This is a genomic window from Nocardia sp. NPDC055050, from assembly GCF_053608345.1.
In genome coordinates, this window is sequence record NZ_JBSGVG010000040.1 from 1 (window position 1) to 56,222 (window position 56,222).

The following is a 56,222-nucleotide window of genomic DNA, read 5'->3' on the forward strand; positions in this document are numbered from 1 at the left end:
CTGGCGGCCGTGGCCGCCCCCCCCGTCATGGCCCCCCCCGCGGGGGGGTTCCCCGCTTATCCCCCGCCCGCCCGGGTGGCCCCCGACGCGTTTTTGTGGGTGGGGGGGGGCCGGGGGCGCCCCCCCCCGACCGCATGCTCAGTCGAAGACCGGGTCCTCGGTGCGGGTGCGCTTGAGCTCGAAGAAGTGCGGGTACGAGGCCAGCGCGACCACGCCGTCCCACACCTTGCCCGCGTCCTCGCCGCGCGGGATGCGCGAGAGCACCGGCCCGAAGAAGGCAGTCCCGTTGATGTGGATGGTCGGCGTGCCGACATCGGGGCCGACCTTGTCCATGCCCGCGTGATGGCTGGCCCGCAACGCCTCGTCGTAGTCGGTACTGGTCGCGGCCTCGGCGAGTTCGGCGGGCAGGTTCAGTTCGGCGAGCGCGTCGGCGACGACCGCGTCGAAGGTCTCCTGCAGCGTCTCGCGCTCGTACTCGGCTTTGCGGTCGTGGATCCGGGTGCCCAGCGCCGTGTAGAGCGGGGACAGGATCTCGTCGCCGTACTTCTGACCAGCGGCGGTGACGACCCGCACCGGGCCCCACGCGGCAGCCATCATGTCGACATACCGCTCCGGCAGGCCCTCTTTGCCCTCGTTGAGCACCGCCAGGCTCATCACGTGGAAGCGCGCTTCGATATCGCGCACCTTCTCGACCTCCAGGATCCACCGCGAGGTGATCCAGCACCACGGGCACAGCGGGTCGAACCAGAAATCGGCGACATCCTTGGTGGCCTGCTCGCTCACGATGGGTTCCTCTCGGGTCAGCTGCGGTGGGCCGGGTCGCCCCACCGATTGGTGCAACCGCATCACCGCCGGAATCGTTCCCGTGGGTGAAAACGCGCACTAAGCTCGGGTTGCGAGGAGTCCGGGTCGTCCGCGAGAAGGGGTCCGTTCATGAGCTCGAATCAGCATTTCGTCGTCATCGGTGGAGGTCTGGGCGGAGCGAAGATCGCCGAAGCCCTGCGCGCCAACGATTTCGACGGCCGCGTCACTCTGCTGGCCGCCGAAGAGGAGCTGCCGTACGAGCGCCCGCCACTGTCGAAACAGCACCTGGCGGGCACCCAGCAACTGCCCGATTTCACCGTCGATCCGGCTGCTTGGTACCGCGATCACCACGTCGACCTGCGACTGGGCACCACCGCGACCGCGTTCGATCCGATCGCCAAGACGGTGACACTGCCCGACGGTTCCACGCTCGACTACGACAAATTGGCTCTCGCCACCGGTTCGCGAGCCCGCACGCTCGACATTCCCGGCGCCGATGCCCCCAACGTCTACACGCTGCGCACGATCGGCGATTCGAACGCGCTGCTCGAGATACTGCGCACCGACCGGCGCCTGGTGATCATCGGGGCCGGGTGGATCGGTCTCGAGGTCGCCGCGCAGGCCCGCGCCAAGGGTGTCGAGGTGACCGTGATCGAGACGGCCGATCTGCCGCTGGTCACGGTGCTCGGCCCGGAGATGGGCGCGTTCTACGCCGATCTGCATCGCGCGCACGGCGTCGACCTGCGCACGAACACCTCCGTCGACGCCATCCTCACCGACGAGGACGAGGCGACCGGCGTGCTGCTCGGCGACGGCACCGTGGTGCCCGCGCAGGCGGTGCTGGTCGCGGTGGGCGCGCAGCCCAATATCGAGGCGGCCACGGCGGCCGGGTTGGCGGTCGACGGCGGCGTGCTGGTGGACGCCGCCCTGCGCACCAGCAACCCCGATGTGGTGGCGGTGGGCGATATCGCCGAGCAGGACCATCCGCTGCTGCACCGGCCGATCCGCATCGAACACTGGGCGACCGCGCTGAATCAGCCCGCGGTCGCCGCGAAGACGATGCTGGGCAAAGCGGCTGTCTACGACCGGCTTCCGTATTTCTTCAGCGATCAGTACGACGTCGGGATGGAGTACTCCGGCTATGTCGGACGCGGCGACGACGTGCGGGTGGTGGTGCGTGGCGATCTCGATGAGCGCGAATTCGTCGCGTTCTGGCTGGACACGCAGAACAGGGTGCGCGCGGGGATGAACGTCAATGTGTGGGATGTGACCGACCGGATCAAGCAGCTGATCGGATCGGCGGAGCCCGTCGACCCCGACCGGCTGGCAGACCCGGGCATCCCGCTGTGATTCACTTCACAGCGATCGTTGTGTCGAAGACTGCTCATCGGCTCCGACCAACGGTCGAACGCGCCGCGAGGGCGCAGCGAGCAGGAGCCGAATCATGAAATTCATGCTGGTCAAGACCTATTCCGAGACCGCCTACTGCGACATCCCGCTGCCGGAGTGGGCACCCGAGGACATCGCCGCCCATATCGACTTCCAGCGGGCGCTGGGCGAACAACTCGCCGCCGCGGGCGAACTCGTCGACGCGCAGGGCCTGGCCGCACCCGATCAGGCGATGATCGTGTGCTCCGACGGTCGCTCGGCGCCGGTCGTCACGGACGGGCCTTTCCCGGAGACCAAGGAGTTCCTGGCCGGTTTCTGGGTGGTCGATGTCGATTCTGTCGAGCGTGCGGTCGAGATCGCCGCGCAGGCCTCCGCGGCGCCGGGCCCCGGTGGCAAGCCGATCGGGGAATACATCGAGGTGCGCCAGATCATGAGCGCGCCCGACGTGGCCTGAGGCGAGACGCTGACTGCGCGCATCGAGGACCTGCTGCGTGAACTCTCGCCGCAGGTCCTCGGCGTATTGGTCCGCCGCTTCGGTGATTTCGACCTCGCCGAGGATTCGGTGCAGGACGCGCTGCTCGCGGCGGCGACCCAGTGGGATCGCGACGGACTTCCGGACAATCCGCGTGGCTGGTTGATCCAGGTCGCGCAGCGGCGGATGGCCGACGCGGTGCGCGCCGAGGTGGCGCGGCGACGCAGGGAGACCACGGTTTTCGTGCGGGATGTGCCCGTCGAGGCGGTCGGTCGCGATGACACCCTCGACATGTACTTCCTGTGCTGCCATCCCGACTTGCCGCCCGCCGGAGCGGTGGCCCTGACGCTGCGGGCGGTCGGCGGCCTGAGTACCGCCGAGATCGCGGCGGCCTTCCTCGTCCCGGAATCGACCATGGGTCAACGTATCTCGCGGGCGAAGAAGCGTCTGGCCGAATCGGATCGGCCGTTCGCCGACGGCGCGCACGACAGCACCCGGGTGAGCGCGGTGCTGCAGGTGCTGTACGTGATCTTCACGGAGGGGCACACCAGCACCGCCGGAACGGGGTTGCGTCGCGGGGACCTGTCGGCGGAAGCGATCCGGCTCACGCGTGCGCTGCGCACGCTGCTCCCGGAAAACGCCGAGGTCACCGGTCTTCTCGCGCTGATGCTGCTTACCGATGCCCGACGCGCCGCCCGCTCCGGTGCGCACGGCGAGCTGATCCCGCTCACCGAGCAGGACCGCTCCCGCTGGGACCGCACCCAGATCACCGAGGGTCTTCGCCTGCTCACCGCGACCATGCCTGCCGGGCTGACGGGTCTCTATCAGATGCAGGCCGCCATCGCGGCTCTGCATGCGCAGGCCCGACGCCCCGAGGACACCGACTGGACGCGAATCCTGCAGCTCTACACCATGATCGAACGTCTGACCCCCAATCCGATGATCACCCTCAACCGCGCGGTCGCCACCGCGATGGTGCACGGTCCGGTAGCGGGGCTGGCGGTAGCCGACAGCGTCGCCGAGCCGCTGGCACGATCGCACCGCCTCGCCGCCGTGCGCGGGCATCTTCACGAAATGGCAGGCGAGCAGGCTGCGGCCGTGCGCGAATACCAGCGGGCGGCCAGACAGACCGCCAGCGTGCCGGAACGCGACTACCTGTTGCTGCGCGCCGCACGTCTGCGAGCGGGCGACGCGTGATATCAGGAGCTGTCGCCCGACCCCGAATTCGGTGGTGTACAGCTCGCTTTCGCGGTCACCCAGGCTGGCGACGTCGCGCGAGCAGGCGCCTGGCAGACTCGCTCCGATGACGGACGTTTTCAGTGCGGGCGTGCTGGTGTATCGCCGCGTCGAGGCCGGAATCGAGGTCCTGCTCGGGCACATGGGCGGGCCGCTGTGGGCGAAGAAGGACGCCTCGGCGTGGTCGATTCCCAAGGGCGAGTACCTGTCCGAGGAAGAGTCCGCGCGCGACGCCGCCGGGCGGGAGTTCACCGAGGAACTCGGGCTGCCGGTACCCGAGGGCGAGTGGATCGACCTCGGTGAGGTGAGTTATCGCAGCGGGGCCAGACGCAAGTACCTCACCGTGTGGGCGGTCGAGGGCGATCTCGACCCGGCCGATGTCGTGCCTGGCACATTCGAGATGCAGTGGCCGCCACGGTCGGGCAAGGTCGCGGAATTCCCCGAGATCGACCGGGCGGACTGGTTCGACCCCGCCACGGCGCGGGAAAAGCTCGGCAAAGGCCAGCGCCCCTTCCTCGACCGCCTCACCGATCAGCTGCACTGAGATCGGGGTAGATTTCAGCTATGCCCAGCGACCTGCAGCTGAAGATCATGAACAGAGTCCACCGCACCCTGCTCACGGTGACCGGCGGACGCCTCGGCAACTCGTTCTTCGGGATGCCGTCCCTGCAACTCACCACGATCGGCCGCAAATCCGGCGAGCCGCGCAAGGTCATGCTGACCGCGCCGATCATCGACGGCGACACGATCGTCATCGTCGCCTCCCGCGGCGGCGACCCCACCCATCCCTCCTGGTTCGTGAACCTGCGCGACAACCCGAACGTCGAGGTGTCACTGCGCAACGGCCCCGTGCGCCCGATGACAGCCCATGTCGCCACCCCCGACGAACGCGCGGCACTGTGGCCTCGGGTCACCGAGGCCTACAAGGGCTACGCCGACTATCAGACGAAAACCACGCGCGAGATCCCCTTGGTCCTGCTCACACCGAGGAACTGACCCACCTGCCAGCGGGTGGGCATCGAACACGATGCCCGCCCTACACCAGCGCGGCCCGGAACTCGGTGGGACTCGTTCCGCGGAGTCGTTTGAAGGCCGCGCTGAAGCCGAAGGCGTCGGAATAGCCGACCGTGGTGGCCACCTGGGCGACGCTGCGCGCGGGGTCGGCGAGCAGCTCTTCGGCTTCGGCCATGCGCCATTCGGTGAGGTAGGCCAGTGGCGGTTCGCCCATCACCTCGGTGAAGCGCCGAGCGAACAGGGCGCGCGAGACCGCCGCCTCGGTGGCCAGGCTCGCCACGGTCCAGCGGTGGAACGGCCGGTCGTGGATGGCGGTGAGCGCCGGGCCGACGATCGGGTCGGCCATCCCCCGGTACCAGGCGGGCGCGCAATGCTGCTGTTCGGCCAGCCAGGAGCGCAGCGTGCAGACCAGCGCCCAGTCCAGCAGCCGGTCCATCAGCGCCTGCGAGCCCGCGCTGAACCGGACCGCGTCGGCGGCGGATTGTTCCAGCCACAAACACATTTCCGGGTCTTCGTGGACCACCATCACCTGCGGTAGCGCTCGCAACAGCCGTTCGTGGCGTCGCCCCGATGCCCGATAGGCGCCGACGAGCAGCGAAGTCTCGCCGGGCGCACCGGTTGTCGCCGGCGTGACGATCAATTCCGATGTCGCACAACTGATGTCGGTGGGACCGAAGCCGTCCGGCACGAAACAGGACAGCTCGTAGCGCTCGTGTGGACGGCCGAGCGCGGCGGGCGTGTCTGCCAGATGGAAGGGCTCACCCGCTTGCACGAGCGCGGTGTCACCGGCGATCAGAGTCGTGCGTGATCCGTCAGCGAGCACCAGGGTGCCGCCGCCATGCAGCACCGTCACCATGATCAAGGGCGCACGGTCGGCGAAACGAATCGTCCACGGTGGTCGCAGTACCGCATGGGCCACGACCGATCCTTCGGCACGAATGCCGCTCAGCAACGAACTCAACGGGTCCACTCCACCAGCGTAGACGAATTCCTATCGACTGGAGATGATCGCCCATAGATCGTCCACGCGATCCACGGTTGACTGAAGCGACCGGGCCGACCAGCCCGCACCCGATCGAACAGGAGCTCACCGTGACCCAGTCCGCCGCCACCACGACTGCCACCGCCGACCTGACCACCACCGGATCGAGCACCACCGATCCCTCGGCACCGGGTCCCACCGCGCTCGTGGTCCTGGGCCATCACCGCTCCGACTCGCTGTCCGCCCATGTCGCCGACCGCGCCGTCGGCCGCCTCACCGCCGCCGGGTACACGGTCGATTTCCTCGATCTGCAGACCGAGAACTTCGACCCGCGGATGACCGTCGCCGACCAGCCCGAGTGGGGCAACCGCGACAAGATCTACTCCCCCACCGCCGAGGCGCACATGCGGCGCATGCTGGCCGCCGACATCGTGGTCGTGGTGTTCCCGGTCTACTGGCAGAGTGTGCCCGCCCTGCTCAAAGGCTGGATCGACGCCGTATGGAACTACGGTTTCGCCTACGGCCGCAGCAAGCCGCGGCTGGCAGGCAAGCGCATCCTGTGGCTCGGATTGGCCGGAGCGACAGCCGATGACGCGATCATCCCCGGCATGCAGCAGCTACTGGAAGCCCAGCTCAACGAGGGCCTGGCCTACTACAGCGGTTTCGCCGACTCGCGGGTCGGCCTGCTTCCCGATGCCGAGGAGCAGCCCCAAAGTCTCGACGCCGAAGGCAATCTCGTGATCGGTGAGGCGATCAGCGGGGACGCGCGGACCACCCACTACGCCGCCTTCGACGCGAAAGCCGAGGGCTTCGTCGACGCATTGCTCGGCGCGAGTCGCGTCGCCGCCTGACAACGACCGTTCGGCCGACCGCCCCACCGCGCCGGTCGGCCGAACACCAGGCCGCGCGCGCTGATCCCGTCGCCACCACCGGCTCTCGGTGGCGGCGCGAATCGGCTCAGAGCCCGGTGAGCGTACGGCGCAGCACACCGAAAAGGTCTGTGGACGTGCCTGATTCGACCGCCGCCTTGTCGATCAGTTCGATGGCGGCGGCGGTGAACTCGTCGCTCTGGATCTGCACGTAGTCGGCGGGGGTGTCGATGCCGACGGCCTGCGCGGTCAGCGAGGTCGATATCGCCTGCAGGAACGGGACCATCAGCGCGGCCAGGTGCGCCGCGGTGCCGCCGGTGGTGCGGACCATCGTGCCGCCCTGGCGGAACGCGGCGAACATGGCATACATCCCGCCGAGGATCGACAGGTCGTACATGGCGGCGGCACCGAGATCCGCGCCGACGAATTCGGCCCTGCCGAACAGTTCCAGCACCGACCGGTGACGATCGAATGCCGCGGTCGCCCCGCTGTAGATCACGAGCGAAGCCGCGCCGCCGATCATTTCGGGCGATGCCATGATGCCGCCGTCGATCAGTTCGACCTCGTTGGCCACGGCCCACCTGCCCAGCGCACGCGCCTGCTCGGGCGTCGTGGTGGTCAGGTTGACCACCGTGCGGCCCCGCACCAGCGCTGCGGCGGGCTCGATGTGCTCGCGCACGGCAGCGTCGTCGAGAACACACAGGATGACCAGATCGGCCGCCGCCATCGCCTCGGCCGCGGTCGCGGCCACCCGCGCGCCCTGGGCCACCAGCGCTTCGGCCCGCGCCGCGGTGCGGTTCCACACCACCACCTGATGACCGCCCGCCAACAGCGCCTCGGCCAGCGCGGTGCCCATGGCACCGAGGCCGATCACCGAAACACGCTGTGCTGCCGTTGAATTCGTCATAGCTGCCTTTGCGTCGAAGTTCTTGCTGCCGGTTCGGCAACGCACTTCTAGATTTGCCTGCTGCGCTACAATCGACAAGTACCGACTATGAAGTGCAATACCCACCAAAAGGTAAGTAAGGACATCATGCAGCAGCGAGTGCGTCCGTATTCCTGCGAACTCGACGCCGCGCTCGACGTCGTCGGCGGTAAGTGGAAAGCGCTGATCCTGTGGGCCCTGTCGACCGGTACCCAGCGCTTCGGCGACCTGAAACGCCTGATTCCCGGCGTGACCGAGAAAATGCTGATCCAGCAACTGCGCGAGCTCGAACACGACGGGATCATCCATCGCGAGGTCTACGCGCAGGTTCCCCCGAAGGTCGAGTACTCACTCACCGAGCGCGGGGTGTCGCTCAACGCGGCCCTTGCCGCACTCGGCGCCTGGGGCAGGGAGAACATGAACCACATCTGCGCGGTCAAAGGCGTCGACGCACCCGTGCACTGACGCGCCACAGGACCACGCCGGGCCCGCACCGTGTTCGATAGGCGAACGATGGTGGCGCCGGTGCGTCGACCGGCGCCGCTCGCATCACGCCTGGATTCCGGCCCACTTCTGGCCGGTGATGCGCTCGTAGGCCTCTTCGTACTTGCGGCGAGTGCCTTCGACGACATCGGCGGGGATCTCGGGGCCCGGGTATTCCTTGTTCCAGCCGGTGGAGGTCGACCAGTCGCGCACGAACTGCTTGTCGAAGGAGCGCTGGGCTCGACCCGGCTCCCACTCGTCGGCGGGCCAGAAGCGCGAGGAGTCCGAGGTCAGTACCTCGTCACCGAGGGTGAGAACGTCACCGTCCCACCCGAATTCGACCTTCGTATCGGCCACGATCACGCCGGCCTTCGCCGCGTGCTCGGCCCCGCGCGAGTAGATCTCGAGGGTCAGATCGCGCAGCTTCTCGGCCACCTCACGGCCCTCCTGGTTCACCACATCGGCGAAACTGATCGCCTCGTCGTGGCCCTCGGACGCCTTCGTCGACGGCGTGAAGATCGGCTCCGGCAGCTTGTCGCCGTCACGCAACCCCGCGGGCAGCGCGATCCCCGACACGGTCCCCGACCGCTGGTACTCCTTGAGGCCGGACCCGGTCAGATATCCCCGCGCGATGCACTCGACAGCCAGCATCTTCAACGGCTTCACCCGGATCCCACGTCCGGCGAACTCCGCGGGCACGTCGGTCGCCGAGACCACGTGATTCGGGATTCCGGTGAAGTACTCGAACCACCAGTTCGACAGCTGCGTCAGCAGCGCGCCCTTGTCGGGAATCGGCGTCGGCAGCACCACGTCGTAGACCGAGACCCGGTCCGACGCGACGAGCAGCAGGGTATCGCCGTCCTCGTAGAGGTCACGAACTTTCCCGGCGTGCACATGCTTCAACGTCGAGCCTCCGAATCATGGGTCGTCTACATACTGAGTATGTACGAACTGTACAGACGGCCCCGAGGGCCGAATCACGCCTGGTCACCGCGACGCGGAGTCGGTCGCTCTCCTCGTGATCCGCGCCACGGCCGGAGGGTGGCCGCACGACCGTCACGCCGGCGTGGGCGCGAAACTCGTGAGCGGGGGCCGACGGCAAGTGGCATTGTGGACGCCGAACTACCGTGCCGTGTTCGTCGACGACGAAGGAGATCAATGTCCGCCCCGAATCTCACCCGCGACCAGGCGGTCGAACGCGCGGCCGTAGTGGCCGTGCAGAACTACCGGATCGAACTCGACCTCACCGATCAGCCGCGCGGAGCGGGGTCCGAGGTGTCCGACACCTTCGGGTCGAAGACCACTGTCAGCTTCACCGCCACCCCCGGTGCCGACACCTACATCGATCTGGTCGCGCCGCGCGTGCGGTCGGCGGTGCTCAACGGCGTCGCGCTCGATGTGAGCTCCTACGACGAGTCGACCGGGATCGCGTTGCCGGGGCTGGCCGAGAACAACGAGCTGGTGGTCGAGGCCGACTGCGAGTACTCGCACACCGGTGAGGGTCTGCACCGCTTCGTGGATCCGACCGACGACAACGTGTACCTGTACTCGCAGTTCGAGACCGCCGATGCCAAGCGGATGTTCGCCTGCTTCGATCAGCCCGATCTCAAGGCCACCTTCGACATCGTCGCCACCGCGCCCGAGGACTGGGCCGTGATCTCCAACGGCGCCGATATCGAGCAGCACGAGCTCGGCGCGGTCGTGCGCCACATCTTCGCCACCACCCCGCGGATGAGCACCTACTTGGTCGCCATGATCGCGGGTCCGTACGCGAAGTGGTCCGACACCTTCACCGACGCGAGTGGCCAGATCCCGCTGGGCCTGTACTGCCGTGCGTCGCTGGCCGACCACATGGACGCCGAACGGCTGTTCACCGAGACCAAACAGGGTTTCGAGTTCTACCACAACAACTTCGGCGTGCCGTACGCCTTCGGCAAGTACGACCAGCTGTTCGTGCCGGAGTTCAACGCGGGCGCGATGGAGAACGCCGGCGCTGTCACCTTCCTCGAGGACTATGTGTTCCGGTCCAAGGTGACCCGCGCGTCCTATGAGCGTCGCGCCGAGACCGTGCTGCACGAGATGGCGCACATGTGGTTCGGCGACCTGGTCACCATGAAGTGGTGGGACGACCTGTGGCTGAACGAGTCGTTCGCGACCTTCGCCTCGGTACTGTGCCAGGCCGAGGCCACCGAATACACCAGCGCCTGGACCACTTTCGCGAATGTGGAGAAGTCCTGGGCCTACCGCCAGGACCAGCTGCCCTCGACCCACCCGATCGCCGCCGACATCCCCGACCTGCACGCGGTGGAGGTCAACTTCGACGGAATCACCTACGCCAAGGGCGCTTCGGTGCTCAAGCAGCTCGTCGCCTACGTAGGACTCCAGCCGTTCCTGGCGGGCCTGCGCGACTACTTCGCCGAACACGCCTACGGCAACGCCACTTTCGACGATCTGCTCGCGGCGCTGGAGAAGGCCTCGGGTCGTGACCTGTCGGACTGGGGTGCGCAGTGGCTCAAGACCACCGGCCTCAACATCCTTCGCCCCGATTTCGTCGTCGCGGCGGACGGCACGTTCTCGAGCTTCGCGGTTGTGCAGGAAGGTGCCGCGCCCGGTGCGGGCGAGTACCGCGTGCACCGCATCGCGATCGGTGTCTACGACGATGTCGACGGCAAGCTGGTGCGTACCGACCGGGTCGAACTCGACCTCGACGCCACCGGGCGCACCGAGGTGCCCGAGCTGGTCGGCGTGCCGCGCGGTGCGCTGGTTCTGGTCAACGACGACGACCTCACCTACTGCTCGCTGCGTCTGGACGCCGATTCGCTCGACGTGGTCGTGCAGCGCGTCGGTGACATCGCCGACTCGCTGCCGCGCACGCTGGCCTGGTCGGCCGCCTGGGAGATGACCCGCCAGGCCGAGATGAAGGCCCGCGATTTCGTGGCGCTCGTGCAGCGCGGGATCGGCTCCGAGTCCGAGATCGGGGTGGTGCAGCGACTGCTCATGCAGGCCAACACCGCCATCTCGAGCTACGCCGATCCGGCGTGGGCAGAGCAGGAAGGCTGGGCGGCATACGCCGACCGGCTGCTCGAGCTGGCCCGCGCCGCCGAGTCGGGTTCGGACCATCAGCTCGCCTTCGTCAACGCACTGACCGGGGCGAAGCTGGAATCGCGCCACGTCGAGGTGCTGGCGCGGCTCCTCGACGCCGACCCGGCGGCGGCCGGTCTGCCCGGTCTCACCGTCGACACCGACCTGCGCTGGCGCATCATCACCGCGCTGGCCGCCGCGGGCCGGATCGACGCCGACGGTCCGGCCTCGCCGACCATCGACGCCGAACTGCAAGGCGACCCGACCGCGGCAGGTAAACGCCAGGCCGCCACCGCGGCCACCGCACGCCCGATCCCCGAGGTCAAGGCGCAGGCGTGGGACACGGTGATGGGCGACGACTCGGTACCCAACATCACCGCCCGCGCCATCGTCGGCGGGTTCGCCCCGGCCGGTCAGGGTGCGGTGCTCGCACCGTATGTGGACAAGTACTTCGCCGAGATCCCCGCCGTCTGGGACCGCCGCTCGAGCGAGGTCGCCCAGACCGTCGTGATCGGGCTGTACCCGCACTGGGCGATCAGCGAGGAAGCCGTCACCAAGGCCGACGAGTTCCTGGCAGGCGACCACCCACCCGCCCTGTACCGCCTGGTCTCCGAGGGCCGAGCGGGCATCGAACGCTCCTTGCGCGCACGGGAATTCGACGCCAAGTAGTTCGACCGAAGGGCCCGGTGCCGCGATTTCGCCACACCGGGCCCTTTTCCCTGTCCGGAGCCCGCCCGAGGCCCGCGCCTGCGCTGGAGCTTCGGGCGTCCGACCTCGCTGCTGTGAGCGGATCTGCTGGGGGCAGCAATGGCGGCGCGCGGGGGTGTGCGCGAGGCACCGTGGACCCATGACACACGACGACAAGACCCCGATGTTCAGCTGGCGAGCCCGCGAACAACTGTTCGGCCGCCGAATCCTCGTCCTCGACGGCCCCCTCGACGACGACAACGGCACCCTGCTCATCACCCAACTACTCACCCTCGGCGCCCAGAGCCCCGAGGCCGGGATCTCGCTGTGGATCCACTCCCCCGGCGGCTCGGTGCCGTCGATGCTGGCGATTCGCGACGTGATGCGCCTCGTTCCGTGCGAGGTGTCCACCCTGGCGCTCGGATTGGCCTGCAGCGCAGGTCAATTCCTGCTCTCATCCGGTGCACCGGGAAAGCGGTACGCCCTGCCGCACGCCCGCGTCCTCATGCACCAGGGCTCGGCGGGCATCGGCGGTAGCGCGGTGGAGGTGGAGGTGCAGGCCGATGACCTGCGCTACACCGTCGACACGGTGCTGGGCCTCATCGCCGGCGACACCGGCCAGCCGTTCGACCGCGTCTACGAGGACTCGCTGCACGACCGCTGGTTCACCGCACCCCAGGCCCTCGAGTACGGGTTCATCGACCACATCGTCGAATCCTTCGATCAGGTCGTCCCGAACCGCCACCGCATCGGAATCACCGCATGAAACTATTTCCCGCGCCGACAGCCGCCATTGACTGCGCACGCACACGGGTAACAGCACAACCGCCTGCCGCCGACACGATCCACGAGGCAGACGAATCAGGCAGAAATACGCGGAGAGGCGGGCAGTGATCTCATGACCTACACGATTCCCAATGTGGTGTCGCAGCATCGCGGCGGCGGTGAGCGGATCACCGACATCTACTCGCACCTGCTCAGCGAGCGCATCGTCTACCTCGGCACCCCCATCGACTCCGGCGTCGCCAACGCGCTCATCGCCCAGCTGCTGCACCTCGAATCCGACAGTCCCGGCCAGGCGATCAGCCTCTACATCAACTGCGAAGGCGGCGACCTGTCCGCCATGCTCGCCGTGTACGACACCATGCGATTCATCAAGGCGCCGGTGCACACCACCTGTGTCGGCCAGGCGATCGCCGTCGGAGCCGTCCTGCTCGCCGGTGGCGCGGCCGGTCATCGCGCGATGCTCCCGCACACCCGAATCGTGTTGCACCAACCGGCGACTCGCGGCCAGGGCACCATCCCCGACCTGATCCTGCAAGCCGACGAGATCGTCCGGATGCGCGCGGCGATCGAGGCGATCCTGTCCAAGCACACGGGCCAGACCCCGGAAACCCTGCGCCGCGATACCGACCGCGACCGGGTGTTCACGGCCGAGACCGCGCTCGAGTACGGACTGGTCGATCAGGTCCTGCACGAGCGGGAGTGATCCCGGTCTACCCGCCGCTCACTGCTTTTCGATGCGGTCCAGGTAGACCCGCCGCACACTGTCGTCGACGCCGTTGATCGCGGCGTCGTCGTGCGCCACCTTGCGCAAGGCCCGCAATACCGGCTCCGGCACCAAACCGGACGCGTTCGCCATCAGTCCGACATAGCCGGGCACCGCGGTCTCGGCTGCCCGAGTCCTGACGGAACGGACAACAGCGGCGGCGATGTCCTCGGGATCGACGGCGGGCAGGATGCCGTAGTCGATGCCGGAACTGAGTTCGGTACGCACCGCCGACGGCAGGACCGCGCTCACGCTGACACCGGTGCCATCCATTTCCAGCCTGGTAGCGGCGGTCAGGCCGACCACCGCGTACTTGCTGGCGTTGTACACGGCCAGGCCCTTGAGCGGGAACTTGCCCGCCAGCGAGGCCACGTTCACGACGTGACCGTAGCCGCGCTCGACCATCGCGGGCAGGGCCAGCCGCATGCCGTGGATGACGCCGAAGACGTTGACGTCCATCGTGAGCTGGTCAATCCGGTCGGACTGCTCCAGGAACGGGCCGTTCGGCATCACGCCGGCATTGTTCACCAGCACGTCGAGCGGGCCACGCCACCGGGTGGTCGCCTCGAGAAACGCCGCGTAGGAAGCCTTGTCGGTGACGTCGAGCACGTGGCCCATCGCGTGGTCGCCGAGTTCGGTGGCGGCCTGCACGGCCATGGCTTCGTCGAGGTCACCGAGCGCGACGTAGGCGCCCGCCTCGACGAACGCCCGGGCGGTGGCCAGCCCGATGCCGCGCGCGGCGCCGGTGATCGCGATCGTCGCGCCCGCGAGATCGATCCGTGGGTAGCTCATTGTGTGGCCTCTCGTCTGGTGGTCGATGTGTGTGTCGCGCAGCCGGTGGCGCTCGACGGGCGTGCGATGGAAGCGCTCACGCGGACACGGTCACGTCGGTGATGGTGAAGTCCGCGGGGTCGAACGCACTGACCCGGGTGGTGAGCTCCCCGGTGGACCAGGGCCAGCTGAAACTGTTGCGGCCGTTGGCATCCATGTAATAGCTGTGGCAACCACCCGCGTTGTAGACGGTGCTCGCCAGCGCGGTTTGTACTTGGTCGACGTAGCGCGCCTGTACCTCGGGACGCACGTCCAGCGCCGCCCAGCCTTCGCGGCGGGCCCGCTCGATCGCCGAGACGAGGAAGGCGACCTGGGCTTCGAGGATGGCGAACGCCGACGAGTGGCCGGTGCCGAGGCTGGGGCCGAGCACGGTGAAAGCGTTGGGGAAACCGGTGGTGACGGTGCCGAGGTAGGCCTCGGGTGAGCCCTTCCAATGCTCGGCCAGCGTACGGCCGTCGGCGCCGCGCACGATGTCGGCCAGCGGGGTGTCGAGGATGTGGAAGCCGGTGCCGAGGATGACGGCGTCGACCTCGGCGGTGGTGCCGTCGGCGCCGACCACGGTGTTGCCACGGAATTCGGCGACCCCGGTGGCGTGCACGTCGACATTGCTCTTGGTCAGCGACTGGAGATAGCTGTTGGAGAACAGGATTCGCTTGCAGCCGAGCAGGTAGTCCGGCCGCAGCTTCGCCCGCAGCGCCGGATCACGCACCACGGCACGCAGATACGCCGAACCCACGGCCTGCACGGTCTGCATCAGCGGCCGTGGATGCCGGAACGCCACCCCGAGTCCTTCCATCAGCGCGTACTCGGTCGAGCGCAAGGCCTTGTGCGCGAACGGGAATCGGCGCATCACCTTCTTCTCGAAGCCGGGCACGCGGTGATCGAGTTTCGGCAGCACCCATTGCGCGGTGCGCTGGAACAGGTGCAGTTCGGCGACCTCGGGCTGGATCGCGGGCACGAACTGCACCGCGGACGCACCGGACCCGACCACCGCGACCCGCTTGCCACGCAGGTCGTAGTCGTGGTTCCAGCGCGCGGAATGGAAGACCTCGCCGGGGAATTCGGCCAGACCCGGAATCTCGGGCAGGCGTGGTTCGTTCCACGGACCCGCGGCCGACACGACGAAGCGCGCGCTCAGCGGGCCCTCGCTGGTTTCCAGCCGCCACAGCTGCGCCGTCTCGTCGAACCGCGAACCGACCACTTCCACCCCGAAGCGGGTGTGTTCGGCCAGCCCGTGCTCGCGCGCCACCCGGTCGACGTAGTCGAGGATCTCGGGCTGGGTCGCGAACAGCCGCGACCACTCGCTGTTCGGCGCGAAGGAGAACGAGTACAGGCCGGACGGCACATCACAGGCACAGCCGGGATAGGTGTTGGCCCGCCACGTGCCGCCGAAGGTTGCGGCCTTCTCGACGATCACCACATCCTCGATCCCGGCCTCGATCAACTTGATCGCCGCGCAGATGCCGGAAACTCCCGCTCCGATCACAACAACTTCGTGCTGGCGGTTCATACGACTTCTCCTTCGAACGAAACGAGTGGTGCGCCGATCCCGACGCGCGAGCTGACGAAATCCGAGACCGGCGACCCGACAGCGAAGCAGCGCGCATCCGCCGGTGACCGAGTTGATCCACGAGATCGGGTGCGGCGGCGCCGCTGAGCCGGGCGGATCATGCGGGCCGGTTCGCGAGCGTGGAAGCGCGCAGGGCGTCGGCGACCCGGGTGGCGGCGCTGCGACGGGCGGCGGCGATGGTGGCCGGGCGCCGCGCCGAATCCATGAAGTTCGGGCCCATGGCGGCGAGTTCCTCGGGACCCGGTTCGACGCGGATCACGCGGGTGCCCGCGGCGCGCAGCAGCGCGACTTCGCGATCGAGTCCGCGGGTCATCTGCGTACGGAGCAGGCGTTCGACCCGGTTCAGGCCGGTGGCCGGTGCGCCGCCCTCGGATGTCATCGGCGCGATGATCACCAGCTCATCGAGGTCGAGTGGCACAAGGAGATCGGCCGACACCGACGACACCGAACCGCCGTCGACGTAGTTCTTGCCCCCGATTCGCACGGGCGGGAACCAACCGGGAATGGCCCAGGACGCGGCGATCGCATCACCCAGATCGACCGCCTGCGCACCGGCGTCGACCGATCTGCCTGCCGTCGCGATGCGAGTGTCACCCGCTCCGAAGGCAACTCGCGCACCCGTTGCCGCGTCGGCGCCGACTATCCAGGTCGCGGGGTGGCGCACCCAGCCGCTCGGGTCGGCCAGCGCCTGACCGAAGGAACGCAACCAGTCGGCGTCGCCGCCGCCGCGCGGCAGGAGTCCGGCCAGCGCGGTGTAGGGCGAATTGGCACGCAGACCGGCGCCGACCAGGCCGAGGCCGGGGAATCCGAGCCTTGGGCGCGGCGGGAATTTGCCGGGGTCGACGGCGACATGACCGGCCAGGATCGGGTCGGCACCGGGAGCGGCGTCGAGTGCGGCGAGCAGGTCGGCGGGGGTACGCCCGGAGCCGAGGGTCGCCACGAGTTCCGCGCCCGCTGAGGTGCCGATCAGGACATCGGCGGTACGGGTGTCCCAGTTCAGCGCGCGTTCGACGGCGTCGAGGGCTACGGCGGTCCAGGCGAAGCCGAGCAGGCCACCACAGCCGATCGCTACGCCACGTCGTGTAGTCATATTTCGAATACTAACGGTATTTGAATTCCAGCGGTAGTCCATTTTGCTAAACTCCTGCACATGGCCAGGATGACGCGCAAGGAGTCGCACGCCCACACGCGTGAACGACTGGTCGAGACCGCCAAACGGCTGTTCATGGCCGACGGCTACAACGTGACCCCCTTGGAGAAGGTGGCCACCGAGGCCGGGTTCTCCAAGGGCGCGGTGTACTCCAACTTCGCGACCAAGCACGAATTGGGCCTGGCCGTGCTCGACGTCGTCCACGTGGAGCGCGCCCAGTCGCTCGTGGACGCGATGCTGGCGCACGACACCTTGTCGGAGCGGATCGAAGGATTCGCGCGATGGGCCGACGAGAACATCGGCGATGTCGGCTGGACCGCGCTGGAAGTCGAGTTCGCGACGAGCACCCGGCACATGCCCGAGATCCGCACCGAACTCGCCGAGCGCCGACGCACCCTGACGGCAATGCTCGCCTCGGTGATCCAGACGCAGACCGATCAACTCGGCCTAGAACTCCCACTTTCCGCCGAAGATGCGGCGCTGCAACTACTCTCGCTCGGAATCGGCCTCGGCGTACAGCGCGCGATCGACCCCGAACTCCCCGTCAGCGCGATCGTCGACCTACTCCGCAGCCAGATCGCCGCCGGCCGCACGAGCGCGGCAGTGGACGGCTGACCACCACGGCCTGGTGACGGCCTGATCAGGCGGCGAGCAGGACAGCGTTCGGGGCCGGCGCGAGAGGAGCGGAGCTCGAGGGAGCGATCTGGCGTTGCCCGCCCAGCACGACCGCGCGTGTCGGCACGAGGGCGTGCCTGCGCATGGATTCGGCTACCTGCGCGACGAGATCGCCCAGCGAAGTACCGAGGGCGCCGGCCAGGGCGGCGATCATCTCGCTCGATGGCTCCTTGCGCCCGCGCTCGACCTCGGAGAGATATTGCGGCGAGATACCCGCCCGGCCCGCGGTATCGACGAGGGTGGAGCGCTGTTCCAGGCGCAGCGCGCGCAGCCGTTCACCCAGCGCCTCACGCCAGAGTGGTTCCGGCCGCGACTGCTGTTCGCCGCGTCCGCCTGGAATCACCCGCAACCCGCTGTGCTCGCCCATACTCCGAGCGTAGGGATCCCCGGACCGAAACACCCGGCTCTTCTGCTCTGGGCGTAACCACGATCAAGGGGCCCGCCCTGATCTGGACTGAGCGGAGGGTGCGACGAAGGAGTACCCGGAGGGAGGGAAGATCAGGGGCCCGAAGGGCCCCGCTCGAGCGCGCCAGCGCTCCAAGAGTTCAGCGGGTGATGCCGAAGCGGGTGTCTGCCCAGCCGAGCGCGTCGGCGAAGGACGCGGAGACGATCTCGCTGTGGTCGACGTCGTCGTACTTGCGGTAGTCGACCGACTCGCCTCGCCCCTGCTGTTCGGCGACCATCGCGTCCGTCGCCTGCAGCGGGACGGTGAGGTCGGAACGGCCTTGGAGGACGAGAACGGGGACGGTGAATCGCAGGCCGCTCGGGTCGTTGTCGTCGAGGACTCGCAGCAGCCCGGAGACATCGCCGTCGGCGGTGAACACGTCCTTCGCCGACAGGCCGCCCCACTTGCTCTTGTCGCGCAGCCCGCCGGTGCATTCGGAGTCGGCGACCGGCAGCAGCGACTGCGCCCGGCCGGTGAGGAATCGGGCGGGGTCCACATCGGTCACCGTCTGGGCGCCGCGAACCAGCAGCGGCAGGTACACCGACACCTCGCCCGTACCCAGCTTGCCCAGCGGATTCGACGCCGCCCACTTCGCCATCCGCACCTGTTCGCCCAGGTGCGAGGCGGGCGCCAGCGCGATGGCGCCGAGCAGCGGCGTGTTCGGCGTCCATCCCGCGGCGTCGACGGCGGCGAACAGGGCCGCGTGGCCACCTTGCGAATGCCCCATCGCCACCCAGCGCGAACCGACCGTCTTGTCGATTTCCCTTGCCGCCGTGGCGATATCGGCCATCGCGCGTTGTTCGGTCTCGCCGATCATGTACCCGTGACCGCCCGGTGTCCCCAAACCCTGGTAGTCGGTCCTGGCCACCGCGTACCCCTTGGCCACCCAGCGAGCCTGTTCGTCCCTGCTCGGGGAGGAGCCTTCGGATCGCGAGGCCGCGCAGACGTCGGCGACCCCGGTGCTACCCGGCCCCCAGGAGATGAGCGGCCAACCACCCGCGGGCGCCACGCCTTCGGGCACCGCGAGTGTTCCCGATACCGCGACGGGTTTTTCCTGTGCGTCCAGTGACCGGTACAGCGTCAGGAAGTTGCGAGCACCCGGCACCGCCTGCGCACCGGTGAGCGGCTGCGCGCGGATCACCGAACCACGCTGTCCCGGAATCGATTCCGCGCTGGGGTTGTAGAACGCGGAAAGCGGTGCGGCCGCGGCGAATTCGGCGGGCCTGCTGTCCTGGGCGCAGGCCGGCGCGGACAGCGCCAGGCAACCCGCTGCGATCACCCGAGCAATACGTGCGTGCAAGTTTCCCCCGATACGCCGACGGCCCATGACGTGGCCGATAAACCGCCGACCAGGTTACTCGATGCCGTCCGGACGGCCGGGCGCCCCACGACCCCCAGCCGTCCACCCGTACTCAGCCCAGCACCCGGCCGAGGAAGTCGCGGATCAGCGCGGCGATCTCGGGTCCGTGCGTCTCCAGCGCGAAATGGCCCGCGTCGAGCAGGTGCAGTTCGGCGTCGGGCAGGTCACGCAGATAGGCGCGGGCACCGTCGGCACCGAAGATCTCGTCGTGGGCACCCCAGGCGATGAGCGTCGGCGGCCGATGCTCGGCGAAATACTGCTGGAAGGCCGGGTAACCGTCGAGGTTGTTCTTGTAATCGAAGAACAGCTGCAGCTGGATCTCCTTGTTGCCGGGACGGTCGAGGTAGGCCTGATCGAGGGTCCACGCATCCGGGCTGACCAGTGCGAGCCGGTCGGCCGGAACGCCGTGCGTGTACTGCCATTTCGTCGCGTCGAGCTCGAGCAGCTTGCGCACTTCGGGCTCATGGGTCGCGCGGTCGTTCGCATGCGCGAACAACACGTCCCAGAACGGAGTGAAGCCGTCGAGGTAGGCGTTGCCGCTTTGGGTGATGATCGCGGTGACCCGCTCCGGATTGCGCGAGGCGATGCGCAGGCCGATGGGGGCGCCGTAGTCCTGGATGTAGAGCGCGAAACGGTCGATGCCGAGGGTGTCGAGCAGTTCCAGGGTGATCTCGGTGAGCGTGTCGAAGCTGTAGTCGAATTCGTCGACCGCCGGCATCGCCGACTGGCCGAAGCCGAGGTGATCGGGTGCGATCACGTGGTAGTCGTCGGCCAGTGCGGGAATCAGGTTGCGAAACATGGCCGAGCTGGACGGGAAGCCGTGCAGCAGAAGCAGAGTCGGCTTGCCCGAGTCGCCGGTTTCACGGTAGAAGACCGACCGGCCCTGGATCTCGACGGTGTGGTGGCTTATCTGGTTCATCGTGGATCTCTTTCTGTGTTGGTGATACTCGCGCCGAGCCCGGGAAGCTCGGCCGGGCGGGATTCAGACGGTGACCGGTACGCGACGGCGAACCGGGGAGATCAGGCCGACCGCAACGACGGTGAATACCAGGCCGAGGGCGAAGTAGCCGCGATAGCTGTCGGTGAGGGCGTGCACGACGGTGGCCACGCCGAGCCCGGTGGCGGCGGCGAGTTGGTGGATCACCCACGCGGGCGCCAGCGTGCGGCCCATCCGCGCGGGGTCGAGACCACGCGACAGGATGGCCATGGTCAGCGGGATGACGGGGAACGAGGCGATACCGAACAGCACCGCGACCACGACCAGCACCGCGGGCCCCGGCACGAGCACCGCGGGCAGCAAGGCGGCTAGGCGCACCGAATACAGCACCCGCAGTAGTGATTCCGGTGGGTAGTGCCGCAGCAGCCGCACCATCGCGGCCGAGGTCAGCCCGGCCGCCAGCGCGGCCAGCGCCACGAGTCTGCCCGCACCGGCCACCGACCAGCCCTGCTCCACCGCGTGTTTCGGCAGCATCAACACGACCACGTACAGGGTCGCCGCGTGGAAACCGAAGGACACCAGCACTTTCCATCGGTCCGCCAGCGATTCGCGGGCGCCTGCGCTGGTCGTCGCCCGCTGATCGGCGGGCAGCAGCAGCCACAGCACGGCGGTCGAAGCCAGACCGATCGCGCCGAGCAACGCGAAGGTGCCGCGCACACCGATCGGATCGAACAGCGCGGTCGCCGCCCACGGCGTGATCAGCTGGCCGAGGTTGATGCCGATCGCGGCGCGTGCCATGGCCGGTCCTACCTGCGGACCGTGTGCCCGCCCGAGCAGGGTGGTCACGGTGAGGGTCGACGACGACGCGAACCCCAATCCGCCGAGCACCATGTAGGCCGCGACGAACTGCCAGGTCTCGGTCACCGTGGCCAGCACCAGATAGCTGCTAGAGATCAGCGTGAGCCCGCCGATCAGCACGAGCTTGGGCCCGAGGAGATCGAGCAGCCTGCCGATACCCTGCTGCGCCAGGCCGGTGACCGTGGTCCCCAGCGCGGCGGCCACGGCCAGCGCCGTCGCCGACACCCCGTACGACGCGGCCGTCGGCGCGAAGAACACACCCATCGTGAAGTTGAGCCCGAACGAGACGGTCATCGCCGTCAGCCCCACCCAGGCAAGATGCTCACGTCGCATGCCCATCAGTTCCTAACTGCCTATTGCCATTTGAATGGTTACAACAGGCGGATGTCCGGCCCCATTCCCTTCTCGGGAAGTCGGTCCAGACGAATACTCTCGACTGTGCTGCGGCGGATGCGCGAGGCCACTCGAACGGCGCTCACGCCCGTCCATGTCGCGCTAAGCCAGCGCGGCCGCCGCCCGAGGCGCCTGCTTCGCCCTCAGCCCCCGCACCTTCCAGCGGCGCCGCGCCGAAGCGGGCACCACCTGGCGCGACGAGGTCGACGCCGCCCGCCGCGACCGCGCCGAACGGCCCCTGCGCGACTCCGACCTCCCCGTGCAGTCGATCGCCGCCCGGCTCGGCTACACCGATGCCCGCACCCTGCGGCGCGCGTTCCGCCGCCGGAACGGCCAGTCCCCCGATATCTTTCGCCGCACGCCCGGCGCGTGACACACGAACGGCGCGTTCACCATGAGGTGAACGCGCCGTCCGGAGGAGAACGAACTAGCGGCCGATCGCGGCGGCCATCACGCGGGTGGCCGAGATCAGGCCATCGATCAAGTTGCCCTGACGGAACGAGGCCAGCGCGGCGGTGACGCCGAGCTGGCAGATGCGGTCGTTGGCGCGCTCGGCCACATTCGCACCGGAACGGACCTCGATCGCGCCCTGGTTCGGGGACACGGCGATGAGCACCGAATCGGCCGACTCCGGGGTGTTCGGCAGAATCGCGTCGGCACCGGCCGCCGGATCGGAGCCGAGGTCACCGAGGTAGATGTTGAAGCGGACCTTGGTGGCGCGGGTCGCCTCGGTGAGCGCGTTGTCGAGGGAGATGCGTTCACGATCGGTGAACGGCACCTCGTCGAACACGGTGCCGGGCTCGTGCACGCCGGACACCCGGCCGCTGCTGGTGAGGGCGAACCCGTGCGGCAGGTCGGCCTCGACCACCGCGGGCCAATTAGAACTTGCCACTTGCCCGGCCTCCGATCAGCTCCGCATGCGCGGTTTCGAGAGCCGCATGACTGCCATGCGGCTCGGCGGTGTGGTGCCCCGCCGCGGCGGTCACCTCATCGGTAGCACTCCACAGCACCGGCCGGTGGGTCCACTTCTGCCCGAGTGCGAAGTGGGCCGGCTTCTCACCGGGGAATGGCTTACCGAGATAGGACAAACCCGCGATCGCGAAGTAGATCGCGGCCGGGATGCCGACGAAGATCAGCACTGTCTCGAGAATGCTCACGCACCAACGGTAGACGATGCTGTGTAGTAGTTCATCCTCCGGCTGGCAGTTCCCGCACCGCGTGTCCGGCGGTGCTACACCAACCAGGCCGCCGCGTTCGGTGGCAACCGGTCGTCGACGACCGGAGCGCTCGACAACAGCACCTCCCCCGGCGGCAACTGGATCGGGCCGTCCGAGGCGTTGAGCACGCAGATCAACCCGCCCGGCCGACGGAAAGCGAGGCAGCCGTCGGGACTGCCGTACCACTCGATCCGCTGGCCCGCGAACTCCGGCCGGGTGGCGCGCAGGTCGATCGCCAGCCGGTACAGCGACAGCGTCGAGTGCAGAGTTTCCAGCTGCGCCTCGACGGTGCGGTCGGCCCAGCCGGCCGGGATCGGCAACCACGGCGTACCCACGGTGAAACCGAACGGCGTGGTCGGGCCCTCCCACGGCATCGGGACCCGGCAACCGTCACGACCACGTTCCCTGTGGCCCGTGCGCTCCCACACCGGATCCTGCAAGAGCTCCTCGGGCAGGTCGTCGACGTTGGGCAGAGCCAATTCGGCGCCGTTGTAGATGAACACCGCACCGGGCAGGGCGAGTTCGACCATCATCATCGCCCGCGCCCGCGCGACGCCGGCCTTGCCACCGCCGTAGCGGGTCACCTCCCGTTCGATGTCGTGATTGGACAGCGTCCAGGTGGGCGGGGCGCCCGCGTCGGCGACCGCGTCGAGGGAGTGTGTGATCGCGTCATGGACGCCCTGCGCGGTGAAGGGAGTCTCGGCGAGGCGGAAGTTGAACGCCAGGTGCAGCTCGTCGGGACGGACGTATTCACCGAAGCGGACGTTGTCGTCGACCCACACCTCGCCGATCGACACCGCGTGCGGGTAGTCGTCGAGCACCGTGCGGATGCGGCGGTGAATGGCGTGCACGCCCGGGTTGTTGAAGCGGGGATCGTCGTCGTCGTGGACGAGCATCTTGGTCTCGACCCGGTCCATGTCGGGCAGGCCCTCGGGTTTGGCCATCCCGTGGGCGACATCGAGGCGGAAACCGTCGACGCCACGGTCGAGCCAGAAGCGCAGGGTCTTCTCGAAATCGTCGGCGACCTCGGGGTTGTCCCAGTTCAGGTCGGGTTGTTCGGGCGCGAAGATGTGCAGGTACCACTGTCCTGGAGAGCCGTCGGGTTCGGTGATCCTGGTCCAGGCGGGGCCGCCGAAAATGCTCGGCCAGTTGTTGGGTGGCTCATCCCCGTCCTTGCCGCGACCGTCCCGGAAGAGGTAGCGAGCCCGTTCCGGGCTGCCCGGCGCAGCCTCCAGCGCCTCGGCGAACCACGCGTGTTCGATGCTGGTGTGGTTGGGCACCAGATCCATCGTCACTTTGATCTCGCGGTCGTGCGCCTCGGCGATCAACTCGTCCAGCGCCCCCAACCCGCCGAAGAGCGGGTCGATGTCGCGCGGATCGGACACGTCGTAACCACCGTCGGCCTGTGGTGACCGCATCACCGGACAGATCCACAGCGCGTCGACGCCCAATAGCTCCAGGTATCCCATCTTCTCGCGCACCCCGCCCAGGTCGCCGACACCGTCACCATCGGAGTCGGCGAACGAACGCGGATAGACCTGATAGAACACGGCGGTTTTCCACCACGGAGCGGTGCTTGCTTCCCCCGGCACCGGCGAGGCAGGTGTCTGTGTCACACCCGCAATATTGCCAAAGATCGCCCGCAATATTCAGGCGGGGCGAGACTTTCTGCGAATCCGGCAAATCACCAGCGTTCGCCACGCCGCGGCGAAACATCGTGGTAAAGGGCGGCATCGACGCGAAACCGGGCGGCCATCCGCTGGTTATCAGCGAACGGCGGGCACCCGTAAGGCTCGAGTGCGCCCCAATAGGGCTCTCGTCCCGCTACGGAGCGTTTTGCAGGGAGGCCGCTGCCATCTGGAAGTAGTCCAGCAGGGCTTTGCGGTGTTCGTCGTCCAGGATCGACGGTTCGATCTCACCGACCGCGATCCGCATGCATCGCATCCAGGCGTCGCGCTCGAGCGGCCCGATGACGAACGGATTGTGGCGCATGCGCAAGCGCGGGTGCCCGCGCTCGTCGGAGTAGGTGCGCGGCCCGCCCCAGTACTGTTCGAGGAACATCCGGAACCGGCGCTCGGCCGGACCCAGGTCCTCCTCCGGGTACAGCGGGCGCAGGATCTCGTCGGCCGCGACCTCGCGATAGAACACCGACACCAGACGGCGAAACGTCTCCGCGCCGCCCACGGCTTCGTAGAAGGAGGTCGTTGTCTGCTCACCGGAAGTCACGCGCTCCATTGTGCCCCGATCACCACGGTCACGAACGCGCTGCCCTTCAACCACAGTTCATCCGGAAGTTTGAAAAATAGCCGTGCAATACCGCCGGAACCATGGTCAACTGGGGTCAGTATCGGCCCCAGATACCACATGATCCTGCCAATCATGAAATTGAGGTCACGAGGATGAAGCAGCGACCGAGCGCCCGTTCACACGAGGCGCGCACGCACCGACAACTCCAGCCCGCCGACGTCCACAATCGTGGCTCGGGGGCTGTTCCGCTGCATATCCTGTCCGATCACCATCCGGGCGCACACGGTCTTCACGACCTGCCGCATCTCCCCGCGCCTCTGCACCTCGCCGGAGACCACGACGCCGCCGCGTGGCGCAAACGCCGGGTCCTCCTCCTCAACGCCACCTACGAGCCGCTCACCGCGCTGTCCGCGCGTCGCGCTGTCGTGCTGCTGATCTGCGCCAAAGCAGACGCCGTTCACGACAATCCCGAAGGACCGGTCCTGCATTCCGCGGGCTCCGAAGTGGCGATTCCGTCCGTCATCCGCCTGCGCACCTACGTGCGGGTGCCCTACCGCGCCCGCGTGCCGATGACCCGCGCCGCGCTCATGCATCGCGACCACTACCGATGCGGGTACTGCGGCGGCAAGGCCGAGACCATCGACCACGTGATCCCCCGCAGTCGCGGCGGCGAGCACTCGTGGGAGAACTGCGTCGCCAGCTGCGCCCCCTGCAATCACCGCAAGGCCGACAAGATGCTGGCTGACCTGGGCTGGCACCTGCGCCACCCGCTGGTCTCGCCCAAGGGCCCGCATTGGCGGTTGCTGTCCACCACCGCCGATCTGGATCCGATCTGGTTGCAGTACCTCGGCGAAGGGGCCGCCTGATAGGCACAGCCGCGCATGGCCGGAACGCAGGCGAGCTACGCCTGACCAGCGCTCGATCGGCTCAGGCGCTCTCGATGACCATCGTCGCCCACGTTCCCGGCTCGAGCGCTTCGAAGATGTGCGGGAGATCGCCCAGGTAGCGGATGTAGTCGCCGGGGCGCATCTCCACGGGCTCGTCCGCCGGGCCCGCCATGGCGCGGCCCGCCGCCAGGACGACATGCTCGACGACGCCCGGGCTGTGCGGATCCGAGCGACGAGTGTGGCCGGGTTCGGCCGCGATGCGGTACACATCACAGCGCGTGTGTGACTGGCCCGCTGCGAGCAATGTCACCCGATAGTCGGCGTCGGCCGAGGGGACGGGTGCGCCCTCGTCGGCGCGAATCACCTGAACATTGGCCCGCGGCGGATCGAGCAGCCGGGAGAACGGCATTTCGAGGGCGACGCACAGCGCCCACAGGGTTTCCAGGCTGGGGTTGCCGGTGCCCGATTCCAGTTGCGACAGTGTGGATTTCGCGACACCCGCCCGATGAGCGACCTCGGTGAGCGAGAGGCCGGCGCGGGCGCGCTCACGACGCAGCGCCGCGGCGATCACCGCCTGGGGCGGTCCGACGACGGGGTCCTGCCGGTCCATCTACGCCTCCTGAGGGCTGGCGATACCGCGTTGACTTTACCCACCCCGTGCGTTCAATATAAACAACATGCGTTCGATTTGGCGAACACTCGACCGGAGAACCGTGGCTGCCGTAGCCGCGGCGTGCCTTGCCGTCGGCCTGTTCGGGGTGTCCTATGGCGCGTCGACGATCGCGGCCGGGTTCCCGATGTGGATGCCGATCGTGATGGCGGTCACGGTGCTGGCAGGCGGCTCGGAATTGCTGTTCTTCGGGATCGTCGCGGCCGGCGGTAGTCCGCTGGCGGCGGTGGTGGCCGGACTGCTGCTCAACGCGCGCCACCTGCCGTACGGATTGTCGGCGCCCGAGGTGTTCGGGCGCGGCTGGAAGCGAGCGCTCGGCATCCACGTCCTCAACGACGAGTCGGTCGCCTTCGCCACGGCCCCCGGTGATCAGGAACGCAAACGCGCCGCGTACTGGGCCTGCGGTATCGGCGTCGCACTGTGCTGGCCGCTGGGCGCCACCCTCGGCGCGGCACTGGGTTCGCTCGTACCCGATACCTCGGCGCTCGGCCTGGACGCGGTGTTCCCGGTGATCCTGCTCGCGCTGATCCTGCCCGCCCTGCGCGACCGGGCAACATTGCGGCCGGTACTGGTCGGTGCCGGGTTGGCGGTAGCGGTCGCACCGTTCGTGCCTGCCGGGCTCCCGGTGCTGATCGCCCTGGGCGGACTGGTCTTCGCTCTACGCCCACCGACCCCCACCGGCGAACCGGTGGCGGCATGAACGCGCCGTATCTGCTGCCCGCCATGTTGGCGCTCGCTGTGGGAACCTACGCACTGCGATGGACCGGCCCCGCGATGCGCCATCGGCTGCGGCTGTCCCCCCGGGCAATCCACCTGCTGGACACCGGCGCCCTCATTCTGCTCGCCGCGCTGGTAGCAACAGCCACGCTGCCGACCGGCTCCGGCCACCTCGGCGTCGCCCTACCCGCCGGTGTCGGCGTGGGCGGAGTCCTCGCGTGGCGGCGCGCCCCTCTACTCGTCACCGTGTTGGCAGCAGCCACGACAACGGCTCTGCTACGCCTCGTCGGCGTGCACTGACCGCCGAGCGGCCTCACTGCCAACCACGCTGCGCCACGACGGCACCCTCAGCCCCGCGACCCCTCGAGTGCGGAGTTACCGCGACCCGAGACTCTGATCCGCCCAACTCAACTGGGCGACAACGGAATCCCGCCACCCAATCGCCGCGCGACAGACCCGTACCGAGCATCCAACCGCAACCACGTCCGAGTAGCCCGCACCCGCACCAGCTCCGACGGCTGAATCCGACGCGACTCCGCCTTCTCCCCCGCATGCGGAATGAAATCCATCGCAGTGAGCGCGAAGACGACGCGCATCGGCACCTGCACCTCGAGATCACCGGTCCCGGTAACCGTAAGAACCGACTGGTCGAGAAGCGACGCGGGCGGCCCTTTGGGACCGCCGTGTTCGCGCGCCACATCCGCGCCACGTTCGGCCAGCTCCACCAGGGTGCGCGCCGGAACGTCATCCACATGTGAGAAGCCGTCGGTCGGCGGAAGGGCACCGCGCCAGGCGGAGTCCATCGAGTAACCGAGGTCGATCGGATGGCCGGTACCCAGTCCCGCGAGCACCGTGTCCGCACCGACGGTGACATCGTCGACACCGAGTTCCGCGGTGATCGTGCGCACCGCCAGCGTCTCGAACCCCGTTGCCACCCAAGCGGATACGAGACTGGAACCACGCCGCCGCAATCGGACGACAGCGGCCGGGTCCAGCCGGAGGGCTCGGCCGAGGAAGGTGGCCAGGTTTTCGCGTTCGGCCGGGTCGGGCGTGTGGAGCACCCGTTGTTCGGAGGAGCTCACGTAATCAGGCCCGCCACAGTGCCAGGTAGTCGCGCTCGGACTCGCTGAGCCTGCGCAGCCGCTGGGTGTCGATGTCGAACGCGGCGAGCTGGGTGGTCGCGATCACCGCGGGCGGCGAATCGGGAGCCGCGCCGTTGGCCCGCACCTCGTAACCGATGGTGAAATCGACCGCGCGCAATTGCTTGACCCACATGGCGATGTCGAGCGGGGTGTCCTCGTGCCGCAACTGCCCGCGGTACTTCACATGCAGGTCGACCAGCACACACCCCTGCCGCCCCATCGACGCCGTCGGCTTGTCGTCGTCGAACAGCCACGGAATCCGCGCCTCTTCCAGCAAGGTCACCATCCGAGCGTGGTTGACGTGCTGGAACACGTCCATATCCGACCAGCGGATCTCGACCTTCGCGTGAAAACGCTGCGGCAACACCAGCTCCGATGCGGGCGTGCCGGTGTTGCCGTTCGGCGAACTCGTCACCGTGGTACCTCCGATTGGGCGCCCACCCCGCTCACCATGCTCCGCACCTGTCGCGCGGCAACCGACAGTGTGGCGAGGTCGTGGGTCCCGGACTCGAACAGCTCCGACAGGGCCGCGCGCGCACGGCCCAGCCTGGACTGGTTCTTCGACTCCCAGTATGCAATTTTTTCGTCGGGAGTTTCCTCCGGGTCACCCGCGGACAGCACATCGAGGGTGAGCGAGCGCAACGAACCGTACATGTCGTCGCGCAGAGCGAGCCGGGCCAGCGCGTGCCAGCGATCGCCACGTTCGAGGTGACTCACCGCCTCGAGCAGCCAGTCGATCTTGAGATGGTCGTTGAGCGCGTAGTACAGGGCGCCCACCTCGGCGCCGTCGCGATCGGTGATGTCGGCGATGTCGACGATGTCGAGCAGCGGGAACAACCCGAGCAGCCCGAACACCTCGGTGGCCAGGTCGGTCGGCGCACCGCGGGCGATCAGCTCGGCGGCGCCCTGGGTGAGGGAGGTGACATGGTGCCCGCGCAACCAGCCCGGCACCTGCGGCGCCAATTCCTGGACCCGGCGGTGATAGCGGTTGATCTCGGCGCCGACCGCGATCGGCTGTGGCCGGTTGCTCAGCAGCCAGCGCGATGCGCGGTCCAGCGTCCGCTTGGATTCCAATTCGAGCAGGTCACAGACTCCGGCGGCCGCGTCGGCGCCGCGGATGCGCGACCACACGTCATGGAGCTGGAAGATCTCGGTGGCCGCGGCGAACGCACGCACCGTATCGGTGGTGGTGGCGCCGACCTCTTCGTTGAGGCGGTGGGCGTAGGTGATGCCGCCGTAGTCGACGACCTCGTTGACGATCATCGTGGTGACGATCTCGCGGCGCAGCCGGTGCTTCTTGATGGCGGCGCCGAACTGCTCCCGCAGCGGCGTCGGGAAGTACAGGGGCAGTTTCCTCGCGAAGTAGGCGCTGTCGGGCAGGTCGGTGTCGAGCAGGTCGGCCTTGAGGCCGAGCTTCACGTGCGCGAGCAGGTTGGCCAGCTCGGGTGAGGCGAGCCCGGCGCCCTCCTCGCCACGGCGAGCCAGCTCGGCGGTCGACGGCAGCGCTTCGAGCTCCCGGTCGAGGCCACGTCGCTGTTCGAGGTCGGCGATCACACGACCGTGCACATTGAGCATCTGGGGCGCGTCGGTGCGGGCGATACCGATCAAAGTGTTCTGATCGACGTTGTCGTGCAACACCATTCGAGCGACCTCGTCGGTCATCGAGGCCAGCAGCGGATTGCGGTCGGCGGGCGCGAGACCGCCCGCGCTGACCACGCCGTCGAGCAGGACCTTGATATTGACCTCATGGTCGGAGCAGTCGACGCCCGCGGAGTTGTCGAGTGCGTCGGTGTTCATCTTGCCGCCCGCACGGCAGAACTCGATCCGGCCGAGCGCGGTGGCCCCCAGGTTGCCACCTTCGCCGATCACCTTGACCCGCAATTGGTTTCCGTCGACGCGCACCGCGTCGTTGGACTTGTCACCCACCTCGGCGTTGGATTCGGTGCTCGCCTTCACGTAGGTGCCGATGCCGCCGTTCCACAGCAACTGCACCGGTGCGAGCAGGATCGCGCGCACCAACTCCGGCGGCGAGAGCGTCTGCACCGAGTCGGGCAGGCCGAGCGCCGTCCGTGCCTGCGGCGAGATCGGCACCGACTTCACGGTCCGTTCGAACACGCCGCCGCCCTCGCTGATCAGGCTCCGGTCGTAGTCGGCCCACGAGGATCGCGGCAGCGCGAACAAGCGCTCACGTTCGGCGAAGGAGCTCGACGCGTCGGGGTTCGGGTCGAGGAAGATGTGCCGGTGGTCGAACGCGGCGACCAGCCGGATGTGCGGCGAGAGCAGCATGCCGTTGCCGAATACGTCACCGCTCATGTCGCCGACGCCGACCACGGTGAATTCCTGGCTCTGGGTGTCGATGTCCATCTCACGGAAGTGGCGTTTGACCGCTTCCCACGCCCCCTTGGCGGTGATGCCCATCGCCTTGTGGTCGTAGCCCGCCGAGCCACCGGAGGCGAAGGCGTCGCCGAGCCAGAAGCCGTAGCGGGTGGCCACATCGTTGGCGATATCGGAGAAGCTGGCGGTGCCTTTGTCGGCGGCGACCACCAGGTAGGTGTCGTCGCCGTCGCGGCGGACCACCCGATCGGGCGGCAGCACCGCGCCGGTGGCCAGGTCGACGTTGTCGGTGACGTCGAGCAACCCGGAGATGAAGGTGCGGTAGCAGGCGACGCCCTCGGCGATACTCGCCTGGCGGTCGACGGCCGGGTCACCGATCGGGGCGGGCGGACGCTTCACCACGAAACCGCCCTTGGCGCCGACCGGCACGATCACCGCGTTCTTCACCGCCTGCGCCTTCACCAGCCCGAGGATCTCGGTGCGGAAGTCCTCGAGCCGGTCGGACCAGCGCAGGCCGCCACGCGCTACCGAGCCGAACCGCAGGTGCACGCCCTCGACCCGCGGCGAGTACACGAAGATCTCGAATTGCGGTCGCGGCTTGGGCAATTCGGCGATCTCGCGCGGCTCGACCTTCAGTGCCAGGTAGTCGCGTGGGCGACCTTCGTCGTCGAGAACATAGTTGTTGGTTCGCAGCGTGGCTTTGATCAGGCCGAGGATGGCACGCAGGATGCGGTCGGCGTCCATGCTGACCACCTCGTCGATCCCGGCCCGCACCCGGGTCTCGAGCTCGACAGCGGCCTCGGCGGAGACGATGGCCGGATCGAAGCGGGCGGCGAACAGGTCGACGAAATCGCGCGCGACCTCCGGGTGGGCCAGCAGCACGCGGGCGATATTGACCTGGGAGTACGGGAATCCGGCCTGCTGCAGGTATTTCGCGTACGCGCGCAGGATCGCGACCGACCGCCACGGCAGGCCGGCACGCAGCACGAGTTCGTTGAGACCGTCGGCTTCGGCCCGGTCGTACCAGACCGCCTCGAAGGCGTCGGTGAACCGGGTACGCAGGGCGTCGAGCTGGCCGGGGGCCTCGAGCAGTGCGGCGTCGAGATCGCCGCCCAGCGCGTTGCGCAGCAGCTCCGGGCGAGCCTGCAAACCGAAATCGTAGATCCAGCGCTCGGTGCCGCCTTCGTGTTCGAGCTGGTAGGGCCGTTCGTCGACCACCTCGACACCCAGGCTCTGCAAGACCGGGAGGACCTGGCTCAGCGAGACACCGGAACCGGCGATGTAGAGGCTGAAGCGCCACGAACCGGGCTCCGCTTCGGGCCTGCGGTAGAGGTGCTGTCTGATGCCGCCTTCGGTGAGTCGCTCGAGACGCACGATGTCGGCCAGCGCGCGGGCGGGCGCGAAGTCCTCTTTGTAGCTTTCGGGCAGCGCCTCCGAATACCGTTTGACCACAGCGGGATCGAGCACAGTGGAGGAGGCGACCGCGTCACCGATCCGGTCGTCCCAGGTGTGGCTGGCAGCGTTGAGCAGGCCCTGCAAACGCAGCCGGTTGTCCTCGGAGGTGTCGGGGCCTGCCTCGCCGGTGGCCTCGGCGGGCATCATCACCGTGAAATACACACTGGCGAGCTCACTTTCGCTCACCCGCGCCGAGTAGTCGATGTCCACGCCACCGAGTTCGGCGACCAGGATCTCCTGCATCTCCAGGCGTACGGCGGTGGTGTAACGATCGCGCGGCAAATACACCATGCAGGCCACGAAGCGGCCGTAGCCGTCGCTGCGCAGGAAGAGCCGGACCTGCCTGCGCAGGCCGACGCCGAGGACCGCGACGGCGGTGCGGCGCATGGTCTCGGTGTCGGCCGAGAACAGTTCGGTGCGCGGGAACGACTCGATCACCTCGAGCATCGCCTGCCCGGAGAAGGAGTCCTTGTCGAACCCGGCGCCCTCGATCGCGGTCCGCACCCGGCGATTGATCACCGGGATGTCGAGCACGTTCTCGTGCACCGCGCTGACGGTGAACACGCCGATGAACAGGTGCACCCCCACCTCGACGCCCGTCTCGTCGACATCGGCGACACCGACGAAGTACGGATACACCGAGCGGTGCACTGTCGCGCGCACCAGGCCCTGGGTGAGCAGCAGCAACGGGCGGTCTTCGCCGTTGATGGGCACTTTGAAATCGGTGCCGACATCGGGCCGGAGCACACCCAGGCTCGCACCGGGCACCACGGTCGAGACCGTGTGGCCGTCCTCGACGCCGCGCCGGTAGCGGGCATACCCCAGCAGGGTGAAGTTGCCCGCGGCCAGCCACCGCAGCAGCTGGGCGCAATCGGCCACATCGACAGCGGGGAACGGCGTGAAGCCCTGGGCGGCGGACCGGTCGAGCGCGTCGGCCAGCGAGCTCTGCACCGCGGCCATGGCCTCGGTGTCGTCGATCACCTGGCGGACATCGTCGATCACCTCGGGCATGGTGCGTTCGATGTGATCGAGCTGGGCCCGGCCGGTCGACGGGTGCAGCTGCAGGTGCATCCACGATTCGGTCAGCCCGGTCGCGCCGTGGCCATCCACCTCGTGCGCCGCGGCGCCGGTGAGGTGGCCCTCCTCGTCGCGGATGACCTCGAAGATCGGGTGGATCACCTCGGAGACGCTCACCTGCATCCGGCCCAGCGCCGCGGTGATCGACTCCACCAGCAGCGGCATGTCGTCGGTGACGACCTGCACCGCGGCACCCATCCCGGTCCCGTCGTCGGGATGGTGCACCCGCACGCTGGCCTTACCCGGCATCCGCACGGCGGCCAATTCCATGTGGTGCCGGAAGATCTGGGTGATTCCGGGGATCGGGAAGTCCACGTCACCGGCATCGACGTGTCGGAAATACGCCTCCTCGAGGGTCGCGAGATCGCCGCGCAAGCTCTGCGGCATTCCCGCGGCCCACGCCGCGCTGGAGATTTCCGACGAGACCGTCATCGTTTAGCCCACTCCCATGGATTGTGGTTCGCTTCGATTTCGCAACGCAGGTGACGCATTTTCGAGACTAGCTCCGGGTACTCGAACACGCTGAGGGAATTCGGGCTTGCCGCGCCGGTAACTTGAAGAATGCTGGGTGAACGCCAGGGAGCACCGATCGGCACAACGCCGACGGCCCGGCGGAGCGACCGTTCACAGATCGTTCCACCGGGCCGTCGTGCGGGCCGCGCGTATCAGTCGCGCGTCAGCTTGCGGTGCGTAACACGGTGCGGGCGAGCGGCTTCGGCGCCCAGGCGCTCGATCTTGTTCGCCTCGTACGCCTCGAAGTTGCCCTCGAACCAGTACCACTTGGCGTCATTGTCGCTGTCACCCTCCCACGCCAGGATGTGGGTGCAGGTGCGATCGAGGAACCACCGGTCGTGGGAGATCACGACGGCACAGCCGGGGAACTGATCGAGCGCGTTCTCGAGCGAACTGAGGGTTTCGACGTCGAGGTCGTTGGTCGGTTCGTCGAGCAGGATCAGGTTGCCACCCTCCTTGAGGGTCAGCGCCAGGTTCAGGCGGTTGCGCTCACCACCGGAGAGCACACCCGCGGGCTTCTGCTGGTCCGGCCCCTTGAAGCCGAACGCGCTGACGTAGGCGCGCGAGGGCATCTCCTGGTTGCCGACCTGGATGAAGTCCAGACCTTCGGAGACGACCTGCCAGACGTTCTTCTTCGGGTCGATGCCGCCGCGGTTCTGGTCGACATAGCTCAGCTTGACCGTCTCGCCGACCTTCACCTCACCGCTGTCGGGTGATTCGAGACCGACGATGGTCTTGAACAACGTCGTCTTACCGACACCGTTGGGTCCGATGACGCCGACGATACCGTTGCGCGGCAGCGTGAAGGACAGGTCCTTGATGAGCTGACGATCGCCGAAGCCCTTGTCCAGGTTCGACACGTTGACCACGATGTCGCCCAGTCGCGGACCGGCGGGGATCTGGATCTCCTCGAAGTCCAACTTACGGTGCTTCTCGGCCTCGGCCGCCATCTCCTCGTAACGGCCGAGGCGAGCCTTGTTCTTGGCCTGGCGGGCCTTGGCGCCGGACCGCACCCAGGCCAGTTCGTCCTTGAGGCGCTTCTGCAGCTTCTGGTCCTTCTTGCCCTGGACCTCGAGACGCTGCGCCTTCTTCTCCAGGTAGGTGGAGTAGTTGCCCTCATAGGGGTAGGCACGCCCGCGGTCGAGCTCGAGGATCCACTCGGCGACATTGTCGAGGAAGTACCGGTCGTGGGTGACGGCCAGCACGGCGCCCGGGTAGTCGGCGAGGTGCTTCTCGAGCCAGAGCACACTCTCGGCGTCGAGGTGGTTGGTCGGTTCGTCGAGCAGCAGCAGATCGGGCTTGCTCAGCAGCAACTTGCACAGCGCGACGCGGCGGCGCTCACCACCGGAGAGGTTGGTGACCGGCTCGTCCGGCGGCGGGCAGCGCAGCGCGTCCATGGCCTGCTCGAGCTGGGAGTCGACATCCCAGGCGTCGGCGTGGTCGAGGAACTCCTGGAGCTTGCCCATTTCGTCCATGAGCTCGTCGGAGTAGTCGGTGGCCATCAGTTCAGCGATCTCGTTGAACCGATCCAGCTTGACCTTGACCTCGCCGAGGCCCTCCTCCACGTTGCCGCGGACGGTCTTCTCCTCGTTGAGCGGCGGTTCCTGCTGCAGGATGCCGACCGTGGCGCCCGAGCCGAGGAACGCCTCACCGTTGTTCGGCCGGTCCAGTCCCGCCATGATCTTCAGCACGCTGGATTTACCCGCGCCGTTGGGACCCACCACACCGATCTTGGCGCCGGGAAGGAAGTTCAAGTACACGTCGTCGAGGATGACTTTGTCGCCGTGTGCTTTGCGAACCTTGATCATCTGATAAATGAACTCAGCCATACGCGGAAGCCTATCGGTGGGAGAAACGGGGACGGGATACGGAAGGGTCGAGTGCCGCGGAAACGACCCTCATGCGTCAACCTGCTCGGCACCGTTGGTGCTCGACACCACGTCCGGCGATCGCGCGGGGACAGGATCCGCCACGGTCGTACAGGCTACGGCAACGGCCTCGGTCGACGCATACCCGGTGGCAGCGTCGTCGGCCTTCGGTAGGGCAGCGCCGCGGGCATCGGAAATATTCCGCACCGCGGCATGCGGCAGTGATCGCAGGCCCTCGGACCGGCGAACAACGCTCGCGTGGCAGCGCGCCAGATCGGGCCCGACCGCCACCGCGCGCATCTCGAGGTCCCGCCGCTCGGTTCCGTCCTTGCCGCGGTACTCGTGCGAGCGGAGTTGCCCGTAGGCGATCACCGGGTCGCCGCGATGCAACGATCGATCCACCCCTGCCACCAGCCTGCGCCAGCACGAGACCGTGAGATACAACGTGCCGTTGTCGGTCCACTCCCCCGTTTTGACGTCGAATCGCCGCGAATTACTCGCCATCCGGAACGTGAGCATCTGCTCACCGTTGCTGAGATCGCGCCGCACCGGATGGGTGATGACGGTCCCGATCACCGTCGCGTGTGCCTCGTACATCGTGCTCGCCCCCGCTCGAATCCACCGTTTTCGCTCTGACCACCCAAGAATGACCTGGCGAACGGGAGTGTGGGGCGCGCGCAGTCGATCTGTGGATGAATCGGGCAGTTGTGGACAACGTCGGTGTCAGAGCACGGGAAGCTCGGTGTTCGCTCCGCACAGCACCACGATCGGCCGTACGCCGGGCTCAGGTGTGTACACACCGCTCTGCACGGCGGCCAGCGCGGCGGCACCTTCGAGCTCGACCACCACGCGGAACTCCCGCCAGAGGTATTCGCGGGCGGCGGCGACCGCGTCGTCGGCCACCGCGATCGCGGGCATCTGGTGCCGCTGGGCGATGTCGAAGGCGATGTCGCCGACCCTGGTCGCGCACAGCAGCTCGGTGGCGCACGAGGCCACGTCGATATCGACCGGCGCGCCCGCCGCGAGTGCCGCCGAGAGCACGGGTATGTGCTCGGATTCGATGCCGACGATCTCCCTGCGCTTGCCCAGTGCCGCCCCGAGGCCCGCGATCAGCCCGCCGCCGCCGACCGCGGCCAGCACCGGCGGCCTGCCGCGCACCTGTTCTTCCAGCTCGAGCCCGATGACGCCGGCGCCCGCCACCACGGCGGGCATGTCGTAGGCATGCAGATGGTCGGCCCCGCGCTCGGCGGCCAGGGTGAGCGCCCGGCGTTGCGCCTCGGCGTACGTCGTTCCGTGCCACAGCACTTCGGCGCCGTGCGCCCACATCGCGGCCACCTTGGTGTGCGGCGCGGATTCCGGCACGACAACCGTGCATTCCTTGCCGAGCTGTGCCGCGGCCAGCGCCACCGCGATGCCCGCGTTGCCCGCCGAGGCGACAACCACGTGATCGGCGCCGCTGCCTGCCGACAACAGGGCGTTGAGCGCGCCACGCACCGTGAATGTGCCGCCGTGCTGCAGGAATTCCATTTTCAGTGACACCGGCACCGGCCCGTTCGGCCCGTCCACACTCGTGTGGAACACCGGTGTCTTGCGTACCCGACCGGCCAGCCGCCGCCGCGCCGCCCGCACATCGGTGCGCAGCACCCGCTCCGGTTCGGCCCGCTCGGTCGATTCGCTCGACGGCACACCGAATCCGCTCACCGGCGGACCTCGCCGTCACGCCGCGCCAGCTCGGCGTACATCGCGTTGTAGGCGGTCAGGTCGGCGTCGTTGTCGCGATCGGCGGCCCGGTCGGTGCGCTTGGCCAGCTTGGTGTCGCTGCGTGACCACTGGATCAGCAGGGCGAGCATCACCACCACCAGCGGCACCTCACCGCTGGCCCAGGCGAAACTGCCGCCGTTGCGCTGGTCGGCGAGCAGGTCGATGTTCCAGCCTAGGTCGAGGGTGCGATAGAACCAGTCGCCCAGCACGGTGGTCATGCTCATCAGCGCGATGCCGAAGAACGCGTGGAACGGCAACGTGCCGAACACCATCGCGAGTTTGGTCAGCGGCGCGACCTCGCGCGGCTTGGGATCGATGCCGATCACCACCCAGTAGAACAGGTAGCCGCTGAGCAGGAAGTGCGTGTTCATCATCAGGTGGGCGGCGTGCGAGTCGACGTAGGTGTCGAAGATTCCGCCCAGATACAGCGCGTAGAACCCGGCGACGAAGATCAGCGACGCCACCACCGGCTGGGTGAGGAACCGCGAGACCGGGTTGTGCACGGCCGCCAGAATCCACTCGCGCGGCCCCGGCACACCACCGCGGCCCGCGGGCGGGAGCGCGCGCAATGCCAGGGTCACCGCGCCGCCGAGGGCGAGCAGGATCGGCGCCAGCATCGACAACGCCATGTGCGCGCCCATGTGCACGCTGAACATCGCCGGCGCGTAACGACCGACCCCCGACGACGTGGCCAGCAACAACACCAGGCAGCCACTGCACCAGGCGATGGTCCGCCCGATCGGCCAGGCATCGCCGCGCTTGCGCAGCCGGTGGACGCCGAGCAGATAGAGCGCGGCGAGCACGATCGCCAGGGTTCCGAAGATCAGGTCGAAGCGCCAGTCGAACAGCAGGCGACTCACCGTCGGCGGGCCCGCGAGGGTGTAGCCCAGCTCCACTTCGACGGGCGTCGGCACCGTGGTCGGCGGCGGTGGCGGGGTGCGGCCGAGGCCGACTGCCAGGCCGATGGTCGCCGCGAAGATCAGCATCTCCACGCCGGCGAAACGGATGAGCGCGCCGCGGTCGCGCGAGTCGGCGGCCAGTGCGGGCAGCGCGGCCCGGCGCTGCAGGTAGCCGATGGCGCCCAGCACCAGCAGCGCGGCCGCTTTCGCGAGCACCAGCCTGCCGTACGTCGTGGTGAACAGGTCCGAAACGGGCACCCGCACCCAGGCATTCACAACGCCGCTGAGGCCGATCACCACGATCGAGATGGTCGCGGCCACCGAGAACCGGCGGGCGGCGATATCGGTGTTCGCGCCGCCACGCATCGCGTGCGCCAGCACCGCGATCAGCCCGCCCACCCAGACCGAGGCCGACACCATGTGCAGGATCAGGGAGTTGGTCGCCACGTCGTGGGAGCCACCGGAGGACGAGTGCCCGGTCAGCGCCAGCGGCATCATGGTCACCAACGCGCCTGCCAGCAGCACCGGCGTCCAGCCCCAGCGCAACGCACACCGGCAGCCGATCGCCACGATCAGCGCGAACAACACTGTTGTCCGCCAGGCGCCCGCGACCTCGACCTGCGTGATCACCGGCCACAGCACTTCGGGTCGCCAGATGGCACTCACCGGCTGACCGGTCGTATCCGACACGGTCAACGGCACCAGCAGCGCCGCGCTCGCGGCCCACACCAGCGCGGCGTCGGAGGCGCGGCGCACCGCCCGATAACCGCCGACCTCGAGCAGCCCGCCGTCGCGCGGGGGCAGCAGGAACGCCGCGAACAACAGAGAGCCGACGGTCATCGCGGCGGCCAGATCGGCCACCGCGCGCAACGCGGGCAATCCATATGTTGTCAACGCCCCCGGATCGGGTATACCGAGCAAACTGAGCGCATGCGCCGCCGACAACCCGACCACCATGGCCGCGACAACCGCGGCGATACACCCGGCCACAACGCTGAGTACACCGAACGGCGCCGCCGGACCCGTATCCGCCGACGGTCCGCCGTCGACGGCGGGTCCAGCGGTGGGGTCCTGCGATAACGACATGACAACGAGGGTAGTTCGACGTACCCGGCGACGCCCCGAGGGGGCGCTCACCCGAGCCTGCGCTCGACGATCCGGTCGGTCGCTATACTTTTCGAGCTGGACAGCGTGGCCGACTTCGGCCAAGGTTGATGCGACTGCCTCCGTAGCTCAGTTGGATAGAGCAAGGGCCTTCTAATCCCTAGGTCGCAGGTTCGATTCCTGCCGGGGGCGCAACCCTCCACCTGCGTTTCCGCAGGTGGAGGGCTTGTTTTAGCATCGCGGGTTCGATCCACTCGGGAACCGTTACGTCGTTCGACCCACACTTTCACCGCAAATGCGTAGGTTAACCACTTCCTGGCACGAGCCGTCAGCAGACAAGAACCCGCATCGACACGGGCGTCAGCGCGGCTCGATATCGCCACGATCCTGGAGCCGGCTCAACAGCGCGGCCACCGTCCTGGCCTGCGCTGCAGCGATACGTTCACCTTCCGCACCACCGACGTACCGACCATCGAAGGACGCCGTGATCCCCGCCATACACCGCGACGTCGAGAGCTTCTTCGACCTCGGAAGCGCGGGCGCTACGCCAGTTGCTTGCGGTAAAAGATTGGGAGAGTGCGATATTGGAGTGGCATCAGACCTGATTCATTCCACCGTCTATGTAGAAGTTCGCGCCGTAGACGAAGCTGCTCAGGGGCGATGCCAAGAACGTGACGGCGGCAGCGACATCCTCCGGTTCGCCGACCCGCTGAGCGGGCAATCCCGACGCGATGGCCGCTTTCATCTCCTCGGCGCGCTCACCGAAGACATCGTCCCACAGCGGGGTATTCACCGGCCCGGGCGAGACGACGTTCACCCGGATGCCTCGACCACTCAGTTCGTTGGCCCAGGTGCGAGCGTACGCTCGCACAGCGGCTTTCGACGCCCCGTACGCACCGAAGGATGGCGCCCCGCTCTCAGCCGAAGTGGAGGCCGCGAGGATGACTGCGGCCCCCTCGTTGAGAAACGGCAGGGACTTCTTCACGGTCAGGAAGGTCCCCTTCACGTTGATGTCGAAGATTCTGTCGTGGTCTTCCTCAGTGAGGTCCTCGAGAGAGGCGAGGTGGTTGATTCCCGCGTTCGCGAACAGGATGTCCAGGCCCTGCCCGCGCTGACTCACCTGCTCATAAAGGCGATCCACGTCGGCTGAGACGCTGACGTCGCCGACCACTGCCGTCGCGTGGCCGATCTCGGCGGCGGCTTTCTCGAGCTCGTCTTTGCGTCGCCCGGTGATGAAGACGTGCGCGCCCTCGGAGGCGAGCTGCTTCGCCGTCGCAAGTCCGATGCCCATGCTGGCGCCCGTGACGACAGCCGTCTTATTTTTGAAATACCCCATGTGGTCTGTAACCATCTTCCGATTTATGTACCGGTTGGTACTAGGAACTCTTCAGCGATCTCGAACTGGCGACAGGAAAGTCGACGTGCACGCTGTGACGTCGATGCTCGCGCGATCACCTCGTGCTGCGCAGGGTTGTAGAGCTCGCGCCGGGCCTCAGTGAGCGCGCCGCCGACGGCCCCTGAGCCGTCGACAGCTCGCCAGTTCGCGTCCGACTCTGTAATCCAGTCCGCAATTCGTTGCCGCGCGCCCTGGTCCGCATCGTCGGGTAAAGCATCGAAGGCCTTACGCAGCGGGGCTGACTCTTTGGAGATCATCGGCAACAGGTCGGGAAGCGCATCTCGCGCGGCGAGACTCGCATAGATCTGGAGGAATGATCGGTCGGGGCCGGAGAGCCCGCTCGCGACTGCTTCGAAGCCGCGCGGAGTGTCGAGTGGAGCATGTTCTCGAGCGATCGCAGCCACCTCGTCACGTACCCGCACGAGACGGTCGATACCTGCTCGCAGCTCCTCATCGAGCTCGCGCAATGCGTCGGAGCAAGTGACGTCTATTTCCGCAATCTGCGCGAGCGGTATACCGATCTCGACCAGCCGGCGTGTACGCACCAACGAAATCAGGTGCCTTACGCGATATTGCTTATACCCGTTGTCGCGGCGTTCTGGTTCTTCCAGAAGTCCCACGTGGTGATAGTGCCGAATGGTGTTCACAGTCGTCCCCGTGAGGTCGGCCAGCTCGCGAGTACTCCATGTCACTGTGTCCTCCTCATGCGGATTGCGGCGCATACATGCGGTGACAAGTGCGGTTTCGATGCCATCCAGTCTTCGCCTGTGCTCACCGCCACCGTCTCAGAGTCACGACTCGATTCGCGTCGGTGACTATTACGTAAGTACTCCGCGCCTGACCGTGTGCCGGCGTGGAGCGTCACAGGCTGCAGCGTGCGTCGACGGGCGGGGTTTCGAGGTCGAGGAGATACGCGTCCACCACGTCGTCGACGCACTCGCTACCGCCGAGGAGGTAGGCGCCGTGCTGCTTGCCGTCGACGGTGAGCAGGCTTGCCCCGAGGGCTTGCGCCATCGCGATGCCGCCCTCGTGTGGCGTCGCGGGATCACCGGTGGTCGACACGACGAGTGACTTGGGGAGGCCTTCGGCATCGGCGAGCCAGGGCTCCGCACGCGTGGGCGGTGCGGGCCACGCCTCGCACTCGCTGTGGTAGTTCCCCGCTGTGAAGACGTCGAGGTCGAACATCGGCGCGACCTGCCCGATCTCGCGTGCGAGCGCTGTGTGCTCCGCGGGAGTCGGGCGAGGCCAGTCCATGCAACGCACGGCGATGCTGGTGTCGAGGTCCGGGAAGCCGGCGCGCAGGGCGATCGCTTCGTCGGCGCGCCCGGCCTCGAGCGCTGTCAGGGCGGAGATGACTTCGGGCCATTTCGCCTCCGCGTACAGGCCGCCGCTGATGCCGAGGTAGACGTCCCAGACGTTGGCAGCTCGGCCGCCGGCCGTCGGCGCCTGCGTCTCGATGAGAGGCCGCACGATCTCGTGCAGGCGATCGTTGGCGGCTGCGGGATCGGTGCCGAGTACACAGTCGGGCGATTCGGCGCAGAGCGCGGCGAGGTCGTCGAACCGGGCCTGCAGGCCTTTGAATTGGGACAGGCGGAATCGGCTCGCCGTCAGGTCGGGCGCGACGGCTCCGTCGAGGACGATCGCGCGGACCTTCTCGGGGTAAGTCGTGGCGTACATGGCGCCGAGCTCGGAGCCGTAGCTGTAGCCGAGGTAGGTCAGCTGGTCGTCACCGAGCACCGCTCGCATGATGTCCATATCGCGCACAACGTTCGTCGACCCGGCGTTCACCAGGTTCGCGACGCCGCCGGAGCCGTCGGTGCAGCGCTGTGCGAGTTCGACTGCCTGCTCGGCGCTCGTGATGTCGTACACGGTGCCGAATCGCGGCCCGTCGCCGGCGTCGTATTCCTCGTCGGTGTAGCAGTCCAGGGCCGGGGTCGACGATCCGGTCCCGCGAGGATCGAAGCCGACGATGTCGAAGCGCTCGCCGACGCGGCTCGCCTGCCACAGCGGCACGGTCGACGCGACGAGGCCGGTGCCGGAGCCGCCCGGGCCGCCCGGGTTGATCAGCAGCGAGCCCTCGGCCTCGCCCGTGGCGGGCAGGCGCAGGAGCGCGACCCGCGCCCTCGCACCCGCTGGCGTGTCGTAGTCGAGCGGCACCTCCACCGAGGCGCATTCGAGCGCGGGGTTCGCGAACAGCTCGGCGTCCGCCGCGCTCGTCGCGGTGCCCGCGCACCCGCCCCAGTCGAGCTCTTGCCCGAGGTAGGCGCCGAGGTCCGCATCGGCGCCGGAGCCCGGCGCAGCAGGCGTACAGCCGGCGAGTAGGAGCGTGGCGGCCGCGGCGAGCCCGGTCGTGAGGCGCCGGGATCGATTCGGGAGTCGAAGACGTGATCGCATGCGTTTCCTTTGTCGTGTCCAGGGCTGGATCCGGAGCATCAGCTCCCGATCCCGTCGGTCTCGGCATCCAGGAGCCGGTGATGGCGGAAGGTGAGCGCTCGTTCGATTCCCGCGAGGCCCGCGCTGATGGCGAGAGCCGTGTTCGCCCATACCGGCAAGTCGACGGGCGAGACGAACGGGCTGCAGCGATCAGCCCAGAACCGCAGGTGGGTGACCAGCTCGAGCAGCTGTGGCGCGACGAGAATCAGATCGACCGTCAGCACGATGACGGCGCAGGCGGCCAGCGTGCGCCCAACCCCCGGGTGTCGCCGGGAGAGCTGGGCGCGCCAGTGCTCGGGTGTCCCCGGCGCTGGATCGAGGCGTCGCTCGCTGCCGTCCGCACCGATCAGGTGGATCCGCCGCATGCCGTATCTGCTCGCGGCTACGACGATGGCTTCCGAGCCGAGCGGGAACCGGACCGGCATGTCGGAGGTCCGCACGTGCCGGTCGTCCCGATAGAGCGACGCTCGCCCCGACAGGTGATCGACATCGACTGTCGCCGTCGACGCATCGGGAAGGCCGACCGCGAATCGCGTGCGCTGCAGCGAGAGGGAGCGGCGGAACGGCGGCAACGACGCTCCCGGCTCCGGAGCCGGCGTCGACCACGCTCCCGCGTCGCCGTCGAACCCGTCGCAGCCGTCGCTCCGGCCGTCGTATCGAGAGCCCTGCCGCGCACCGTCCCAGGGGTCGCGCCAGTCGCTCACGTCGGGTGCCGTCCGAGGTCGGGACCATCGCAGCAGGATTTTTCTAGCATGACCATGCCAGAAAAATTAGCATGTACATGCTAAAAGCGCTACAGTCAGGTTCGTGCCCAAGAGAGTTGACCCGGATGTCCGCCGGGAGCAGATCGCCGACGCCGTGATCGACGAGATCGCCGAGCACGGGCTCCGCTCGGTGACCCTCGCCCGGATCGCCGCACGCACCGGCTTGGCCATCGGGAGCATCCGGTACTACTTCGGCGACACCGTCCGCGAGGTCATGCGCTTCACCTTGGGTGTCCTCATGCAGCGCGCCGTGGATCGCGCCGCGACGATGTCCGACGACCCGGCAACACGGATCGTGGACGTCATCGCCTTCGCCGCACCCACCAGCGAGCAGGAGCGCAAGGAGAACATCGCCATGGTCGAATACCGCGTCATGGCGCGCACGGACCCGGAGCTCGCGGCCGACGTCGCTGCGACCTCTCTCGCGGGCGCGGAGGTGATCCGCTCGCTGATGCGTGATGCGCTGGCCGACCGTGCGATCGATGAGGAAGCGCTGCACCGCGAGGCGCTGCTGCTGTTCGCCCTGATCGAGGGCTTCTCGTTCAGTTCGGCGCTGTTCTCCGCCCCGTTGCGCGAAACGGACATCCGTGCCGTGGTGACGGCGACCATGCTCCGTCTGCGCGGCGCCTATCCGCCTTCCGAACAAGCCGTCCGGGAGCGGGCCGATCCGCAGGCTCCCTCAGGGGTTTAGCAGGTCGCGGAGCTGTTTGCGGGAGCTGATGCCGAGTTTGCGGTAGATGTTGCGCAGGTGCGCATCGATAGTGCGGGGACTCAGGAACAGCTGGGTAGCCACCTCCCTGGAAGTTGACCCCGTCGCGACGAGGCGAGCCACCAGCTGCTCGTGAGCGGTGAGTTCGGTGCCGGGTTCGGTTGAGCGATTGCGCGGATGCTGTCCCGTGGCGCGTAATTCCCGTGCAGCGCGCGCGGCGAACGCGTCGGCGCGCATGTCTGTGAGCATCTCGTGTGCGGTGCGAAGCTGTTCACGAGCCGACTGTCGACGTCCTTCTCGTCGCAACCACTCGCCGTAGACGAGGTGGGTCCGCGCGAGATGACCCTTCATTCTGCTGTTCTGAAGGTGGCGGATCGCCTCCTGGTAATAGGTCTCAGCGGTGGGATCAGTGGTGACGAGGGCACGCGAACGGGCGGCGAGCCCGAGCGCCCAGGCTGTGCCGCTGGCGGCAGCTCGCGTGGAGAGCTCGTCCGCCGCAGCGCTTGCCCCATCCGGGTCGTTCGCCCGAACCGACGCCTCGACCAGCTCGGGAAGGGTGAGACTGCTGTTCACGAGCTCGCCCATCTCGTTCGACCACGCAGCAGCGTCGCGCGCAGCCCCATACTGGCCAAGACCGTTGAAAAGCACCGCGAGCGCGTAGTGTGCGGTCGCCGCTTCGGAGAGCCTTTCACCTGCGTTCGCGACACTGGCCTTGAACAACCTTCGCGTGTCGAGTTCATGCCCGCCCCACGCGGCGACGTAGAGCTGTCCGTACAGCAGCGGTACGGCATCTGTCGCCGTGGTGATCGCGGCTTCCTCAGCCGCGACTTCCGCGGCGCGGGAGAGGTCGCCTGTCAGAACCAATGCCGAGGACAACGCGACGAGGGACAGTGGAAGCGTCGTCAGCGCGCCCGCCTCGCGTGCGAGCCGTACGTTCCTGTCGGCGAGCGTGATGCCGATGTCATCGTCGAAGAAAGCCGCCGCGGTTCGGGTCGCCAGCCATAACCACCGTCGGCTGCCCATCTCGCCCGTCGCCTCCCCATCGAAGCCATGGTCGCGGAACGCTTCCATCGCGCGTCGAACAGGAGGGGCGCCCGCTGCGTACCCGATCGCGAATGTCGCCACCAACGCGTCGAGAAGCAGATCCGGCGGGCTCGGTTCACCCGGAGGTGGCGGCGCCGATCGCGCCACGCCGGCAACCTCGGCCACGCTGGAGGCGTCGACGACCAGGGCTGCGTCGATGGCGTGCAGGTAGGTTTCGCGCGCCAGTGCCGGGTCGAGAACCGCCAGGTTCCTGGCGGCTTCGAGCAACATCGCAGGAACGTCGTTGCTCTGGGTCAGATGAAAGGTGATTCGCGCTCGAAGTAGATCGACCCGGGCGCGCTGGAGCTCATCGAGCGGGCCCAGTTCGGCGACCGTGAGCAGTTCCTCGGCGGCCGCCGATGCTCCCGCGTCGTGTTTGGCGTGCGCAGCCGCCAGCGCTCGCCGTGCACGTACCGCGGGTTCAGGGGTGAGTTCCGTGGCGCGCTGAAGGAATGCCGCCGCCGCCGCGATACCACCGCGGGCGCGTGTCCGTTCGGCGGATCGCTCGAGTTCGGCCGCTGCGTCCTCACTGGCCCCCACGACCCCGGATGCGTGGTGCCAGGCTCGGCGATCAGGATCGGTGCGGGGATCAGTCGCTGCGGCGAGTGCGCGATGAGCGCGGCGACGAGTCTCCGGCGTAGCGGACCGGTACACAGCCGAGCGCACCAAGGGGTGACGAAACCGCACTCTGGTATCGACTTCTATCAGCCCGGTCTCCTGGGCAGGTTCGACGGCCGCCGGCGTTATCCCCAACTCTTCGGCTGCTCGCCACAGCAGCACCGCATCCCCGGTCGCGTCCGCTGCGGCGAGCAGAAGCAAGAGCTGGGCGTCTTCGGACAGCCCTGCCGAGCGACGCCGGAATCCCTCCTCGATCCGACGAGGAACGTTGAGCACGCCGGGCGATTCGAAACCTCCCGCGAGTTCAGTCAGACGAGCGCGGCGCGGAAACTCCAGGAGCGCCAACGGGTTACCTCTCGCTTCTGCGAGGATCCGATCGCGCACTTTCTCGTCCACGGGAGCGTGTGCCCCCCGCATGAGCAGCGAGCGCGAGTCGGCATCCCGCAGGCCCTCCAGGCGCAACTCCACCGCATCGGCGGTCACAGGGTGGGGGCCGTCGGTCTCGAGCTCGCGTGAGGCGAACATCATCGCCACCCGCTCGTGTGCGATCCGCCGACTCACGAACGCGAGGACCTGCGCAGACGCCGGGTCGAGCCACTGCGCATCGTCGATGAGGCACAGCAGGGGCGCAGCTTCAGCAGCGTCGGTCAGGAGGTTCAATGTCGCCAGGCCGACCAGGAACATATCGGGCGCAGGCCCACGGCGACTGCCGAAAGCCACATCGATAGCGACGCGCTGAGACTCGGGAAGCCGTTTCGCTTTGTCGAGCAGCGGCGCGCACAGTTGGTGCAGGGCGGCAAAAGCGAAGAGCGCCTCGGACTCCACACCGACGCAGCCCACCACGCGGAAGACCGGGCTGCCGGCTTCTCGGGCATAGTCCAAGAGCGCCGTCTTGCCGATCCCGGGTTGCCCGCGCAGGAAGATCGTCCCGCTGTTACCCACGCGCGCGGCCTCGAGCAGCCTTTCGACCGCCTCGCGTTCCGCGCGACGGCCCAGCAGCGTCGTCAGCTTCATAGGCGTCCGATCCGCAAGTATGTCCTGCACCGCAGGGTACACAACACCCCGCGTGGTTCATGACGCACGAGAGTAGGCCGGCTGCCACCCCGGTCGAGCCTGCACGGGTGCGCGGACGTGGACATCTTGACTGTGTGGTGACCACACGGTGTTGGCTCGCTGGCAGGACTCGATCGCCGTGGACGTGGCATCGAGTGCGCTCGCGACCGAAGACGAAGGAGATCCGCGATGACCGCGCACCTCAGCCACCCCGACGGCCTGCTCCAACAGAAGGACTATGCGCCCGTCGCCACGACCACCGGGTCCCGGCTGCTGCTCCTGGCTGGACAGCTGGCCGTGACGCCTCTCGGTGAAACGACCGCGACCGACCTCGCATCGCAGGTCCATGACGCCCTTCGCAACGTCGCGACAGCGGTGAGGGGCGCGGGGGGCGATGTCACCGACATCGCCCGATTGACCTTCTACGTCGCCGGCTGGACCACCGACATGGCCGACGAACTGTGGGAAGGCACCTCACGCGCCCAGGAATCCGACGGCTTCAGTGCGCCGCTGCCTCCTGTCACCGTCATCGGCGTACAGACCCTGTGGAGGCCCGACCTCCTCGTGGAGATCGAAGCCACTGCCGTCCTGGACTGATCTATGAGGATGGCCACGGCCGGCAAACGCCGACCATGGCCATCGGTCGCCGGCCTTGTCCGGGCCCGCGAGCTGCGGCCGTTCAGGTTCTGCGCGAGATGACCATGATGTATTCGCAGGGCGCGTCCGTTCGGTTGGCGAAGCCGTGGTCCGCGTCGGCCTGGAAGAACAGGGAGTCGCCTGCATTCAGGATTTCGATGATCCCGCCGATCGCGACGGTGAGGGTGCCTTCGAGTACCACGAGTTGCTTCTCCGTACCCGCCGGATACGCGGGCAGCAACCCGGTAGAGACCTGTGCGGGCAGGTAATGGACAACCATCTCGCCGCCTCCCGCCCCCGGGGCCGCCGACACGATGTGCCGTTCGAAGCCGGTTTCCGGGTCACGGAAAACGGGGCGATCGTTCTTGCGCAGGACAACGGCCACACCGGACGCGGCAGCAGCTGCTCCACCGACCAGGTCCGAGAGCGACGCGTCGAGCGCGTGGGCGATCCTGGACGCGACACCGATCGTCGGGCTCTTCTCACCGCGTTCGACCTTGGACAGCATCGCCCGGCTGACCGACGACTGTGTGGACAACTGTTCCAGCGTCAGGCCAGCTTCCTCGCGGCGTCGCCGTACGTTACGGCCGAACGCGCCTGCCAGGTCATCACGGTGCTGTGATTCGGCCACGTTTGCGTCTTGCTCGACCACCGTGCTCCTCGATCGATGGATACCTCGCTGCAGTGTAGACTTTCTTCTAAAGAAGATTTAGTCTTCCATCGGAGAGGCGCGATACGCGCCCAACACGATGGAGGCTCCATGCGTTTGATCTCGAGTGGCCGGCACCATGCCACGTTCGAATTCGGCGGTCTGCAGGTGATCTCGTTGCGAGACGGGTACATCGACATGCCACCGACACGGCTCCGCGACGAGGACGGGCGCCCGCTCCCCGCGCTGCCGACCGCCGTGCCGCTGGCCGGCGACAACTTGCGGCTGTCGGTCAACGCCTTCTTCGTCACCGACGGCACGCGGTCGGTTCTCATCGACACCGGCGCGTCCGACGTCTGGCACGACCCCACCATGGGATTGATCTACGACGCACTCGACGAAGCGGGAATCGACCGGGCGCAGGTCACCGATGTCGCCATCACCCACAACCACGAAGACCACGTGAGCGGCCTGATCACGCCGGACGGTTCGGAGGCGTTCCCCGAACTCGAGCGGGTGTGGATCGGCGCGGGCGACACCTCGGTGTTCACGGGGCGGCTCGAGCCGATCCGCGACCGGGTCGTACCCGTGTCCGAGAAAGTCACGATCAACGACTGGGTCACCGCGATTCCGACACCGGGCCACACACCCGGTCACACCGTCTACGACGTCAGCATCGCCACCGGCCACCTTCTCGTCTGGGGTGACACCGTCCACGTCCCCACGCTCCAATTCGATCAGCCGAACGTGACCTGGGAGTTCGACGGCAACCAGTCCCAGGCCCGCGCCGCGCGAGCGGCCCTGCTCGAACAGCTGACTCAACCGGACCACTTCGTGGCAGGCGCCCACCTCGACTCACCCGGCATCGCCCGCGTAACCCCCTCCGGCGATGGTTACGCGCTGGAATATCTCGCACCACCGATCGGCTGATCGAGCCTGTCGGCGCGGGGCCACGCTCGTCATGGCGGCCCAGGAGGCCGAACTCGCCTGCCAGCCGAGACGAACCGGGAACAGTTGGACTTCACCGGGCCTATTGACGAAATCGACGTCACGGGAGCGTCCAGAACACCCTTGTCACCAGATAGAAGAAGATCGCGGCGAGCGTCAGGAAACCCACCGAGCAGGCGAGTCCGACCAGGTCGGTGCGGGGATCGGGGCGGGGGTCCGATCGCATCCAGAATCCCAGCGCGCGGGTGACGACCGGCATCACCACCCAGGTCAGCAGGCTGACCGACAGGATGTTCCCGACCAGCAGGCTGATCCACAGCTGCGCGCCGGGCCAGATCTCGGCGATGATCACGGTGAGGATCACGACCGTCGGATACAGCCCTACCAGGACCGACAGGGCCGTCTTCCACGATGCCGGACCGCCGTCCTCGCCGGTCCGGCTCGGCGGAAACCACGACCCGTAGGGGTTGGCGATTCGGTGAACCTCGAAGTCCCTGAAGTCCGGCGCCTCTTCGAGCAGGGCCTTGCGCTGGGGCGATTCGAGCCAATGGTCGAGATGTTCGGCCGAAGCGAAGGAATAGATGATCGTCCAGTCACTCTGAACACCGGGGATCGGCCGGTGCAGCCCGGATCCGCGAAAACCTCGAAATGTCCGTTCGACCTCGGTCATCCGGTCCTGCCACGCGATGAATTCCGTTTCGCGGTCGGCTGCCACGGGATGGGAGACGACGACGGTCGCTACCTCTTCGGCCGGCTCGTCGACCAGCACATGCTGCGTCGACGGCCGTTCGAACAGCCCGGTTCCGCGGGCGAGAAGTTCGTCGCGCGTATCGCTGGCGAGCCAGCGCTTGAGGTTGACGATGTCGTCGAACCGATACACGACCGACCAGTCGGACTGAGCGTCGCCCGGTGGCGTCACGTCGGCGCCGAGGAATCCGGGGAAGGTCGCCGCAGCGTCGTTCACCTCCGCCTGCCACCGCCGGAACTCGCTCTCGCGGCCGACTCGGGGCTGCTGAGTGATGACCACCGTCGCCGCGGCGGGCCTCGGCGACGGCGCCTTCGAGGCCGTCATGTCAGTACGGGTGCTTATCGGCCTTTTCGGCCCAGGTCTTGTACGCTTCGGCGCCCAGATCCCTGCGGAACTGTTCGATTTTCACGGACCGCTCGGGCAGTGGCCTGGTGAAGTCCTCGTATTGATACGCGTCGTCGAAGCCGATTTCGCTGGTGTCGGCCAGGTCGCTCGCGAAATGCACGGCGTCCAGACGTGCCCAATAGATTGCGCTCATACACATGGGACACGGTGCGCCGCTGATGAATATCTCCATCCCCATCAACATCTTCGCGCGTTCCGGGACCTTGTCGGGAGATCCTTCAGGTCGCGGGACCAATTCGAGCGTCGACTCGTTCTGATGCTCTTTGGAAATACTCGGGGCCTCGCCGTTGAGGACCTGGGTGGCCTTGCGGATGGTTTCTATTTCGGCGTGTGCGGTGGCATCACCGGTGAGCAGCACCCGATTCTGCCCGCGCGCGACGATCACTCCGTCCTTCGCGATCACCGCGCCGAACGGTCCACCCCAATCGTTGTCGACAGACTCTTTCGCCAGCCTGCATGCTTCTTCCATGAGTTCATCCGGTGTCATAGGTATTGCACCTCGAATTGTGGTTCGGACGTACTTCATAAGCCTCTGCCGCATACCGAATCTACCTCCGGCCCGATCCCCACGGAACAGCGTGCGCAATGGCGACGCATTCGTCTGGCTTTGGAAACCACTCCGTGTCCTTGGAGCAGATCGCGGCCGACAGCAACCGTGCCGAGTTCGCCATGTTCGGCCGACTCACCCTTTTCGGGTGAGCCGCACACGCCGCCGCTGTGTGACTCTCGCCATCGCGGCACTGTTCTGCGATCCAGCGAACCGGCCGAACCGCAGCTCTTCCGCACGACCCACTGTCCGGCATTCACACACAAGGAGAATCCGTTGAAACTCAGAAACAGCGTCTGTGGGATCGCCTCGATCGCGGTGGTCCTGCTGATGACCGCGGCGTGTAGCTCCGATGACGACTCCTCCGCACCGGCAGCCACCACGACCACCCAGACCACCCAGACCGACGCCATGCGCAGCAGCGTCGCCGCGACGGCATCCTCGATGATGAGCACGGTGCGCGACACCGCGGAGCAAGCGGTGCAGGACGCGATCAACACGGTCTTGGCCGCCGCACCGATCACCTTCGACGCGGGTAGTTCCGATCTCAGCACGGCTGCCGTCGCGACTCTCAAAGCGGTAGCCGTCCCGTTGCGGGGCAACGACACCGAGATCCAGATCACGACCTACGCCGAGGATTCGAATACCGCCTCGGCGAAATCCCTGGCCGAGGCGCGCGGTGACAACATCGCGGCCGCCCTCGAGAGCGACGGCATCGACAAGTCGCGCATCACGGTGAAGGCCGACGCGAATCCCTCCGACCCGGAGGTCGACGCGAACGAGGCCGCGATCACCGTGGTCGACAAATAGCGGGCTGCCGCCGACCTCCCAGACACCGCCGTGACCTGCACTGATGCCGGTCACGGCGGTGCGATGCCGGGGTGGTGCCCCCGGCCGGGTAATCTTTCGCCCCATGTGGATCATCCTTGCCATCTCCGTGGTCAGCTCGGTCGCCATCGCGATCTTGTTCGCGACGGGCTTCCCCAAGGACTGAGCATGTGCCGATAGCCCGGTGCGCGGCGGGCGTCGGCGATCCGTGCCGTTCTCGTCCTGATTCGTGGCGATCGGCCTAGAGTTGACTGATTGTGCGGGGCAATGTGGCGGGGGATGGTGGGCTTGCCTTCGCGGTGCGGCGACGTCGCAAGCCCGGGGCTTTCCGGGTGTATTGGACGCTGGCGCGGGCGGGATTCAAGCGGCAGGCCCAATACAAGCTGGCGATGTTCGCCGGGCTGTTCACCAACTGTGTGTTCGGGTTCGTTCGTGCGGCGGTGATGGTCGCGGCGGTGCGTGCCGCCGGTGATTTCGGCGGGTACGACGAGGGCACCATCGGGGCCTATGTGTGGTTGTCGCAGGCGTTACTGGGCGCCACTCAGTTCATGGGACCGCAGATCGACCTGGTCGACCGGATCAAGACCGGTGACGTCGCGATCGATTTCCTGCGTCCGATCGACGTGCAACTCGGCTACCTGGCCACCGACATGGGCCGCGCCGCCTGCACGATCCTGCCGCGCGGGGTACCGAGCATCGTCATCGGCGCCGCCACCTTCGGTTTGTCGATGCCGAGTACGCCGGTGGCCTATCTGCTCGGTCTGATCAGTGTGCTGCTCGCGGTGGCCCTGTCGTTTCTGTGCCTGTTCGCGGTGGCGCTGATCGGGTTCTGGGTGGTCGAGATCCGCGGCATCCGGGTGCTGTATCAGATCGTCGGAACGTTCCTGGCCGGGCTTTTCGTCCCGGTGCACATGTTTCCCGACTGGTTGCGTGTCGTCGCCATGTCTACGCCGTTTCCCTCCATCCTGCAGGCCCCGATCGATACGCTGTCAGGGCGCGCCGCCGGGTCGGACGCCTTGATCATCGTTGCGATACAAGGCTTCTGGGTGTTGGTGATCGGACTGCTCGGCAGGGTGTTGCTGCGGGCGGGACAACGCAGGCTGGAGGTACAGGGTGGCTGAACCGGATTCCGCGCGCGTTGTTGCCGGGACCTGGTTCACTCCCTATCTCGCAGTATTGCGTTCGCGTGTGAAAGCACAGCAGGTGTACCGCCTTTCGTTCGCCACCGAGGTGTTCAGTGCCTTCCTGATCGGGCTGGTGGAGTTCGCCGAGGTGTGGGTCATCTTCCACAACGTGAAGACCCTCGGCGGCCTCGATGTGGATGCCGCGCTGCTGCTGTTCGGGCTGTCCAACACCTCCTTCGCGCTGGCCCAGGTCGCGGTCGGGCATCTGGATTCCCTGCCCTCGATGATCAGGATGGGCACCCTCGACGCGTATCACCTTCGCCCACAACCGTTGCTGTTGCAGCTGGTGACCAGTGACATCTCGTTACGCAGACTCGCGCGAGCCGCGGTCGCGGTGATCGTGCTCGGGATCGGGCTGTGGCGCAACGATATCGACTGGGGCATCGCCCCGGTTACCTTGATCGTGATCACCCTGATCAGTGGAATCGCGCTGTTCTGTGGCCTTTTCGTATGCGCGGCCGGACTACAGTTCTTCTTGATCGACGGTGCCGAGCTCACCAACAGCTTCACCTACGGCGGTTCGTTCGCCGCGATGCAGCCGGCCTCGGTGTTCCCGACACCGCTGAAACTGTTGTTCGGGTTCGCGATTCCCGTCGCGTTCACGGCATACGTGCCGACGATCGCCCTGCTCGGTTTGCCGGGCCCACCACTGTTGCCCGCGTGGTCGGCGTGGCTGACGCCACTCGCCGCGGCGTGGGTGTGGCTGCTCGCATCGGCGGCATGGCGGATCGGTACGAGGCACTATCAGGGAGGAGGGGGATAACGATGGACGAGCACGAGCACCAGGATCCGATCATCGACATCGATGACCTCACCCGGCAATTCACCGTCTATCGCAAGAACGGCAGCCGCTGGCGCCGACATCGCGACACCATCACCGCCGTCGACCGGATGAGTTTCCGGATCGAACGCGGCTCGGCGGTCGGCTACATCGGCGCCAACGGCGCGGGCAAATCGACGACCATCAAGATGCTCACCGGCATCCTGGTGCCGACCACCGGAACCGTGCGTACCTGCGGCCTCGAGCCGGTGCGTCAGCGTAAGGAGCTCGCCTCGCGCATCGGCGTCGTGTTCGGGCAGCGTTCGCAGCTGTGGTGGGACCTGCCGCTGCACGAATCGTTCGCGATCCTGGCCGCGATCCATCGCCTCGATCCCGATATCGCCGACAAGCGGACCCACGAACTGGTGGAACAGCTGGAAATGGCCGACACCCTCGACACCCCTGTCCGCCAGCTCTCGCTCGGTCAGCGCATGCGCGCGGAAGTTGCGGCCGCACTGTTGCATTCGCCCGAGCTGGTGATCCTGGACGAGCCGACGATCGGCCTGGATGTGCTGTCCAAACAACGATTACGGGAGTTCCTGCGCGCCGAACGGATCGAGCGCGGCACCACGCTGCTGCTCACCACCCACGATATGGGCGATATCGAACGACTCTGTGATCGGGTGCTCGTCGTCGATTACGGCAGGCTGGTGTACGACGGTTCACTGGCCGGGCTCGGCGCCACCGTCGGCGCGCGCCGGGTGCTGGTGGTCGACCTGGCCGCTCCCGCACCGGATCTCGATGATCTGCCGTGTGGGGCACAGTTGCTGTCCAGCGAGGCGGGCGGCATGCGCCAGCGCCTGGCGTTCGACGCCGAGAAGACCACTGCCGCGGCTTTACTGGCGGCGGTGTCGGACCGGGCGCAGGTGCGCGATCTGTCGATCGAGGAACCCGATATCGAGGACGTGGTCCGCCGGATCTACGAGTCGACCCGCTGAATTCAGCTCGGTCCGTCCGGGTTTCCCGAGTACATGCTCACCTCGCCGCCCTCCCCCAGGAAGGCGTTGACCAGCATGATCCGCTGCGCGCGCAGTTCCTCGTCGTCGGGAGCTCCGGTGGTGATCGAAATCTGCGGGATGGCAGCCCAGTTCACGACGTAGCGCTCGGGGGGGCCGTCGTCGTCGGACAGGCGCGCGAGCCGGAACACCGACACCGCACGGCGTTCCATGAGGCCGCGCACGACATCGGCGATGCGCTCCGGGTCCTCCAGGGCGAACAGGAACCCGAAGGTCAGCTCGGGCGATGAGACGTAAGCGGGCACAATTATCGAGGTTAGTGCATTCGGCGCCGAAATGATTGCCGGAAATGTGCCACCGCGGTTACCCGGGAGTGCTCGTGGGGAGACCCGGCCGTAATGGTGGATAACAATTTCCGCCGACCACCGGGTTTGTCCACCACGCTATTGCGCGTCGGCGCCGAATCGCGCTTTCCTGAAAGGGTCCCGATTTCCCCCGGGCCGTCTTCTCCACCCGCAGCGTCGCGGACTCTTGTCGACGTCCGGGCGGGGCTACGCCGGTGCCGGGGAGTGCACCCCCACACCCATCCTCCTCGGCTCTGGCGTATCCATGCACAACAGTGTTATCAGGGGGCGTGCCCATGCCGATCGATCACGGCCACCGTTTGGATGCCGCACAGCTGCCGACTCCTTCAGCGCTGTTGCGGGCCTTTCTGGAAACCGACCACCCCGACCCGGCACCGCACCGGGTTCTCGACGCCGCCCGCGGGCTCGCGAGCTGCCACGATCGCCGGCGCCGAGTGCTGGAGCAGGCACGCGACCCCGCCGCCTCGAGCAGCACCGGG

General features: G+C 67.5%; 54 protein-coding genes, 1 tRNA gene and 1 pseudogene (1 of these 56 running past the window's edge). 24 read left to right on the top strand and 32 right to left on the bottom strand.

What is annotated here, in order from left to right:
* Positions 1 to 138: 138 nt before the first annotated feature.
* Entirely contained in the window at positions 139 to 783 is a 645-nt protein-coding gene (locus ACWGCN_RS29430) for a mycothiol-dependent nitroreductase Rv2466c family protein (RefSeq protein ID WP_379316054.1), read from the bottom strand.
* Between the two features lie 150 nt (positions 784 to 933).
* Here ACWGCN_RS29430 and ACWGCN_RS29435 point away from each other — a divergent pair, with 150 nt between their 5' ends.
* The 5 genes from ACWGCN_RS29435 (at position 934) to ACWGCN_RS29455 (ending at position 4,897) form a co-directional block, all read left to right on the top strand.
* Positions 934 to 2,154 carry an NAD(P)/FAD-dependent oxidoreductase gene (locus ACWGCN_RS29435; RefSeq protein WP_387445177.1) on the top strand — a complete coding sequence of 407 codons (1,221 nt, stop codon included), beginning with the start codon at positions 934 to 936 and terminating at the stop codon, positions 2,152 to 2,154.
* 94 nt (positions 2,155 to 2,248) lie between these two features.
* A complete protein-coding gene (locus ACWGCN_RS29440) occupies positions 2,249 to 2,647 on the top strand; it encodes a YciI family protein (RefSeq protein ID WP_266298409.1) in 399 nt (132 codons plus the stop codon).
* Between the two features lie 9 nt (positions 2,648 to 2,656).
* A complete protein-coding gene (locus ACWGCN_RS29445; protein ID WP_452459875.1) occupies positions 2,657 to 3,862 on the top strand; it encodes an RNA polymerase sigma factor in 1,206 nt (401 codons plus the stop codon).
* A gap of 106 nt (positions 3,863 to 3,968) precedes the next feature.
* The gene (locus ACWGCN_RS29450) at positions 3,969 to 4,445 is read left to right on the top strand and encodes an NUDIX domain-containing protein (protein ID WP_378995607.1); all 477 of its coding nucleotides are present in this window, start codon (positions 3,969 to 3,971) and stop codon (positions 4,443 to 4,445) included.
* Between the two features lie 20 nt (positions 4,446 to 4,465).
* Positions 4,466 to 4,897 (top strand): nitroreductase family deazaflavin-dependent oxidoreductase, encoded by a 432-nt coding sequence (locus ACWGCN_RS29455; RefSeq protein WP_378995605.1) that lies wholly within the window; start codon positions 4,466 to 4,468, stop codon positions 4,895 to 4,897.
* Between the two features lie 40 nt (positions 4,898 to 4,937).
* Here ACWGCN_RS29455 and ACWGCN_RS29460 read toward each other — a convergent pair whose 3' ends face one another.
* Positions 4,938 to 5,885 carry an AraC family transcriptional regulator gene (locus ACWGCN_RS29460; protein ID WP_452459866.1) on the bottom strand — a complete coding sequence of 316 codons (948 nt, stop codon included), beginning with the start codon at positions 5,883 to 5,885 and terminating at the stop codon, positions 4,938 to 4,940.
* 68 nt (positions 5,886 to 5,953) lie between these two features.
* On the opposite strand from ACWGCN_RS29460, the gene ACWGCN_RS29465 reads away from it, so the two are divergent.
* Complete coding sequence (locus ACWGCN_RS29465) at positions 5,954 to 6,748, top strand: NAD(P)H oxidoreductase (RefSeq protein WP_452459867.1); 795 nt, start codon at positions 5,954 to 5,956, stop codon at positions 6,746 to 6,748.
* A 106-nt stretch (positions 6,749 to 6,854) separates the two neighbouring features.
* Here the strand turns inward: ACWGCN_RS29465 and ACWGCN_RS29470 are convergent, their stop codons facing one another.
* Positions 6,855 to 7,778 (bottom strand): NAD(P)-dependent oxidoreductase, encoded by a 924-nt coding sequence (locus ACWGCN_RS29470; protein ID WP_452459868.1) that lies wholly within the window; start codon positions 7,776 to 7,778, stop codon positions 6,855 to 6,857.
* 21 nt (positions 7,779 to 7,799) lie between these two features.
* On the opposite strand from ACWGCN_RS29470, the gene ACWGCN_RS29475 reads away from it, so the two are divergent.
* Positions 7,800 to 8,156 carry a winged helix-turn-helix transcriptional regulator gene (locus ACWGCN_RS29475; RefSeq protein WP_378995598.1) on the top strand — a complete coding sequence of 119 codons (357 nt, stop codon included), beginning with the start codon at positions 7,800 to 7,802 and terminating at the stop codon, positions 8,154 to 8,156.
* A gap of 84 nt (positions 8,157 to 8,240) precedes the next feature.
* Here ACWGCN_RS29475 and ACWGCN_RS29480 read toward each other — a convergent pair whose 3' ends face one another.
* Complete coding sequence (locus ACWGCN_RS29480) at positions 8,241 to 9,077, bottom strand: phosphoribosylaminoimidazolesuccinocarboxamide synthase (RefSeq protein ID WP_378995596.1); 837 nt, start codon at positions 9,075 to 9,077, stop codon at positions 8,241 to 8,243.
* Between the two features lie 255 nt (positions 9,078 to 9,332).
* Between ACWGCN_RS29480 and pepN the strand changes: the two genes are divergently transcribed.
* The 3 genes from pepN (at position 9,333) to ACWGCN_RS29495 (ending at position 13,431) form a co-directional block, all read left to right on the top strand.
* Positions 9,333 to 11,924, top strand: coding sequence for an aminopeptidase N (pepN, locus tag ACWGCN_RS29485; protein WP_452459869.1), 2,592 nt, complete (start codon positions 9,333 to 9,335; stop codon positions 11,922 to 11,924).
* A 178-nt stretch (positions 11,925 to 12,102) separates the two neighbouring features.
* Entirely contained in the window at positions 12,103 to 12,708 is a 606-nt protein-coding gene (locus tag ACWGCN_RS29490) for a ClpP family protease (RefSeq protein ID WP_452459870.1), read from the top strand.
* Positions 12,709 to 12,840: 132 nt separating this feature from the next.
* Positions 12,841 to 13,431 (top strand): ClpP family protease, encoded by a 591-nt coding sequence (locus tag ACWGCN_RS29495; RefSeq protein ID WP_378995589.1) that lies wholly within the window; start codon positions 12,841 to 12,843, stop codon positions 13,429 to 13,431.
* Between the two features lie 18 nt (positions 13,432 to 13,449).
* On the opposite strand, the gene ACWGCN_RS29500 is transcribed toward ACWGCN_RS29495, so the two are convergent.
* From ACWGCN_RS29500 to ACWGCN_RS29510, 3 genes are all read right to left on the bottom strand, one after another.
* Entirely contained in the window at positions 13,450 to 14,283 is an 834-nt protein-coding gene (locus ACWGCN_RS29500; protein ID WP_387445186.1) for an SDR family oxidoreductase, read from the bottom strand.
* Positions 14,284 to 14,359: 76 nt separating this feature from the next.
* Positions 14,360 to 15,832, bottom strand: coding sequence for a flavin-containing monooxygenase (locus ACWGCN_RS29505; RefSeq protein ID WP_452459871.1), 1,473 nt, complete (start codon positions 15,830 to 15,832; stop codon positions 14,360 to 14,362).
* Between the two features lie 157 nt (positions 15,833 to 15,989).
* On the bottom strand, positions 15,990 to 16,982 hold the full coding sequence (locus ACWGCN_RS29510) for a patatin-like phospholipase family protein (protein ID WP_452459872.1): 993 nt from the start codon (positions 16,980 to 16,982) through the stop codon (positions 15,990 to 15,992).
* 60 nt (positions 16,983 to 17,042) lie between these two features.
* Between ACWGCN_RS29510 and ACWGCN_RS29515 the strand changes: the two genes are divergently transcribed.
* Positions 17,043 to 17,657, top strand: coding sequence for a TetR/AcrR family transcriptional regulator (locus ACWGCN_RS29515; protein ID WP_452459873.1), 615 nt, complete (start codon positions 17,043 to 17,045; stop codon positions 17,655 to 17,657).
* A 25-nt stretch (positions 17,658 to 17,682) separates the two neighbouring features.
* On the opposite strand, the gene ACWGCN_RS29520 is transcribed toward ACWGCN_RS29515, so the two are convergent.
* From ACWGCN_RS29520 to ACWGCN_RS29535, 4 genes are all read right to left on the bottom strand, one after another.
* Positions 17,683 to 18,084, bottom strand: coding sequence for a helix-turn-helix domain-containing protein (locus tag ACWGCN_RS29520; RefSeq protein ID WP_379318818.1), 402 nt, complete (start codon positions 18,082 to 18,084; stop codon positions 17,683 to 17,685).
* 178 nt (positions 18,085 to 18,262) lie between these two features.
* Positions 18,263 to 19,441: an alpha/beta hydrolase family protein gene (locus ACWGCN_RS29525; RefSeq protein ID WP_378995577.1), complete on the bottom strand. Its 1,179-nt coding sequence runs from the start codon at positions 19,439 to 19,441 to the stop codon at positions 18,263 to 18,265.
* Positions 19,442 to 19,574: 133 nt separating this feature from the next.
* Positions 19,575 to 20,441 (bottom strand): alpha/beta fold hydrolase, encoded by an 867-nt coding sequence (locus tag ACWGCN_RS29530; protein ID WP_452459874.1) that lies wholly within the window; start codon positions 20,439 to 20,441, stop codon positions 19,575 to 19,577.
* 63 nt (positions 20,442 to 20,504) lie between these two features.
* Positions 20,505 to 21,650: an MFS transporter gene (locus ACWGCN_RS29535; protein WP_449969687.1), complete on the bottom strand. Its 1,146-nt coding sequence runs from the start codon at positions 21,648 to 21,650 to the stop codon at positions 20,505 to 20,507.
* A gap of 205 nt (positions 21,651 to 21,855) precedes the next feature.
* Here ACWGCN_RS29535 and ACWGCN_RS29540 point away from each other — a divergent pair.
* Positions 21,856 to 22,083: pseudogene (locus ACWGCN_RS29540) on the top strand (helix-turn-helix domain-containing protein); the annotation flags it as partial.
* Between the two features lie 54 nt (positions 22,084 to 22,137).
* On the opposite strand, the gene ACWGCN_RS29545 reads toward ACWGCN_RS29540, so the two are convergent.
* The 4 genes from ACWGCN_RS29545 to ACWGCN_RS29560 all read right to left on the bottom strand — a co-directional run bounded on the left by ACWGCN_RS29545 (position 22,138) and on the right by ACWGCN_RS29560 (position 25,162).
* A complete protein-coding gene (locus ACWGCN_RS29545) occupies positions 22,138 to 22,602 on the bottom strand; it encodes a DUF5130 domain-containing protein (protein ID WP_378995570.1) in 465 nt (154 codons plus the stop codon).
* Complete coding sequence (gene ctaJ, locus ACWGCN_RS29550) at positions 22,589 to 22,867, bottom strand: aa3-type cytochrome oxidase subunit CtaJ (protein WP_194829561.1); 279 nt, start codon at positions 22,865 to 22,867, stop codon at positions 22,589 to 22,591. The genes ACWGCN_RS29545 and ctaJ overlap by 14 nt, the downstream gene beginning before the upstream one ends.
* Before the next feature lie 74 nt (positions 22,868 to 22,941).
* A complete protein-coding gene (locus ACWGCN_RS29555) occupies positions 22,942 to 24,543 on the bottom strand; it encodes a glycoside hydrolase family 13 protein (RefSeq protein ID WP_452458973.1) in 1,602 nt (533 codons plus the stop codon).
* Between the two features lie 208 nt (positions 24,544 to 24,751).
* A complete protein-coding gene (locus ACWGCN_RS29560) occupies positions 24,752 to 25,162 on the bottom strand; it encodes a globin (protein WP_101464033.1) in 411 nt (136 codons plus the stop codon).
* Between the two features lie 164 nt (positions 25,163 to 25,326).
* Here ACWGCN_RS29560 and ACWGCN_RS29565 point away from each other — a divergent pair, with 164 nt between their 5' ends.
* A complete protein-coding gene (locus ACWGCN_RS29565) occupies positions 25,327 to 26,040 on the top strand; it encodes an HNH endonuclease (protein ID WP_378629923.1) in 714 nt (237 codons plus the stop codon).
* Between the two features lie 61 nt (positions 26,041 to 26,101).
* On the opposite strand, the gene ACWGCN_RS29570 is transcribed toward ACWGCN_RS29565, so the two are convergent.
* On the bottom strand, positions 26,102 to 26,671 hold the full coding sequence (locus ACWGCN_RS29570) for a helix-turn-helix domain-containing protein (protein WP_101464034.1): 570 nt from the start codon (positions 26,669 to 26,671) through the stop codon (positions 26,102 to 26,104).
* A gap of 67 nt (positions 26,672 to 26,738) precedes the next feature.
* Between ACWGCN_RS29570 and ACWGCN_RS29575 the strand changes: the two genes are divergently transcribed.
* A complete protein-coding gene (locus tag ACWGCN_RS29575; RefSeq protein ID WP_378995562.1) occupies positions 26,739 to 27,431 on the top strand; it encodes an AzlC family ABC transporter permease in 693 nt (230 codons plus the stop codon).
* Positions 27,428 to 27,748, top strand: a complete 321-nt coding sequence (locus ACWGCN_RS29580) for an AzlD domain-containing protein (protein ID WP_378995560.1) — start codon at positions 27,428 to 27,430, stop codon at positions 27,746 to 27,748. Before ACWGCN_RS29575 ends, ACWGCN_RS29580 begins: the two co-directional genes overlap by 4 nt.
* A gap of 107 nt (positions 27,749 to 27,855) precedes the next feature.
* On the opposite strand, the gene ACWGCN_RS29585 is transcribed toward ACWGCN_RS29580, so the two are convergent.
* From ACWGCN_RS29585 to ACWGCN_RS29615, 7 genes are all read right to left on the bottom strand, one after another.
* Positions 27,856 to 28,530 (bottom strand): hypothetical protein, encoded by a 675-nt coding sequence (locus ACWGCN_RS29585; RefSeq protein ID WP_378995558.1) that lies wholly within the window; start codon positions 28,528 to 28,530, stop codon positions 27,856 to 27,858.
* A gap of 4 nt (positions 28,531 to 28,534) precedes the next feature.
* Positions 28,535 to 29,005: an acyl-CoA thioesterase gene (locus tag ACWGCN_RS29590; protein WP_452458974.1), complete on the bottom strand. Its 471-nt coding sequence runs from the start codon at positions 29,003 to 29,005 to the stop codon at positions 28,535 to 28,537.
* Positions 29,002 to 33,888 carry an NAD-glutamate dehydrogenase gene (locus tag ACWGCN_RS29595; protein WP_452458975.1) on the bottom strand — a complete coding sequence of 1,629 codons (4,887 nt, stop codon included), beginning with the start codon at positions 33,886 to 33,888 and terminating at the stop codon, positions 29,002 to 29,004. Before ACWGCN_RS29595 ends, ACWGCN_RS29590 begins: the two co-directional genes overlap by 4 nt.
* A 233-nt stretch (positions 33,889 to 34,121) precedes the next feature.
* Positions 34,122 to 35,798 (bottom strand): energy-dependent translational throttle protein EttA, encoded by a 1,677-nt coding sequence (gene ettA / locus ACWGCN_RS29600; RefSeq protein ID WP_378995554.1) that lies wholly within the window; start codon positions 35,796 to 35,798, stop codon positions 34,122 to 34,124.
* 69 nt (positions 35,799 to 35,867) lie between these two features.
* The gene (locus tag ACWGCN_RS29605; protein WP_378995551.1) at positions 35,868 to 36,434 is read right to left on the bottom strand and encodes a single-stranded DNA-binding protein; all 567 of its coding nucleotides are present in this window, start codon (positions 36,432 to 36,434) and stop codon (positions 35,868 to 35,870) included.
* A 126-nt stretch (positions 36,435 to 36,560) separates the two neighbouring features.
* Positions 36,561 to 37,538 carry a serine/threonine dehydratase gene (locus ACWGCN_RS29610; RefSeq protein ID WP_378995549.1) on the bottom strand — a complete coding sequence of 326 codons (978 nt, stop codon included), beginning with the start codon at positions 37,536 to 37,538 and terminating at the stop codon, positions 36,561 to 36,563.
* Complete coding sequence (locus tag ACWGCN_RS29615; protein WP_378995547.1) at positions 37,535 to 39,583, bottom strand: cytochrome c oxidase assembly protein; 2,049 nt, start codon at positions 39,581 to 39,583, stop codon at positions 37,535 to 37,537. Before ACWGCN_RS29615 ends, ACWGCN_RS29610 begins: the two co-directional genes overlap by 4 nt.
* Positions 39,584 to 39,719: 136 nt before the next feature.
* On the opposite strand from ACWGCN_RS29615, the gene ACWGCN_RS29620 reads away from it, so the two are divergent.
* Positions 39,720 to 39,793, top strand: a tRNA-Arg gene (locus tag ACWGCN_RS29620).
* 403 nt (positions 39,794 to 40,196) lie between these two features.
* Here ACWGCN_RS29620 and ACWGCN_RS29625 read toward each other — a convergent pair.
* From ACWGCN_RS29625 to ACWGCN_RS29640, 4 genes are all read right to left on the bottom strand, one after another.
* Positions 40,197 to 40,952: an SDR family NAD(P)-dependent oxidoreductase gene (locus ACWGCN_RS29625; RefSeq protein ID WP_452458976.1), complete on the bottom strand. Its 756-nt coding sequence runs from the start codon at positions 40,950 to 40,952 to the stop codon at positions 40,197 to 40,199.
* Between the two features lie 8 nt (positions 40,953 to 40,960).
* Positions 40,961 to 41,689 (bottom strand): MerR family transcriptional regulator, encoded by a 729-nt coding sequence (locus tag ACWGCN_RS29630; protein WP_452458977.1) that lies wholly within the window; start codon positions 41,687 to 41,689, stop codon positions 40,961 to 40,963.
* 169 nt (positions 41,690 to 41,858) lie between these two features.
* Entirely contained in the window at positions 41,859 to 43,391 is a 1,533-nt protein-coding gene (locus tag ACWGCN_RS29635; RefSeq protein ID WP_452458978.1) for an alpha/beta hydrolase, read from the bottom strand.
* 38 nt (positions 43,392 to 43,429) lie between these two features.
* Complete coding sequence (locus ACWGCN_RS29640; protein ID WP_452458979.1) at positions 43,430 to 44,134, bottom strand: hypothetical protein; 705 nt, start codon at positions 44,132 to 44,134, stop codon at positions 43,430 to 43,432.
* 103 nt (positions 44,135 to 44,237) lie between these two features.
* On the opposite strand from ACWGCN_RS29640, the gene ACWGCN_RS29645 reads away from it, so the two are divergent.
* On the top strand, positions 44,238 to 44,885 hold the full coding sequence (locus ACWGCN_RS29645) for a TetR/AcrR family transcriptional regulator (protein WP_378995536.1): 648 nt from the start codon (positions 44,238 to 44,240) through the stop codon (positions 44,883 to 44,885).
* Here ACWGCN_RS29645 and ACWGCN_RS29650 read toward each other — a convergent pair.
* Entirely contained in the window at positions 44,874 to 47,618 is a 2,745-nt protein-coding gene (locus tag ACWGCN_RS29650) for an AAA family ATPase (RefSeq protein WP_452458980.1), read from the bottom strand. The genes ACWGCN_RS29645 and ACWGCN_RS29650 overlap by 12 nt on opposite strands.
* Positions 47,619 to 47,846: 228 nt before the next feature.
* On the opposite strand from ACWGCN_RS29650, the gene ACWGCN_RS29655 reads away from it, so the two are divergent.
* Positions 47,847 to 48,254 (top strand): RidA family protein, encoded by a 408-nt coding sequence (locus ACWGCN_RS29655; protein ID WP_378995532.1) that lies wholly within the window; start codon positions 47,847 to 47,849, stop codon positions 48,252 to 48,254.
* Between the two features lie 82 nt (positions 48,255 to 48,336).
* On the opposite strand, the gene ACWGCN_RS29660 is transcribed toward ACWGCN_RS29655, so the two are convergent.
* Positions 48,337 to 48,945: a helix-turn-helix domain-containing protein gene (locus ACWGCN_RS29660; protein WP_452458981.1), complete on the bottom strand. Its 609-nt coding sequence runs from the start codon at positions 48,943 to 48,945 to the stop codon at positions 48,337 to 48,339.
* A 108-nt stretch (positions 48,946 to 49,053) separates the two neighbouring features.
* On the opposite strand from ACWGCN_RS29660, the gene ACWGCN_RS29665 reads away from it, so the two are divergent.
* Entirely contained in the window at positions 49,054 to 49,872 is an 819-nt protein-coding gene (locus tag ACWGCN_RS29665; protein ID WP_452458982.1) for an MBL fold metallo-hydrolase, read from the top strand.
* 118 nt (positions 49,873 to 49,990) lie between these two features.
* Here ACWGCN_RS29665 and ACWGCN_RS29670 read toward each other — a convergent pair whose 3' ends face one another.
* Together ACWGCN_RS29670 and ACWGCN_RS29675 are read right to left on the bottom strand one after the other, a co-directional pair.
* On the bottom strand, positions 49,991 to 50,962 hold the full coding sequence (locus tag ACWGCN_RS29670; RefSeq protein WP_387445211.1) for an antibiotic biosynthesis monooxygenase: 972 nt from the start codon (positions 50,960 to 50,962) through the stop codon (positions 49,991 to 49,993).
* A 1-nt stretch (position 50,963) separates the two neighbouring features.
* Positions 50,964 to 51,569, bottom strand: a complete 606-nt coding sequence (locus ACWGCN_RS29675) for a nucleoside deaminase (protein WP_452458983.1) — start codon at positions 51,567 to 51,569, stop codon at positions 50,964 to 50,966.
* 297 nt (positions 51,570 to 51,866) lie between these two features.
* On the opposite strand from ACWGCN_RS29675, the gene ACWGCN_RS29680 reads away from it, so the two are divergent.
* The 4 genes from ACWGCN_RS29680 to ACWGCN_RS29695 all read left to right on the top strand — a co-directional run bounded on the left by ACWGCN_RS29680 (position 51,867) and on the right by ACWGCN_RS29695 (position 55,360).
* Positions 51,867 to 52,400, top strand: a complete 534-nt coding sequence (locus ACWGCN_RS29680; RefSeq protein WP_378995521.1) for an OmpA family protein — start codon at positions 51,867 to 51,869, stop codon at positions 52,398 to 52,400.
* 275 nt (positions 52,401 to 52,675) lie between these two features.
* On the top strand, positions 52,676 to 53,539 hold the full coding sequence (locus ACWGCN_RS29685) for an ABC transporter permease (RefSeq protein WP_378995519.1): 864 nt from the start codon (positions 52,676 to 52,678) through the stop codon (positions 53,537 to 53,539).
* Positions 53,532 to 54,365 carry an ABC transporter permease gene (locus ACWGCN_RS29690; RefSeq protein WP_266298325.1) on the top strand — a complete coding sequence of 278 codons (834 nt, stop codon included), beginning with the start codon at positions 53,532 to 53,534 and terminating at the stop codon, positions 54,363 to 54,365. Before ACWGCN_RS29685 ends, ACWGCN_RS29690 begins: the two co-directional genes overlap by 8 nt.
* 2 nt (positions 54,366 to 54,367) lie before the next feature.
* On the top strand, positions 54,368 to 55,360 hold the full coding sequence (locus ACWGCN_RS29695; RefSeq protein ID WP_378995517.1) for an ABC transporter ATP-binding protein: 993 nt from the start codon (positions 54,368 to 54,370) through the stop codon (positions 55,358 to 55,360).
* Between the two features lie 2 nt (positions 55,361 to 55,362).
* On the opposite strand, the gene ACWGCN_RS29700 is transcribed toward ACWGCN_RS29695, so the two are convergent.
* Positions 55,363 to 55,683 carry a hypothetical protein gene (locus tag ACWGCN_RS29700; RefSeq protein ID WP_378629895.1) on the bottom strand — a complete coding sequence of 107 codons (321 nt, stop codon included), beginning with the start codon at positions 55,681 to 55,683 and terminating at the stop codon, positions 55,363 to 55,365.
* A gap of 335 nt (positions 55,684 to 56,018) precedes the next feature.
* Here ACWGCN_RS29700 and ACWGCN_RS29705 point away from each other — a divergent pair, with 335 nt between their 5' ends.
* Positions 56,019 to 56,222, top strand: the 5' portion of a protein-coding gene (locus ACWGCN_RS29705) for a DUF4254 domain-containing protein (protein WP_378995515.1). 327 nt of this gene lie beyond the right edge of the window; 204 of the gene's 531 nt are visible here — the first part of the coding sequence; its start codon is at positions 56,019 to 56,021; the stop codon falls past the right edge of the window.

Excerpts from the sequence above, each read along its gene's own strand:
- ACWGCN_RS29475 (WP_378995598.1), top strand. The coding sequence starts at position 7,800 with ATGCAGCAGCGAGTGCGTCCGTATTCCTGCGAACTCGACGCCGCGCTC.
- ACWGCN_RS29440 (WP_266298409.1), top strand. The coding sequence starts at position 2,249 with ATGAAATTCATGCTGGTCAAGACCTATTCCGAGACCGCCTACTGCGAC.
- ACWGCN_RS29510 (WP_452459872.1), bottom strand. The coding sequence starts at position 16,982 with ATGACTACACGACGTGGCGTAGCGATCGGCTGTGGTGGCCTGCTCGGC.
- ACWGCN_RS29520 (WP_379318818.1), bottom strand. The coding sequence starts at position 18,084 with ATGGGCGAGCACAGCGGGTTGCGGGTGATTCCAGGCGGACGCGGCGAA.
- ACWGCN_RS29635 (WP_452458978.1), bottom strand. The coding sequence starts at position 43,391 with ATGCGATCACGTCTTCGACTCCCGAATCGATCCCGGCGCCTCACGACC.
- ACWGCN_RS29595 (WP_452458975.1), bottom strand. The coding sequence starts at position 33,888 with ATGACGGTCTCGTCGGAAATCTCCAGCGCGGCGTGGGCCGCGGGAATG.
- ACWGCN_RS29500 (WP_387445186.1), bottom strand. The coding sequence starts at position 14,283 with ATGAGCTACCCACGGATCGATCTCGCGGGCGCGACGATCGCGATCACC.
- ACWGCN_RS29650 (WP_452458980.1), bottom strand. The coding sequence starts at position 47,618 with ATGAAGCTGACGACGCTGCTGGGCCGTCGCGCGGAACGCGAGGCGGTC.
- ACWGCN_RS29455 (WP_378995605.1), top strand. The coding sequence starts at position 4,466 with ATGCCCAGCGACCTGCAGCTGAAGATCATGAACAGAGTCCACCGCACC.
- ACWGCN_RS29625 (WP_452458976.1), bottom strand. The coding sequence starts at position 40,952 with ATGGTTACAGACCACATGGGGTATTTCAAAAATAAGACGGCTGTCGTC.
- ACWGCN_RS29490 (WP_452459870.1), top strand. The coding sequence starts at position 12,103 with ATGACACACGACGACAAGACCCCGATGTTCAGCTGGCGAGCCCGCGAA.
- ACWGCN_RS29495 (WP_378995589.1), top strand. The coding sequence starts at position 12,841 with ATGACCTACACGATTCCCAATGTGGTGTCGCAGCATCGCGGCGGCGGT.
- ACWGCN_RS29665 (WP_452458982.1), top strand. The coding sequence starts at position 49,054 with ATGCGTTTGATCTCGAGTGGCCGGCACCATGCCACGTTCGAATTCGGC.
- ACWGCN_RS29580 (WP_378995560.1), top strand. The coding sequence starts at position 27,428 with ATGAACGCGCCGTATCTGCTGCCCGCCATGTTGGCGCTCGCTGTGGGA.
- ACWGCN_RS29655 (WP_378995532.1), top strand. The coding sequence starts at position 47,847 with ATGACCGCGCACCTCAGCCACCCCGACGGCCTGCTCCAACAGAAGGAC.
- ettA (WP_378995554.1), bottom strand. The coding sequence starts at position 35,798 with ATGGCTGAGTTCATTTATCAGATGATCAAGGTTCGCAAAGCACACGGC.
- ACWGCN_RS29605 (WP_378995551.1), bottom strand. The coding sequence starts at position 36,434 with ATGTACGAGGCACACGCGACGGTGATCGGGACCGTCATCACCCATCCG.
- ACWGCN_RS29560 (WP_101464033.1), bottom strand. The coding sequence starts at position 25,162 with ATGGAGCGCGTGACTTCCGGTGAGCAGACAACGACCTCCTTCTACGAA.
- pepN (WP_452459869.1), top strand. The coding sequence starts at position 9,333 with ATGTCCGCCCCGAATCTCACCCGCGACCAGGCGGTCGAACGCGCGGCC.
- ACWGCN_RS29505 (WP_452459871.1), bottom strand. The coding sequence starts at position 15,832 with ATGAACCGCCAGCACGAAGTTGTTGTGATCGGAGCGGGAGTTTCCGGC.
- ACWGCN_RS29535 (WP_449969687.1), bottom strand. The coding sequence starts at position 21,650 with ATGCGACGTGAGCATCTTGCCTGGGTGGGGCTGACGGCGATGACCGTC.
- ACWGCN_RS29435 (WP_387445177.1), top strand. The coding sequence starts at position 934 with ATGAGCTCGAATCAGCATTTCGTCGTCATCGGTGGAGGTCTGGGCGGA.
- ACWGCN_RS29575 (WP_378995562.1), top strand. The coding sequence starts at position 26,739 with ATGCGTTCGATTTGGCGAACACTCGACCGGAGAACCGTGGCTGCCGTA.
- ACWGCN_RS29615 (WP_378995547.1), bottom strand. The coding sequence starts at position 39,583 with ATGTCGTTATCGCAGGACCCCACCGCTGGACCCGCCGTCGACGGCGGA.
- ACWGCN_RS29450 (WP_378995607.1), top strand. The coding sequence starts at position 3,969 with ATGACGGACGTTTTCAGTGCGGGCGTGCTGGTGTATCGCCGCGTCGAG.
- ACWGCN_RS29670 (WP_387445211.1), bottom strand. The coding sequence starts at position 50,962 with ATGACGGCCTCGAAGGCGCCGTCGCCGAGGCCCGCCGCGGCGACGGTG.
- ACWGCN_RS29675 (WP_452458983.1), bottom strand. The coding sequence starts at position 51,569 with ATGAAGTACGTCCGAACCACAATTCGAGGTGCAATACCTATGACACCG.
- ACWGCN_RS29570 (WP_101464034.1), bottom strand. The coding sequence starts at position 26,671 with ATGGACCGGCAGGACCCCGTCGTCGGACCGCCCCAGGCGGTGATCGCC.
- ACWGCN_RS29515 (WP_452459873.1), top strand. The coding sequence starts at position 17,043 with ATGGCCAGGATGACGCGCAAGGAGTCGCACGCCCACACGCGTGAACGA.
- ACWGCN_RS29695 (WP_378995517.1), top strand. The coding sequence starts at position 54,368 with ATGGACGAGCACGAGCACCAGGATCCGATCATCGACATCGATGACCTC.
- ACWGCN_RS29530 (WP_452459874.1), bottom strand. The coding sequence starts at position 20,441 with ATGAACCAGATAAGCCACCACACCGTCGAGATCCAGGGCCGGTCGGTC.
- ACWGCN_RS29565 (WP_378629923.1), top strand. The coding sequence starts at position 25,327 with ATGAAGCAGCGACCGAGCGCCCGTTCACACGAGGCGCGCACGCACCGA.